At 61.3% G+C, this 56,842-nt stretch carries 51 protein-coding genes and 3 pseudogenes (1 of these 54 only partly in view); 20 read left to right on the forward strand and 34 right to left on the reverse strand.

What is annotated here, in order from left to right:
- Positions 1–603, reverse strand: the beginning of a protein-coding gene (ligD, locus tag C4J84_RS12180; RefSeq protein WP_124370618.1) for a DNA ligase D. 1,929 nt of this gene lie to the left of the window's left edge; 603 of the gene's 2,532 nt are visible here — the first part of the coding sequence; it begins with the start codon at positions 601–603; its stop codon lies beyond the left edge, outside the window.
- A 24-nt stretch (positions 604–627) separates the two neighbouring features.
- On the reverse strand, positions 628–1,467 hold the full coding sequence (locus C4J84_RS12185; protein ID WP_124362743.1) for a Ku protein: 840 nt from the start codon (positions 1,465–1,467) through the stop codon (positions 628–630).
- 186 nt (positions 1,468–1,653) lie between these two features.
- On the opposite strand from C4J84_RS12185, the gene C4J84_RS12190 reads away from it, so the two are divergent.
- Together C4J84_RS12190 and C4J84_RS12195 are read left to right on the forward strand one after the other, a co-directional pair.
- On the forward strand, positions 1,654–1,980 hold the full coding sequence (locus tag C4J84_RS12190) for a hypothetical protein (protein WP_124370619.1): 327 nt from the start codon (positions 1,654–1,656) through the stop codon (positions 1,978–1,980).
- An 11-nt stretch (positions 1,981–1,991) separates the two neighbouring features.
- On the forward strand, positions 1,992–3,149 hold the full coding sequence (locus C4J84_RS12195) for a PQQ-dependent sugar dehydrogenase (protein WP_124370620.1): 1,158 nt from the start codon (positions 1,992–1,994) through the stop codon (positions 3,147–3,149).
- 132 nt (positions 3,150–3,281) lie between these two features.
- Here the strand turns inward: C4J84_RS12195 and C4J84_RS12200 are convergent, their stop codons facing one another.
- Positions 3,282–3,761 carry a nuclear transport factor 2 family protein gene (locus C4J84_RS12200; RefSeq protein ID WP_124370621.1) on the reverse strand — a complete coding sequence of 160 codons (480 nt, stop codon included), beginning with the start codon at positions 3,759–3,761 and terminating at the stop codon, positions 3,282–3,284.
- Between the two features lie 42 nt (positions 3,762–3,803).
- Positions 3,804–4,367 carry a TetR/AcrR family transcriptional regulator gene (locus C4J84_RS12205; RefSeq protein ID WP_124370622.1) on the reverse strand — a complete coding sequence of 188 codons (564 nt, stop codon included), beginning with the start codon at positions 4,365–4,367 and terminating at the stop codon, positions 3,804–3,806.
- Positions 4,368–4,492: 125 nt separating this feature from the next.
- On the opposite strand from C4J84_RS12205, the gene pssA reads away from it, so the two are divergent.
- Entirely contained in the window at positions 4,493–5,836 is a 1,344-nt protein-coding gene (pssA, locus tag C4J84_RS12210; protein WP_124370623.1) for a CDP-diacylglycerol--serine O-phosphatidyltransferase, read from the forward strand.
- Positions 5,837–5,900: 64 nt separating this feature from the next.
- On the opposite strand, the gene efeO (C4J84_RS12215) is transcribed toward pssA, so the two are convergent.
- Genes efeO (C4J84_RS12215) through efeU form a run of 4 tightly spaced genes read right to left on the reverse strand, consistent with a single transcriptional unit; the run spans position 5,901 to position 10,122 of the window.
- Complete coding sequence (gene efeO / locus C4J84_RS12215) at positions 5,901–6,719, reverse strand: iron uptake system protein EfeO (protein ID WP_124370624.1); 819 nt, start codon at positions 6,717–6,719, stop codon at positions 5,901–5,903.
- Positions 6,720–6,745: 26 nt separating this feature from the next.
- Positions 6,746–8,050 carry an iron uptake transporter deferrochelatase/peroxidase subunit gene (efeB, locus tag C4J84_RS12220; RefSeq protein WP_124370625.1) on the reverse strand — a complete coding sequence of 435 codons (1,305 nt, stop codon included), beginning with the start codon at positions 8,048–8,050 and terminating at the stop codon, positions 6,746–6,748.
- Positions 8,051–8,063: 13 nt separating this feature from the next.
- Positions 8,064–9,266 (reverse strand): iron uptake system protein EfeO, encoded by a 1,203-nt coding sequence (gene efeO / locus C4J84_RS12225; protein ID WP_124370626.1) that lies wholly within the window; start codon positions 9,264–9,266, stop codon positions 8,064–8,066.
- 10 nt (positions 9,267–9,276) lie between these two features.
- The gene (gene efeU, locus C4J84_RS12230) at positions 9,277–10,122 is read right to left on the reverse strand and encodes an iron uptake transporter permease EfeU (RefSeq protein ID WP_124370627.1); all 846 of its coding nucleotides are present in this window, start codon (positions 10,120–10,122) and stop codon (positions 9,277–9,279) included.
- Between the two features lie 168 nt (positions 10,123–10,290).
- On the opposite strand from efeU, the gene C4J84_RS12235 reads away from it, so the two are divergent.
- Positions 10,291–11,307: an AraC family transcriptional regulator gene (locus C4J84_RS12235; protein WP_124370628.1), complete on the forward strand. Its 1,017-nt coding sequence runs from the start codon at positions 10,291–10,293 to the stop codon at positions 11,305–11,307.
- Positions 11,308–12,136: 829 nt separating this feature from the next.
- Here the strand turns inward: C4J84_RS12235 and C4J84_RS12240 are convergent.
- The 5 genes from C4J84_RS12240 to C4J84_RS12260 all read right to left on the reverse strand — a co-directional run bounded on the left by C4J84_RS12240 (position 12,137) and on the right by C4J84_RS12260 (position 19,813).
- Positions 12,137–12,661, reverse strand: coding sequence for a hypothetical protein (locus C4J84_RS12240; protein ID WP_124435411.1), 525 nt, complete (start codon positions 12,659–12,661; stop codon positions 12,137–12,139).
- A 218-nt stretch (positions 12,662–12,879) separates the two neighbouring features.
- Positions 12,880–14,295, reverse strand: coding sequence for an efflux transporter outer membrane subunit (locus tag C4J84_RS12245; RefSeq protein ID WP_124435412.1), 1,416 nt, complete (start codon positions 14,293–14,295; stop codon positions 12,880–12,882).
- Positions 14,292–17,471 (reverse strand): efflux RND transporter permease subunit, encoded by a 3,180-nt coding sequence (locus C4J84_RS12250; protein WP_124366953.1) that lies wholly within the window; start codon positions 17,469–17,471, stop codon positions 14,292–14,294. Before C4J84_RS12250 ends, C4J84_RS12245 begins: the two co-directional genes overlap by 4 nt.
- A 15-nt stretch (positions 17,472–17,486) precedes the next feature.
- Complete coding sequence (gene mexE, locus C4J84_RS12255; RefSeq protein ID WP_124362756.1) at positions 17,487–18,728, reverse strand: multidrug efflux RND transporter periplasmic adaptor subunit MexE; 1,242 nt, start codon at positions 18,726–18,728, stop codon at positions 17,487–17,489.
- Positions 18,729–18,937: 209 nt separating this feature from the next.
- Positions 18,938–19,813, reverse strand: a complete 876-nt coding sequence (locus C4J84_RS12260; protein ID WP_124435413.1) for a LysR family transcriptional regulator — start codon at positions 19,811–19,813, stop codon at positions 18,938–18,940.
- A gap of 140 nt (positions 19,814–19,953) precedes the next feature.
- Between C4J84_RS12260 and C4J84_RS12265 the strand changes: the two genes are divergently transcribed.
- Complete coding sequence (locus C4J84_RS12265; protein WP_124435414.1) at positions 19,954–20,838, forward strand: NmrA/HSCARG family protein; 885 nt, start codon at positions 19,954–19,956, stop codon at positions 20,836–20,838.
- Here C4J84_RS12265 and C4J84_RS12270 read toward each other — a convergent pair.
- Genes C4J84_RS12270 through C4J84_RS12285 form a run of 4 tightly spaced genes read right to left on the reverse strand, consistent with a single transcriptional unit; the run spans position 20,835 to position 25,456 of the window.
- Positions 20,835–21,305, reverse strand: coding sequence for a response regulator (locus C4J84_RS12270; RefSeq protein WP_124419963.1), 471 nt, complete (start codon positions 21,303–21,305; stop codon positions 20,835–20,837). The two genes, C4J84_RS12265 and C4J84_RS12270, sit on opposite strands and share 4 nt — an antisense overlap.
- Complete coding sequence (locus C4J84_RS12275; RefSeq protein WP_124435415.1) at positions 21,302–23,617, reverse strand: ATP-binding protein; 2,316 nt, start codon at positions 23,615–23,617, stop codon at positions 21,302–21,304. Before C4J84_RS12275 ends, C4J84_RS12270 begins: the two co-directional genes overlap by 4 nt.
- A gap of 10 nt (positions 23,618–23,627) precedes the next feature.
- The gene (locus C4J84_RS12280) at positions 23,628–24,281 is read right to left on the reverse strand and encodes a response regulator transcription factor (RefSeq protein ID WP_124435416.1); all 654 of its coding nucleotides are present in this window, start codon (positions 24,279–24,281) and stop codon (positions 23,628–23,630) included.
- Positions 24,278–25,456: a sensor histidine kinase gene (locus C4J84_RS12285; RefSeq protein ID WP_124435417.1), complete on the reverse strand. Its 1,179-nt coding sequence runs from the start codon at positions 25,454–25,456 to the stop codon at positions 24,278–24,280. The genes C4J84_RS12280 and C4J84_RS12285 overlap by 4 nt, the downstream gene beginning before the upstream one ends.
- A 165-nt stretch (positions 25,457–25,621) precedes the next feature.
- On the opposite strand from C4J84_RS12285, the gene C4J84_RS12290 reads away from it, so the two are divergent.
- From C4J84_RS12290 to C4J84_RS12300, 3 genes are all read left to right on the forward strand, one after another.
- Positions 25,622–26,140, forward strand: a complete 519-nt coding sequence (locus tag C4J84_RS12290) for an SgcJ/EcaC family oxidoreductase (protein ID WP_124435418.1) — start codon at positions 25,622–25,624, stop codon at positions 26,138–26,140.
- 264 nt (positions 26,141–26,404) lie between these two features.
- On the forward strand, positions 26,405–26,722 hold the full coding sequence (locus tag C4J84_RS12295) for a helix-turn-helix domain-containing protein (protein ID WP_124435419.1): 318 nt from the start codon (positions 26,405–26,407) through the stop codon (positions 26,720–26,722).
- Positions 26,715–28,040 (forward strand): type II toxin-antitoxin system HipA family toxin, encoded by a 1,326-nt coding sequence (locus C4J84_RS12300; protein ID WP_124435420.1) that lies wholly within the window; start codon positions 26,715–26,717, stop codon positions 28,038–28,040. Before C4J84_RS12295 ends, C4J84_RS12300 begins: the two co-directional genes overlap by 8 nt.
- On the opposite strand, the gene C4J84_RS12305 is transcribed toward C4J84_RS12300, so the two are convergent.
- Positions 27,996–28,556 (reverse strand): TetR/AcrR family transcriptional regulator, encoded by a 561-nt coding sequence (locus C4J84_RS12305; RefSeq protein ID WP_124366962.1) that lies wholly within the window; start codon positions 28,554–28,556, stop codon positions 27,996–27,998. The two genes, C4J84_RS12300 and C4J84_RS12305, sit on opposite strands and share 45 nt — an antisense overlap.
- A gap of 124 nt (positions 28,557–28,680) precedes the next feature.
- On the opposite strand from C4J84_RS12305, the gene C4J84_RS12310 reads away from it, so the two are divergent.
- Positions 28,681–29,301, forward strand: coding sequence for a DJ-1/PfpI family protein (locus C4J84_RS12310; protein ID WP_124370647.1), 621 nt, complete (start codon positions 28,681–28,683; stop codon positions 29,299–29,301).
- Positions 29,302–29,342: 41 nt separating this feature from the next.
- Positions 29,343–29,882: a DUF2867 domain-containing protein gene (locus tag C4J84_RS12315; protein WP_124435421.1), complete on the forward strand. Its 540-nt coding sequence runs from the start codon at positions 29,343–29,345 to the stop codon at positions 29,880–29,882.
- Between the two features lie 18 nt (positions 29,883–29,900).
- Here C4J84_RS12315 and C4J84_RS12320 read toward each other — a convergent pair whose 3' ends face one another.
- The 6 genes from C4J84_RS12320 to C4J84_RS12345 form a co-directional block, all read right to left on the reverse strand.
- Positions 29,901–31,232, reverse strand: coding sequence for an ABC transporter substrate-binding protein (locus C4J84_RS12320; protein WP_124370649.1), 1,332 nt, complete (start codon positions 31,230–31,232; stop codon positions 29,901–29,903).
- Between the two features lie 29 nt (positions 31,233–31,261).
- Entirely contained in the window at positions 31,262–32,329 is a 1,068-nt protein-coding gene (locus C4J84_RS12325) for a branched-chain amino acid ABC transporter permease (RefSeq protein ID WP_124370650.1), read from the reverse strand.
- Between the two features lie 22 nt (positions 32,330–32,351).
- Entirely contained in the window at positions 32,352–33,233 is an 882-nt protein-coding gene (locus tag C4J84_RS12330) for a branched-chain amino acid ABC transporter permease (protein ID WP_124435422.1), read from the reverse strand.
- Positions 33,234–33,235: 2 nt separating this feature from the next.
- The gene (locus C4J84_RS12335; RefSeq protein ID WP_124435423.1) at positions 33,236–34,012 is read right to left on the reverse strand and encodes an ABC transporter ATP-binding protein; all 777 of its coding nucleotides are present in this window, start codon (positions 34,010–34,012) and stop codon (positions 33,236–33,238) included.
- Between the two features lie 10 nt (positions 34,013–34,022).
- Positions 34,023–35,078: an AMP-binding protein gene (locus tag C4J84_RS12340; RefSeq protein ID WP_124435424.1), complete on the reverse strand. Its 1,056-nt coding sequence runs from the start codon at positions 35,076–35,078 to the stop codon at positions 34,023–34,025.
- Between the two features lie 230 nt (positions 35,079–35,308).
- The gene (locus tag C4J84_RS12345) at positions 35,309–36,247 is read right to left on the reverse strand and encodes a LysR family transcriptional regulator (protein ID WP_124435425.1); all 939 of its coding nucleotides are present in this window, start codon (positions 36,245–36,247) and stop codon (positions 35,309–35,311) included.
- A 122-nt stretch (positions 36,248–36,369) separates the two neighbouring features.
- Here C4J84_RS12345 and C4J84_RS12350 point away from each other — a divergent pair, with 122 nt between their 5' ends.
- From C4J84_RS12350 to C4J84_RS12365, 5 genes and pseudogenes are all read left to right on the forward strand, one after another.
- Positions 36,370–37,215 (forward strand): SDR family NAD(P)-dependent oxidoreductase, encoded by an 846-nt coding sequence (locus tag C4J84_RS12350; protein ID WP_124435426.1) that lies wholly within the window; start codon positions 36,370–36,372, stop codon positions 37,213–37,215.
- An 897-nt stretch (positions 37,216–38,112) separates the two neighbouring features.
- Positions 38,113–38,532: pseudogene (locus C4J84_RS26735) on the forward strand (HAMP domain-containing protein); the annotation flags it as partial.
- A 102-nt stretch (positions 38,533–38,634) separates the two neighbouring features.
- Positions 38,635–39,390 (forward strand): methyl-accepting chemotaxis protein, encoded by a 756-nt coding sequence (locus C4J84_RS26740; RefSeq protein WP_372238208.1) that lies wholly within the window; start codon positions 38,635–38,637, stop codon positions 39,388–39,390.
- 17 nt (positions 39,391–39,407) lie between these two features.
- Positions 39,408–40,328, forward strand: coding sequence for a substrate-binding domain-containing protein (locus C4J84_RS12360; RefSeq protein ID WP_124435428.1), 921 nt, complete (start codon positions 39,408–39,410; stop codon positions 40,326–40,328).
- Positions 40,329–40,400: 72 nt separating this feature from the next.
- Complete coding sequence (locus C4J84_RS12365) at positions 40,401–41,012, forward strand: glutathione S-transferase (protein WP_124435429.1); 612 nt, start codon at positions 40,401–40,403, stop codon at positions 41,010–41,012.
- Between the two features lie 160 nt (positions 41,013–41,172).
- Here the strand turns inward: C4J84_RS12365 and C4J84_RS12370 are convergent, their stop codons facing one another.
- The 4 genes and pseudogenes from C4J84_RS12370 to C4J84_RS12385 all read right to left on the reverse strand — a co-directional run bounded on the left by C4J84_RS12370 (position 41,173) and on the right by C4J84_RS12385 (position 44,366).
- Complete coding sequence (locus tag C4J84_RS12370) at positions 41,173–42,108, reverse strand: DMT family transporter (RefSeq protein WP_124435430.1); 936 nt, start codon at positions 42,106–42,108, stop codon at positions 41,173–41,175.
- Positions 42,109–42,242: 134 nt separating this feature from the next.
- A pseudogene (locus C4J84_RS12375) lies at positions 42,243–42,621 on the reverse strand (helix-turn-helix domain-containing protein); the annotation flags it as partial.
- 186 nt (positions 42,622–42,807) lie between these two features.
- Positions 42,808–43,347, reverse strand: a complete 540-nt coding sequence (locus C4J84_RS12380) for an AAA family ATPase (protein ID WP_124435431.1) — start codon at positions 43,345–43,347, stop codon at positions 42,808–42,810.
- A gap of 122 nt (positions 43,348–43,469) precedes the next feature.
- Positions 43,470–44,366, reverse strand: a complete 897-nt coding sequence (locus C4J84_RS12385) for a LysR family transcriptional regulator (protein WP_124370669.1) — start codon at positions 44,364–44,366, stop codon at positions 43,470–43,472.
- A gap of 152 nt (positions 44,367–44,518) precedes the next feature.
- On the opposite strand from C4J84_RS12385, the gene C4J84_RS12390 reads away from it, so the two are divergent.
- From C4J84_RS12390 to C4J84_RS12405, 4 genes are all read left to right on the forward strand, one after another.
- Positions 44,519–45,172, forward strand: coding sequence for a hydrolase (locus tag C4J84_RS12390; RefSeq protein ID WP_124370670.1), 654 nt, complete (start codon positions 44,519–44,521; stop codon positions 45,170–45,172).
- Positions 45,173–45,340: 168 nt separating this feature from the next.
- Positions 45,341–45,643: a helix-turn-helix transcriptional regulator gene (locus C4J84_RS12395; protein ID WP_101209484.1), complete on the forward strand. Its 303-nt coding sequence runs from the start codon at positions 45,341–45,343 to the stop codon at positions 45,641–45,643.
- A 62-nt stretch (positions 45,644–45,705) separates the two neighbouring features.
- Entirely contained in the window at positions 45,706–46,680 is a 975-nt protein-coding gene (locus C4J84_RS12400) for a zinc-dependent alcohol dehydrogenase family protein (RefSeq protein ID WP_124435432.1), read from the forward strand.
- A gap of 42 nt (positions 46,681–46,722) precedes the next feature.
- Positions 46,723–47,016, forward strand: a complete 294-nt coding sequence (locus C4J84_RS12405; RefSeq protein WP_124370672.1) for an antibiotic biosynthesis monooxygenase — start codon at positions 46,723–46,725, stop codon at positions 47,014–47,016.
- Between the two features lie 46 nt (positions 47,017–47,062).
- On the opposite strand, the gene C4J84_RS12410 is transcribed toward C4J84_RS12405, so the two are convergent.
- Entirely contained in the window at positions 47,063–48,922 is a 1,860-nt protein-coding gene (locus C4J84_RS12410; protein WP_124435433.1) for an ABC transporter ATP-binding protein, read from the reverse strand.
- 144 nt (positions 48,923–49,066) lie between these two features.
- Here C4J84_RS12410 and C4J84_RS26430 point away from each other — a divergent pair.
- Positions 49,067–49,129: pseudogene (locus C4J84_RS26430) on the forward strand (adenylate kinase); the annotation flags it as partial.
- A 58-nt stretch (positions 49,130–49,187) separates the two neighbouring features.
- On the opposite strand, the gene C4J84_RS12420 reads toward C4J84_RS26430, so the two are convergent.
- The 5 genes from C4J84_RS12420 to C4J84_RS12440 are packed head-to-tail and all read right to left on the reverse strand — an operon-like array spanning position 49,188 to position 56,712.
- Positions 49,188–50,801: an ABC transporter ATP-binding protein gene (locus tag C4J84_RS12420; RefSeq protein WP_124435434.1), complete on the reverse strand. Its 1,614-nt coding sequence runs from the start codon at positions 50,799–50,801 to the stop codon at positions 49,188–49,190.
- Complete coding sequence (locus tag C4J84_RS12425) at positions 50,798–51,682, reverse strand: ABC transporter permease (RefSeq protein WP_124435435.1); 885 nt, start codon at positions 51,680–51,682, stop codon at positions 50,798–50,800. The genes C4J84_RS12420 and C4J84_RS12425 overlap by 4 nt, the downstream gene beginning before the upstream one ends.
- Before the next feature lie 3 nt (positions 51,683–51,685).
- On the reverse strand, positions 51,686–52,636 hold the full coding sequence (locus C4J84_RS12430; protein WP_124435436.1) for an ABC transporter permease: 951 nt from the start codon (positions 52,634–52,636) through the stop codon (positions 51,686–51,688).
- Positions 52,633–54,246, reverse strand: a complete 1,614-nt coding sequence (locus C4J84_RS12435; RefSeq protein WP_124436317.1) for an ABC transporter substrate-binding protein — start codon at positions 54,244–54,246, stop codon at positions 52,633–52,635. Before C4J84_RS12435 ends, C4J84_RS12430 begins: the two co-directional genes overlap by 4 nt.
- A 45-nt stretch (positions 54,247–54,291) precedes the next feature.
- Positions 54,292–56,712 carry a TonB-dependent siderophore receptor gene (locus tag C4J84_RS12440; RefSeq protein ID WP_124435437.1) on the reverse strand — a complete coding sequence of 807 codons (2,421 nt, stop codon included), beginning with the start codon at positions 56,710–56,712 and terminating at the stop codon, positions 54,292–54,294.
- Positions 56,713–56,842 lie beyond the last annotated feature (130 nt).

The raw sequence follows: 56,842 nt of genomic DNA on the forward strand, positions 1-56,842 counted from the left end.
CGCTTTGGTTTTTGCCTGAGCCTTGGCCTTGGGCTTGCCGACCACCGCGTCGCTCAGCACGCTGGCGGGTTCGGCCTGGACGATATCGTATTCGGCAATGGGCCGTGCCTGCTGGTCATTTTCCTTGATCAGCAGCCATTGTTGCTTGTCGCCGCTGCCCTTGAGCCGGGTGCGCACCAGGGTCCAATCCCCCGAGAGTTTTTCGCCGACCAGGCTGAATTTGAGTTTGCCGGCCGCGTAGGCCTTGTGCGGGTCGTCATGGGGTTGCCAGATGCCGCGGTCCCACACGATGACATCCCCGGCGCCGTATTGGCCGGCGGGAATACTGCCCTCGAAGCCACCGTAACTCAGTGGGTGGTCTTCCACGTGGACCGCCAGGCGCTTCTGGCTCGGGTCCAGGCTCGGGCCTTTTGGCACCGCCCAGCTCAACAGCACGCCGTCGAGTTCCAGGCGAAAGTCATAGTGCAGGTTACGCGCGTCATGCTTCTGGATCACAAAGCTCAAGGCCGAGGCTTTGCGCTTGCCGGCCGGTGAGTCGCCGGCGGGTTCGGCGGTGATCCCAAAGTCGCGTTTACGGTTGTACTCGCTCAGGGGCTTTGCCATGTCGTTCTCCAGCCAATGGCAGGCTCAAGAGGCCTTTTTGTTGGACTTCTTCGCAGCGGGTTTTTTCGCCGCAGGTTTGCCCGCAAGGCTGCGCTTGAGCAGTTCCGTCAGGTCGATCACATCGGCCGATTTGCGCTCTTCGCTGCCTTCGGTCGATTCCACGTCTTCGATCTTGCCGGCCTTGGCCTTTTTCTCCACCAGCGCCATGATTTTTTCCTGGAAGCTGTCGCGGTACTCCTCGGGTTGCCAGTCGGCGCTCATGTCTTCCACCAGGCGCTTGGCCATGTCCAGCTCGCCCTTGGCCAGGGTGGGTTTGGTCACATCGCTGCCCAGCTCCAGCTCATCCAGGCTGCGCACCTCGGCGGGCCAGCGCAGCATGACCAGCACCAGGGCCGACTCCAGCGGCATCAATGCGGCAAGGTGCTGCTTGGTATGCAACACCACATTGGCCAGGGCGACCTTGCCGGTTTTTTTCAGGGTTTCGCGCAGCAGCGCGTAGACCTTGCCGCCGCGTTTATCCGGGGCCAGGAAGTAAGGCGTATCGATGTTCTGCAGGGGGATCTGGTCGCTGGCGACAAAGGCGATGATTTCGATGGTCTGGGTCGACTTGGGGTGGGCTGAGCGGATCTCATCTTCGCTGAGCACCACGTAGCGGCCTTTTTCGTAAGCTACGCCCTTGACGATATTTTCCTTGGTGATTTCCTTGCCCGTGGCCTTGTTGATGCGCTTGTAGCCCACCGGGTCCATGCTGCGTTTGTCCAGCCAGTCAAAATCGACGCCTTGGGCAGACGTCGCCGACACCAGCGACACCGGGATGTGAACCAAACCGAAACTGATGGCGCCTTTCCAGATTGCCCGGGGCATAAGTGCATCTCCTACAAAGATAAGTCTGTGTTCTGGTGACTCGTGGGCCCGGGCAAAAGTTTCGGCGAGCGGATGCTCGGACAGATCGTGTTACACCTGATGAGCAACTATTTAATGTCGCCAGACGAACCCCTGGGGTAGCGTGTTATCGAAAGCACGTACTCCTCGGCATAGAGAGGCATCGTCATGAACCGTTATGTGCGTCATCTTGCAGCGCTGGTTGCAGTGCTGGCATCGAGCCTGGCCCTGGCTCCACTGGCCCAGGCGCAGAACCTGCCGGGTCGTTACGACTCCAACAACAGCCCTATCCACCGGGCCAACCCCAACAGCATGCAGGGCACCCAGCCCAATGCGCCGGCCGTTCGCGGCATCCAGACCGCGCCGACCCAACCTCGGCCTACCGTGGAAAACAGCGGGATCGGCAACAGTTATCCCAAACGTGACGCCGCGCCCAGTCGCCCGAACACCGAAACCAAAGCTCCCACCTATGATGCCAACGGCAATCGCCGGTAAGGATCCGTCTTATGTTTCTACGCAAAACCCTGCTAGCCGCTCTTTGCGCAACCACGCTGCTGCCAATGGCTGCGGTTCAAGCTGCCGATGCCCAACAGTTTCCCAGTGAACAAGGCAGCATCACTGCGACGCCCGTCGCCAAGGGCCTGAATCGCCCCTGGGCAGTGGCATTCCTGCCGGACAGGCAAGGTTTCCTGGTGACCGAATTGCCCGGCCAGCTGCGCTTTGTCAGCCAGGACGGCAAGCTGTCCGCGCCGTTGACCGGCGTGCCCCAGGTGTGGGCCAAGGGGCAGGGCGGTTTGCTTGATGTGGTGCTGTCGCCTGACTTCAAGCAAGACCGCATGGTCTACCTGTCGTACGCCGAAGGAGGCGGCGAGGATGGCAAGGCCGGGACCGCCGTGGGGCGAGGGCGCCTGGCCGATGACTTGAGCGGCTTGAAGGACTTCACGGTGATCCTGCGCCAGGAGCCCAAGCTGTCTACCGGCAACCACTTCGGCTCGCGCCTGGCGTTTGACCGTGACGGCTACCTGTTCGTGACCCTGGGCGAAAACAATGTGCGGCCCACCGCCCAGGACCTGGACAAGCTGCAAGGTAAAGTCGTACGCATTTATCCGGATGGTCGCGTGCCCGACGACAACCCGTTTGTTGGCCAGCCTGGGGTACGCCCCGAGATCTGGTCCTACGGCCAACGCAACCCACAGGGCCTGGCGTTGAACCCCTGGAGCGGGACGATCTGGGAAAACGAACATGGGCCACGGGGCGGTGATGAAATCAACATCATCGAACGCGGCAAGAACTACGGCTGGCCGTTGGCGACGCACGGCATCAACTATTCCCTCACGCCGATCCCCGAGGCCAAGGGCAAGACCGCCGAAGGCACCGTGGCACCGCACCATGTGTGGGAGAAGTCACCGGCGATCAGTGGTATGGCGTTCTACGACGCCGACCGTTTCAAGGCCTGGCAGCACAACCTATTTATCGGCGCGCTGGCCAGCAAGGAACTGATCCGGCTGCAGTTCGATGGCGACAAGGTCGTCCATGAAGAACGTCTGCTGGGTGATTTGAACGCGCGGATTCGCGATGTGCGGCAGGGGCCGGATGGCTATCTGTATGTGCTCACGGATGAGGATGATGGGGTGCTGTATCGAGTTGGGCTGAATCAGGACTGAGTAACAGCCGCGCGGATCGTTCCCACGCTCCCGCGTGGGAATGCAGCCCCTGACGCTCCGCGTCACCTGTGCGTATTAGGGACGCGGAGCGTCCCGGGAGGCATTCCCACGCAGAGCGTGGGAACGATCGGGCTACAGACTTAATTCGGACAACCCCGGATGAGCATCCGGACGCCGTCCCAGCGGCCAGTGGAACTTGCGTTCACTTTCTTTGATCGGCAAATCGTTGATGCAGGCAAAACGATTGGCCATTAGGCCGTTTTCGTCAAACTCCCAGTTTTCATTACCGTACGAACGAAACCAGTTACCGGAGTCATCGTGCCACTCATAGGCATAGCGCACGGCGATGCGGTTGCCGGTGAAGGCCCATAGTTCTTTGATCAGTCGGTAATCCAGCTCTTTGGCCCATTTGCGCGTGAGGAAGCCCTTGGCCTCTTCGCGGTTATGGGCGAACTCGGCGCGGTTGCGCCACTGGGTATCCAGCGTGTAAGCCAGTGACACCCGTTGTGGGTCGCGTGAGTTCCAGCCGTCTTCGGCCAGGCGCACTTTTTCAATGGCCGACTCGCGGGTAAAGGGCGGCAGCGGTGGGCGGACTTCTGGGTTAGAGGACATGGAACGGCTCCTGAAAAGTTATGAAAGTGCATCGACAGTAGTTCAAAGCCCCAATAGGGTCCGCGCCATCGCTTGCGCAGTATCGGCAGCCGTTGAATCGCCCATCACCAGGGCAACGGTAATGGCACCATCGATCAGGATCAGCAGCTGCGCGGCCTGCCGCTCCGGGTCGGGGGTGCCATGTGCTTGACACAGTTCAAGTGCGTACTCGAACAGTTTCTGTTTGTGGGCCTTGGCCAGCAGGCGTACCGGGGCTTGCGCGTTGCCGGTTTCGCCACTGGTATTGATAAAGGCGCAGCCGCGAAAATCCGCCGAGCCGAACCAGCTTTTCAGCGCGCTGAACAGCGCCAGCAGGCGCTCGCCACTGCCCTCACTGCGCTCCACTTCGGTGCGCAACCAGTGCATCCAGCGTTCGTCGCGGCGCTGCAGGGCGGCAATCACCAGCTCATCCTTGTTGCTGAAGTAGCGATAAATGCTTTTTCTCGAGACGCCGGCGGTTTTCACCAGCAAGTCCATGCCGGTGGCGGCGATGCCGTGGCGATAAATCAACTTCTCGGTGACGTCGAGAATAATGTCGCGGGTTTCATTAAGAATCATATCGTTCATGCCTCAGACAGTAGAACGATCGTTCTTCTCGGTCAATGGGCATTTTTCCCTGTGCGGCGACGAGACCTGAGCACCCCCATGGTGTAAGCTTTGGGCCTCTTCGGATTCGACCCATTGCGAGCCTTATGCCGTCGTTCTTCAAACGCTCCCTGTTGCCTAAACTGCGCGGTTTCCCGCTGTCCACCGATGCCATCGAGGTGCTGCCCAGCGCCGATGCCTATCGGCGTTGCCTGCTGGAAAAAATCCCCCAGGCCACCCGGCGCATCTACATCGTTGCGTTGTACTTGCAGCAGGATGAGGCGGGGCAGGAGATCTACGACGCACTGCACGCCGCCAAAGCCGCACGGCCGGCGTTGGACATCGTCGTGGTGGTCGACTGGCTGCGCGCCCAGCGTGGCCTGATCGGCGCCGGCAAGCAGCCGGGCAATAGCGCCTGGTACCAGGCCATGACCCAGGGTCACGCCAGTGAAGTGCCGGTGTACGGCGTGCCGGTGCAAACCCGCGAGCTGTTCGGCGTGCTGCACCTCAAGGGTTTTGTGATCGACGACACGGTGCTGTACAGCGGCGCCAGCCTGAACAACGTGTACTTGCACAAATTCGACAAGTACCGCTTCGACCGTTATCACCTGATCCACAGCCAGGCCCTGGCCGACTCCATGCAGCACCTGGTGGAACATGGCCTGGTCGCGTCCAAGGCGGTGCATCGCCTCGACCTGCCCAACCCGCCCACCACCCGCAGTCTGCGCAACGACATCGGTGACCTGCGCAGCCGCCTCAAGCATGCGGCGTATGACACCAGCGCCGGGCAGTTGCCCAATGGGCATTTGCAGGTCAGCCCGTTACTCGGTGTCGGCAAAAACAACCCGCTCAGCCGGGTGATCCTCGAGCTGATCGCCAGCGCCCAGCAGCAACTGACTATCTGCACGCCGTACTTCAACCTGCCGCTGCCGGTGACGCGCGAGATCAACCGGGCCCTGGCGCGCGGGGTGAAGATCGACATCATCGTCGGCGACAAGACCGCCAACGACTTCTACATTCCGCCCAGCGAACCCTTCAAGGTGATCGCGGCGTTGCCGTATCTGTATGAAATCAGCCTGCGCCGCTTTGCCAAGCGCCATCAGCCGATGATCGACAGCGGCCAGTTGAACCTGCACCTGTGGCACGACGGTGACAACAGCTACCACCTCAAAGGCCTGTGGGTCGACGAGCGCTACACCCTGCTGACCGGCAATAACCTCAACCCCAGGGCTTTCCGGCTCGACCTGGAAAACGCCTTGCTGATCGACGACCCCCAGGGCCAGTGGTTGGCACCGCGTGCGCAAGAGCTTGCGCATATTTTCCAACACACCACGCGCATCGCCGGCTACCAACAACTGCAGACGCTGGTGGATTACCCGGTGGCGGTGGGCAAGTTCCTGCGCCGGGTCAGCCGGGTGCGCATCGAGCGGTTGCTCTACCGGATTCTGTAAAAACACCTGGCAAAAAAACACCCAGGCTCCGAACGGGGCCTGGGTGTTTTTTTTGCGCGGGGGCTTAGTTCAGGCCCAATTTACCGCGCAGCATCGACAGGTCTTCAGCCAAGGTATTGACCGGACCCACCAAGGCCTTGCGGTCGTTATCCTTGACCTTGTCGTAGGTCTGAAAACCGCCGTCCGGGGTCTTGTACTTGGCCAGGATTTTGTCCACGGTGGCAAAGTTCTTGTCGACCTTGGCCAGGAACGCCTTGTCTTGTTTCTCGATCTGGCCACGGAACAGGTCAACGATTTTCTTCGCGCCGTCGATGTTGCCCTGGAAGTCGTACAGGTCGGTATGGCTGTAGCGGTCTTCCTCGCCGGAAATCTTGGTGGCGGCGACTTCTTCGAGCAGCGCTGCGGCGCCGCCGACAACTTTTTCCGGTGGGAAGGTCAGGCCGTCGACCCGGGTTTTCAGGTCCAGCACGTCGCTGTTGAGCTTGTCGGCGAGGGCGTCGAGGCCTTGGGTGGTGTTTTCGGAGAACAGGCTGTATTCGATGCGGTGAAAGCCGGTGAAGTCTTCGGCCTTCACGCCTTTTTCGTGATCGTCGACCCGTGAGTCGATGGAGGCGTCGAGGTCGCTGAACAGCTCGGCGATCGGCTCGATGGATTCATAATGAACGCGGGTCGGCGCATAGAGTTTCCGGGCGGTGGGCAGGTCGCCTTTTTTCACGGCGTCGGTGAAGGCCTGGGTTTGGGTGACCAATTCACCGATCTCTTCGGTGACATAGATTTTGTAGTCCGACACCGGACCGACCAGGTCCAGCGGCGCCGTGGCGGCAAAGGCGGACAGTGGCGAAAGGGTCATCAGCAACGACAACGCGAGGGTCGACTTCTTCATGGGACGGTATCCGCTCTGAGTGTGTTTTAGGTGGAGGCAGTGGTTTGAGGGTGCGTTGCCGCAAGCAGCGTGCGCCCGATGAAATCGTCGGGCCCCGTGACCCCCGGCAAGGTGAAGAAATAGCCGCCGCCGACCGGCTTGAGGTATTCCTCCAGGGGCTCGCCGTTGAGCCGGGTTTGCACGCTGATAAAGCCTTTCTCCAAGTCAGCCTGGTAACAGATGAACAACAGCCCCATGTCCAGCTGACCGTTTTTATTGACGCCGTTGGAGTAGTTGAACGGCCGCCGCAGGATCAGGTTGGCCTGGGTCTGCGGAGTGCGCGGGTTGGCCAGGCGGATATGGGCATCGAGCTTGGTCAGCTTGCCTTTCGGGTCCTTGCTGTAGTCCGGGACCTGGGATTCCTTGGTGCCATCCATCGGCGCGCCGGTGGGTTTGACGCGGCCGATGATGCTTTCCTGTTCCTGCAGTGGGGTACGGTCCCAGCGCTCGACGAAGTTGCGGATGATGCGCACCGCCTGGTAGCTGCCGTTGGCCGCCCAGGCCGGTTCGTCACTGCCTGGCTGCACCCACACGATCTGGTCCATGGCCTTGGCGTCGTTGGAATTGGGGTTGGCCGAACCATCGCGAAAACCCAGGAAGTTACGCGCACTCTGCGCCGGCTCGCCGGGTTTGGCCGGCGCCTGGGGCGGTACGCTGCCTTCCTGTTTCCAGCGCACCAGCAGCAGGTCGGGCAGGTTCTTTACGATGTCGCGCAGGGCGTGGATGTTGGTGTCCGGGGTGTTGGAGCTGAACTGCAGGCTCAGGTCGCCGTGGCACTGCGAAGGTTCCAGCGCATCGTTGGGGAAACCGACCATACGCGTCAGGCGCTTGGGCTTGGCCGCGCCGAGGCCGAAGCGTTCATCGAACAACGACTCACCGACCGAGACCGTGATGGTGAGGTTATCCGGTGTCACCACCGGGCCGAGGATGCCGGAGTCGGTGGGCGGCAGTTTCGGGTCGACTTGAGGCACGGTGCCGCCGGTCATCAGGAAGGCGATGCGCTCGTTCAAGGTGCGGAACAGGCGCTCCAGGTCTTCACGGTCACTGGCCAATACGTCGAACGCCACGAGCATGCCGCAGGCGGGACGTGGGGTGACGATGCCGCTCTGGTGCTTGCCGAAGAACGCGTGGTGGTCCTGGGTCTTGTCACTGCGTGGCGCGGTGGTGACTTGCTCGGCGGCCGCAGCCATGGCCGGGCAGGTCAGGGTGCTACCGGCAATCGCGGCGCCGGTGGCGGCCATGCCGAACAGGACACGGCGACGTTGGAGGTCAAATTGTGCTGAATCACTCATGTATGCGTTCGTCTCACTGCAGGCCGGAAAGGCCAAGGGCGGGGTCGATTCCATCGAGTACGGCGGCCAGGGCCTTGGCCTTGTCGGCGATCTGCTTGCGCTGATCGGCGTTCACGCTGTCATAGGTGGCGTAGCCCTTGTCGACCTTGAAGCCTTGGAGTTCGGCATCAAAGGCGGCGAGGGCGCTGTCGACGGTGGGGAGCAGCTCGGCGGCGGACTTGGCCAACAGCGGCCGCATCAGCGCGACGACCTTGTGAGCAACCTCCAGATTGGCGGCAAAACCGTTGAGGTCGATGTGGCTGTAGCGTTCCTCTTCACCGCTGTTGGCGCGTACATCCGCCAGGCTATTGAGGTTGCGCACCACACTGCTCACCAGTTGCTCCGGTGGCAGGGTCTGGGCCAGCAGTTGCTGCTTGAGCGCGCTGACATCGTTGGCCAACCGTTGCGCGACGGGCGCCAGGCCGTCGAGGCTGCGCTGCTGAAACAGGCTATATTCCAGGCGGTGGAAGCCGCTGAAGGCCGGGTCCTGTTCGCGCTTTTCAAAATAATCGGCGCGGGCGTTGATCGCGTTGTCCAGCTCGGCCAGGCGTTGCGATGCCGGCGCCAACCGTTGATAGGCTTCGCGGGCCGGTACATACAGGGCCTGGGCCTGGGCGAGGTCGCCGGCATCGATCGCGTGTTGCAACGCGGTGACCGCCTTCACCAGTGCAGTGCCCTGGCCGCTCAGGTAAACGCGGAACTCCGACAGCGGCCCGATAAACGCCACCATCGACGGCTTGGCCTTGGCCTGGGCCTCGGATTGCGCAGTCGGTGTGACATGCAAGGTGCCGCGGGGGTTGCTCAGCAGACCGCAGGTGATCGCGTAGTCGCCGGGCTGCAGATTGGCATTAATCATCTGGCTCAGGCCGGGGGCAATATTTTCCCGCTCTTCGACGACCAGGACGCCGTCGAGGATTTCCCATTCCACCGCGCGGTCGGAGCGGTTGATGATGCGGAAACTCGCACGCCCGGCGGGCACCGTCAGGGCGTTGGGCTCGCAAGCGTGGCCGTGGATGGTCACCGCGATCTCATTCTGGTTGGCCTGGCGCTTGCTGGCAGCCAACTGCGCGGCGTAATAGAACAGGCCACCGGCGGCGATCATCACGACCACCGAGCCGGCCACGGCCCAGCGCAGCGCGCGGGACGACGGAACCGGTTGAGGGGTTGGGTTGGACAAGAGGCGGTCCTTACTGGCTGGAGACGGAAGAAGTGGGGGTGACAGGCTTGGCCGAAGGCGACGGCAGAAAGAACATCACCAGCGCCACCACCAGGTAAATCAGATAGGCGCCGAGGGTGCTGACGGTCGGCGCTTCCTGATAACCGAACATACCGGCAAGCACTGAGCCCAGCGGGCTGTCCATGGGCAGCGCGGCGCTGAAATCGAACAGCACGGTCTGCAGGTGATTCCACACGCCCGCTTCGTGCAAGGCTTGCACCGAGTTGGCGAGAATGCCGGCCGCCACCACGAGGATGAACAGGCCGGTCCAGCGGAAAAACGCACCGAGGTTCAGGCGCATGCTGCCGGTGTAGATCAGGAAACCGACGATGATCGCCAGGATCAGGCCGAGCAGGGCGCCGATAGGTGCACCCGGGCCCTCGCTCTGCTGGAACACGGCGAGCAGAAAGAACACCGTTTCCAACCCTTCGCGGGCCACGGCGAAGAACACCATGGCGATCAGCGCGAAGACTTGATGCCGCGAGCCGGCCAATGCGTGGTCGAGGGACGCATGCAGCGAATGTTTGATCGAGCGCGCCACCTTGCGCATCCAGAACACCATGGAACTGAGAATGCCCACCGCGACCAGTCCGACGATGCCTTCGAACAATTCCTGCTGTTTCTGCGGGAATTCGGCACTGACCAGTTCCAGCCCGCCGCCCACCAGCAGGGCCAGCGCAGCTGCGAGAAACACACCGATCCATACAGCGGGCATCCATTGACCGCGCCCGGTCTGTTGCAGGTAGCTGGCGATGATGCCGACGATCAACGCCGCTTCAATGCCTTCGCGCAGCATGATTAAAAAGGGAACAAGCATCGGGCACCAGGGCGTAACTAGATAGGAGGCTAAGTTGTAACATAATGATACTCATTGCCAAACAAGAAATATTGACCTTTGCTGAACGTGGGCTGAACGGTGGTGGCGAAGCGCAACCGCCCTTATCATGCAGGCCACCCGAACCGCAGCCGGATTGCCTAACAGCCCATGTCGGAAAAAGACACCATCTCTATCCACCTCGTGCGCGAAGCCCTGCTGCAGAGCTGTGCGCCGGGCGCGGCCACCGTCGAGGCGTTGAGCAAAGTCGGGATTGACCCTGCGCTGCTGGAACAGCCCGGTGCACGCGTGGCCGCCACCGCTTATGCGCGCTTGTGGCGTTTGCTCGCACGGCGCAGTGATGACGAGTTTTTTGGCATGGACCCGCGCAAGCTCAAATCCGGCAGCTTGGCGTTCCTCTGTCGTGCTGCTATGGCACAACCGAGCCTGGTGGCCGGCCTGGAAACCGGCCTGGATTTTCTTTCACTGATGTTTGAGCGCCTGCCTGCCCAGTTGGTGCGCCAACAAAGCCTGGCGGAAATCGTGTTGCTCGAACCGGAGCCCGAGCCCAAGCGCGCGTTCACCTATTTCACTTACTGGATGATCGTCCACGGCGTCGCCTGCTGGCTGGCGGGGCGGCGCATCCCGATCCTGGCCATCGAATTGCGCTGCGCACGGCCGGACTTTTGTGATGATTACCAAGTGATGTTTTCCGACAACCTGCGCTTTGATCGGCCACGCACCCGCATGATTTTTTCCGCCGAGTGCCTGGACCTGCCGATCAAACGAACCCCACAGGAATTGCAGCGTTTCCTCAGCCACGCGCCGGCGAATATCCTGGTCAAATACCGCGACCCGCAAAGCCTTGCCAGCCGCATCAAGCATGACCTGCGCCACATGCCCCCACACACCTGGCCGGAGACCGACGGCCTTGCGGCCACCCTGTGTATCTCCGCATCCACCCTGCGCCGCCGCCTGGCGGAAGAAGGCCAGACCTACCAGGGCCTCAAGGACAGCGTGCGCAAGGAACTGGCGATTGTGTGGCTGGCTGAACCGCAGATCAGCTTCGCCCAGATCGCCGAGCGGTTGGGGTTTGCCGATACGAGCTCGTTTTATAAGGCGTTTCGTAAGTGGAGCGGGTCGAATCCGGGGCATTATCGGAGTTTGATTCTTAACGACGCAACGTAGAACAATGATCGTTCCCACGCTCTGCGTGGGGATGCCACCCGGGACGCTCCGCGTCCGCTTTCAGCGAAAACTCAGGCACTTGCGCAATGGTGACGCGGAGCGTCACGGGATGCATTGCCACGCGGAGCGTGGGAACGATCAACGCCGCACACATAGCGCTGGTGCGGGACTAGGAAATAACTGACTAATTCCTACTCCTTGGTATGACAGAGCGGTCCTTCTTGTTTTTAGGATGTGACTGGCATACTTGGAACAACAAATCGTGCACCGTTTTAACCACGGTCTTACTTTGTGGTTATGCGCAAATTACAGATAATGGTGCGAAGCCAAAGTTGGGTAAGCCGTACGCGTTGAGTTATTAACCAACCTACGTAGGGTGAGCTTATGAGTCGTTTTATTGCATTACCTTTTGCAGCGTTGATATTGGTATCCGCTCAGGCATCTGCACTGTGCTTGAATATCTCGGAGAGTTTTAGCGGGACAGTAGAGCCGGAAACTGAAGTTACCGTACATGGGCCGTTCGTAATAACGGGTAGTAATGGATGTTCTAATGCGAATATTGAGGCAGTGATTTCAGCGGCGGGTGCGGGGAGAGCTCCCCAGATATCCATCGAGCGTGAAGTCGGCTCCTCTTGGACGAAGGTTGCGGCCAATCCTTTGTCTCCTCGGGTGTCTTGGCTGGGGCCTCTCGGTACATATAGAGTCAGGGCGCACAATCCTGATACCGGCTTGAAGGCCTTTTCCGGAACTGTCAGATACGGACGCTAGGCAGCAGTGATAGCAGTGTGTCAGAGCCCTGGCACGCTGCTACCTTCTTGTTGCTTCATTATCAGGCCCGCTCCTCCACCGACAAATCATGTTTTGACGAATTTGCGAAATACGCGAGGGCATTAATGGCACGATTGGCGTCAAACATGCCCTGTATATATTCCGGAATGCCCTGTGAGCGGCCTACGTCTGGGTTGCTTTTTACAAATGCAAGGTAGCCCTCCAGCTTTTCGTCGAACAGCGCAATTGCATTGAATTTTACATGCGTGTTCGTTTGTCTGCCGGTGGCGTCAGAGGCGCCATCTCCGGATATGAAAATCAGGAAAGCCTGCTCATCGATTACTTTACTATCGAACAACCGCCTCCCCACCTGCTTAAGCTCATCGGTGCTGATAGACGTCATATCATACTTCTTCAAAAACTCTTTCAAATCCGCTAGCTCGCCTTGCCGCCACATTCGCAGTTCGTCAACGGCGTTTGACTCTTCCGTGATTGTGAAAGCATTCGTGACCTTTTCCGGGTTCTTGATGACGAACGCATCGGTCTGTTTGGAAAGTACATTAGGTATTGTCACTCTCATGTCCATGTTCGTTTCCTTATAGATGAAGGGTACGTCCCGTTATCGACCTCTTTTGAATGATATTTAAGACATTTGGAAATTTGGGAAGTGTCTGACGGATAAGGATTACCAACAGGCAAAAACTGTTTGACTCACTGATAACCGGGCAAAAAAAAGCCCCGCAACCGAATGGATCGCAGGGCTAAAAAATGGCTGGATGCGACCAACCAAAGGAGCTCTTTACATCACTTGGCGGTAGCGACCACCGTATCCGGCTGCCAGCCACCTCCCAGCGCCTTGTAGATCGCAACGATGCCGCGATACAGATCCACTTCGGCCTGGGCCTGGGAGTCTTCGGCGGCCAGGCGTTCGCGTTGGGCGTCGAGCAGGACCAGGAAGTCCACGGTGCCTTCGCGGTAGCGGATCGCGGCCAGGTCGGCGGCGGCGCGGCTGGATTCGCTTTGGCGGATCAGCGAGACCAGGCGTTGCTGACGCTTGCCGTAGTCACTGAAGGCGTTTTCAGATTCTTCCAGGGCCAACAGCACTTGCTGTTCGTAGTTCGCCAGGGCGCCATCGGCTTCGGCGTCCGCGCCGCGCAAGCGGGCGCGCACGCTGCCGAGATCGAAGGCAGCCCAGGTGATGCTCGGGCCAAGGGCCCAGGCATTGGCGGCGGACGAGCCGATCTGCGAGCCGCGCCCGGCGGTGAAGCCGAGGAAGCCGCTGAGGCTGACCCGTGGGAACAGGTCGGCCTTGGCCACGCCGATGCGTGCGGTGGCGGCCGCCAGTTTGCGTTCGGCGCTGAGGATGTCCGGGCGCCGTTGCAGCAGTTGCCCCGGGTCGCCAATCGGCAGCGCCTTGGCAATCGCTGGCAGGTCTTTCGGGCTCAGGTCCACGCTGAGTTTGTCGGGGCGTTGGCCGAGGAGGGTGGCGATGCGGTTACGCTCGCGCACTTGCTCTGCCTGCAGTTGCGGCACGCTGGCTTCCACCGACGCAAGGCGCGCATCGGCGCGTTCCACGTCGAGTTGGTCGCCCACGCCGGCATCGCGCAGGCTGACGGTGATGCCGCGGGAGTCCTGCTGGTTTTTCAGGTTGTCCAGGGCAATGCGTTCACGCAGTTGCGCGCCACGCAGTTGGCCGTAGGCGTCCACCAGTTCAGCGATCATGGTGACTTGCAGCTGGTACAAGTCAGCCTCAGCGGCCTGCTGGTCGGCGTCGGTGGCTTCCAGGTTGCGCTGGATGCGACCGAACAGGTCCAGTTCCCAGGCCATGTCCAGGCCGAGGTCGTAGCGCTCGGTCTTGACGCGGCGGGTGGTCTGGCCGGGAATCTGGCCCTTGCCCTGGTCACTGCTGACGCGGCTGGTGATGGTCGGCATGGCGTCGTTGCTGGCGTCATCGCGGATCGCACGGGACGCACGCAGACGGGCAAAGGCGACGCGCAGGTCGCGGTTGCCCTGCAGCGACTGGGTGACCAACTGGTTGAGGGTCGGGTCCTCGAACTGCTGCCACCAGATGCCTTCGAACCTGGCATGGTCATATTGCTTGGCATTGGCGGCGGCCGTGATGTTGGCCGCCTCCGGGGTCTGGGCTTTGTAGTCCGGGCCCACGGCACAGGCGCTCAGCGCCAGTACCAGCAAGCTCGGCAGGAATACTTTCACGCTCATTGCTGTGTCTCCAGCTTCAAGGCCTTGGCCGCTTTGCGTGCTTCGCTGCGCTCCACATAGCGACGGATCAGTACGTAGAACACCGGCGTCAGCAACAGACCGAAGAAGGTCACCCCGATCATCCCGGAGAACACCGCCACGCCCATGGCATGCCGCATCTCGGCACCGGCACCGCTGGACAACACCAGTGGCACCACACCCATGATGAAGGCGAACGAGGTCATCAGGATCGGCCGCAGACGCAAGCGGCAGGCTTCCAGTACCGCGGCGAGCGGGTCGAGGCCTTCCTGCTGTTTATCCTTGGCGAACTCGACGATCAGGATCGCGTTCTTGCAGGCCAGGCCCACCAGTACGATCAGGCCGATCTGGGTGAAGATGTTGTTGTCGCCGCCGGAGATGATCACCCCGGTGATGGCCGACAGCAGCGTCATCGGTACGATCAGGATCACCGCCAATGGCAGGCTCCAGCTTTCGTATTGGGCGGCCAGTACCAGGAACGCCAGCAGTACGCAGAGCGGGAACACGAACAGCGCGGTGTTGCCCGAGAGGATTTGCTGATAGGTCAGGTCGGTCCACTCGTAGGTCATGCCGTTGGGCAGTTCATCCTTGAGCAGTTTTTCAATCGCGGCCTGGGCCTGGCCGGAGCTGTAGCCCGGTGCGGCGTTGCCGTTGATTTCAGCGGTGATAAAGCCGTTGTAGTGCATCACGCGGTCCGGCCCCGAGGTGTCGCTGACCTTGATGAAGGTCGCCAGGGGGATCATCTCGCCTTTGTTGTTACGCACTTTCAGCTGGCCGATCTGGTCGGAGTCCTGGCGGAACTGTTGCTCGGCCTGCACGTTGACCTGGTAGGTACGCCCGAAGCGGTTGAAGTCGTTGGCGTACAACGAACCCAGGTAGACCTGCAGCGTGTCGAAGATGTCGCTGATTGCCACGCCGTGGGTCTTGGCCTTTTCACGGTCGATGGCGGCATCGACCTGCGGCACGTTGACTGTGTAGCTGGTGAACAGGCCGAACAGCTCAGGCACGCCGTGGCTTTTGGTGATGACGTTCTGCACTTCTTTATACAGCTCGTCATAGCCGAGGTTGCCACGGTCTTCGATCTGCAGGCGGAACCCGCCGATCGTGCCCAGGCCTTGTACCGGCGGCGGCGGGAAGATCGCCATATAGGCTTCTTCGATACTGGCGTACTGGCCGTTCAGCGCACCGGCAATCGCACCCGCTGACATGCTCGCGTCTTTACGCTCGTCAAACGGTTTCAGGGTGACGAATACGATGCCGCTGTTCGGGCTATTGGTGAAACCGTTGATCGACAGGCCAGGGAACGCAATCGCGCTTTCCACGCCGGGTTGCTTCAGAGCGATGTCCGACATGCGCTTCATCACGCTTTCGGTACGGTCCAGGCTCGCGGCGTCGGGCAGTTGGGCGAAGGCCACCAGGTATTGCTTGTCCTGGGCCGGCACGAAACCGGTCGGCGTGTGGGCAAACCCGAAGAACGTCAGCACCATCAGGCCGGCGTACACGAACAGGGCGATACCCGTGCCGCGAATCACCCGGCGCACGGTACCGACGTAGCCATGGCTGGCCTTTTCGAAAAAGCGGTTGAAGGGACGGAACAGCCAGCCGCCGAAGAGCTTGTCGAGGAACCTGGAAAAACGGTCCTTCGGTGCGTCATGGGCGCGCAGCAACACGGCCGCCAGGGCAGGGGACAGCGTCAACGAGTTGAATGCCGAGATCACCGTCGAGATGGCAATGGTCAAGGCGAACTGTTTGTAGAACTGTCCGGTCAAGCCACTGATAAAGGCGGCCGGAATGAACACCGCACACAGCACCAGCGCCGTGGCGACGATCGGGCCGGTCACTTCGCGCATGGCTTTTTCGGTGGCCGGGAACGGCTCCAGGCCCAGTTCGATATTACGTTCGACGTTCTCCACCACCACGATGGCGTCGTCGACCACGATGCCGATGGCCAGTACCAAACCGAACAGCGACAAGGCATTGAGTGAGAACCCGAACAGGTGCATCACCGCAAACGTACCGATCAACGATACCGGCACCGCCACCAATGGAATGATCGAGGCGCGCCAGGTCTGCAGGAACAGGATCACCACCAGCACCACGAGGATCAGCGCTTCAAACAGGGTGTGCACCACCGCTTCGATGGAGCCGCGTACAAAGATCGTAGGATCATAGGCGATGCGGTAATCCATGCCGGCCGGGAAGCCCTTTTTCAGCTCGGCCATCTTGGCGCGCACATCGTTGGAGATATCGATGGCGTTGGAGCCTGGCCGCTGGAAAATCGGAATCGCGACGGCAGGCTGGTTATCGATCAGCGAGCGCAGCGCATATTGGCTGGAGCCCAGCTCGACCCGGGCGATGTCCTTCAGACGGGTGATCTCACCGTTGGCGCCGGCGCGAATCACAATGTTCTCGAACTCTTCCTCGGTGACGAGGCGGCCCTGGGTATTCACCGACAACTGGAAGCTGGTGTCACTCGGCGCCGGCTGGGCGCCCAGGGCACCGGCGGCCACCTGGCGGTTCTGTTCGCGGATCGCGTTGACCACATCGGTTGCGGTCAGGTTGCGCGAAGCGGTCTTGTTCGGGTCCAGCCAGACGCGCAGCGAGTAGTCGCCCATGCCGAACAACTGCACGTCGCCGACGCCGCCCAGGCGGGCCAGCTCATCCTTGATATTGAGGATCGCGTAGTTGGACAGGTACAGCATGTCGTAGCGCTGATCCGGGGAGGTCAAGTGCACCACCATGGTCAGGTCGGGAGAGGCCTTGTCCACGGTGATACCGATGCGCGTTACTTCCTCAGGCAGTTTTGGCTGAGTCCGCGTCACCCGGTTTTGCACCTGCACCTGCGCGTTGTCCAGGTCGGTGCCCAGGGCGAAGGTGATGGTCAGGGTCAGCTTGCCGTCGGCGGTCGACTGCGAAGACATGTACAACATGTTCTCGACGCCGGTAATGGCTTGCTCCAGCGGAGCCGCCACGGTTTCGCCGATGACTTTCGGGTTGGCACCGGGGAAGTTGGCGCGTACCACCACGGTCGGCGGTACCACTTCCGGGTATTCGCTGATGGGCAGTTGGAACAGCGAGATTGCACCGGCGATCAGGATCAACAGCGACAGCACCGCTGCGAAGATCGGCCGCGAAATGAAGAACTTGGAAAAATTCATCTTGAGTCGTATCCCTTAACCGCGTGGAGTCGCGCTGCTGGCGAGCTTGGGCGCGGGTTTTTCCGGCGCCACTTGCTCCAGGTTGCTGGCTTCAAGCGCTTGTCGTTGTTGGGCCAAGGCGGCGAGGGTTTCCTGGCTGGCCATCGGAATGGTTTCCGGTGCGACCGGCGAACCTGGGCGTGCGCGCTGCAGGCCCTTGACGATAATGGTGTCGTCCTTGTTCAAGCCGCTGCGCACGATGCGCAGGCCTTCGATCTTCGGGCCCAGTTCGACGGCGCGATAGGCGGGCTTGTCGCCCTCCATCACCAGCACGAACTTCTTGCCTAGGTCGGTGCCCACCGCTTCGTCGTTGATCAGCACGGCGGAGTAGGTGCCGCTGCCCACCAGCTTCAAGCGCGCATACAGGCCAGGGGTGTATTCGCCCTTGCTGTTATCGAACACCGCGCGCCCACGGATGGTACCGGTGGCCGGGTTGACCTGGTTATCGACGAAGTTCATCTGGCCCAGGTGCGGGTTGCCGGTTTCATTCGACAGGCCCAGGTACACCGGAGTGGTTGCGCCGCGACGGCCTTGGCGGGCCAGCTCGGTGTACTTGAGGAACACCCGTTCATCGGCGTCGAAGTAGGCGTAGACCTTGTCGGTGGAGACCACGCTGGTCAGCGCGGTGGTGTCGGCGGTCACCAGGTTGCCGGCGGTGATCTCGGCGCGGCTGACGCGGCCGCTGATCGGCGACGTGACGCGGGTGAAGCTCAGGTTCAACTTGGCCAGGTCCAACTGCGCCTGGATCCCGGCAACAGCGGCGCGGGCTTCCTGGGCGGCGGTGGTGCGCGAGTCGGCCAGTTCGGCGGAGATCGCATTGCTCTGGCGCAGGCGGTCGCCGCGTTGCGCTTCGTTATCGCTGCGGGTGGCGGCGGCCTTCGTTTGCGCAAGCTGGGCTTCGAGGCGGCGTACCTCGGCCTGGAACGGACGTGGATCGATCTGGAACAGCAGGTCGCCTTTCTTGACCAAAGCGCCTTCGGTGAAAGCGACTTGGTCAATCTGGCCCGACACGCGTGGACGAATCTGTACGGTTTCCGGTGCTTCCAGGCGCCCGGTGAATTCATCCCACTCGTTGACCGGCTGCTCGAGCACCTTGGCCACGCTGACTTTCGCCGCTGGCATGGCGGCCGCTTGGTCCGGGGTCTTGCCGCACGCGCTCATCACCACCACGGCCAGGATCGCCAGGGGGAAGCGCAAATGTTTGAGTGACTGTTCCATGAGGTGCATCCGCCAATGTATTGAGATGGGCGGATCATGCGCGGGGAGACGGTATGTCACGAATCGAATGAAGCAAAGGTAACTATCATTCGGAATGATATAAGCGCGCGGACAGCCCACCAGCATGGGGGTTTCGTTAGGGTGCTATCAATGCCCTTGATGGCAACAGTCTATTGCGCAGGCTGCAAGAGACTCACGCGAGAGCGCCGTTATCCCTTCAACGCCAACGCCATACCCGGATAGTGGGCGCAGATGAACTCAACAAACGCGCGAACCTTCGGCGCGGCAAGGCGCCTGGATGTATGCAGCACCCACAGCGCGGGTTCCATTCCGTGCACAGTGCCCCACTGGACCAACTCACCACGGGCAAGCTGGCTTCCGGCAATGGACTGTGGAATCAGAGCGGCGCCGGCGCCGGCGACAGCTGCATCCCGCACCATCAATAACGAAGAGAAACGTAGCTTCGGGTTGGGCTCAAGCACCAGCTCCCCGCCATCGAGATGCCAGTGGGTGGGCTCGAAACTCGACGTCACGATAGCGGCAACGGGCCGGATCGCGCCGGGCGGCGGCTTGAGCACCTCCGGCGCCGCGACCACGATCAGTCGGTCTTTGGCGAAGCAACGGCCAACCAGGCTGCTGTCCGGGCTGGGATTGATGCGGATGGCAACGTCAAAGCGTTCCTCTACAAGGTCAACCAGGCGATCCTCGGCGACGACTTCGATCTCGACTTCTGGGTAAGCGGCGCAGAACTCGGCGCCAATGCGCCCCATTGCAAGCTGCGAGAACAAAACCGGGGCAGCCACGCGCAAGCGTCCGCGCGGTGTCGAGATGCCCTCGCGGGCCGCCGTCAAGGCTTCGATCACCTCGCCCAGCGGACCTTCCGTGCGCGTCATCAGCACTTCCCCGGCTTCAGTGAGTTTAAGGCCGCGTGCGCTGCGCTCGATCAGCCTGACGCCCAGCTGTTCTTCCAAGTCAGCGATGCGGCGCGACAAGGTCGCCTTGGCTATACCGCTCGCACGGCTGGCCTTTCCGAGCCCTTCATTGGTGGCGACGAGGGCAAAATCGATCAGTGCGTTCAGGTTCATGGTGTTCCACTTTTGAAACGAAGTGTCTGGATTTTGGCATCTGTGCTCCGCTTGCGCAACAGCATATCGTTGAACACATCGCAGCGAGCGTTGCGGATTTCACTCACTGACTCACCTAAACCCACTGCAGGAGTTTCACCATGAGCATTCTGGTTATCGGCGCCACCGGCACGATTGGTTCACTCGTCACCCAAGGCCTTGCCGAGGCGGGCGCCGACGTCAAGGCCCTGGTTCGCCAGGCGGGCAAGCGTGATTTCGCCAAAGGCGTCACCGAGGTTGTCGCGGACCTCACCGATGTCGTCTCCCTGCGCGCCGCGCTGTCGTCGGTACGCACGCTGTTCCTGCTCAATGCCGTAACGCCCGACGAGGTCACCCAAGCCCTCATTACCTTGAACCTCGCGCGTGAGGCGGGTATCGAGCGCATCGTTTACCTGTCGGTGATCCATGCCGACACCTTCACCCATGTGCCGCATTTCACCGGCAAGCACACGGTTGAGCGCATGCTCGAAAGCCTCGATATGCCCGCGACGATCCTGCGTCCCGCTTACTTTATGCAAAACGACCTCATGGTCCGGCAGACGATTCAGGACTACGCGGTGTACCCGATGCCCATTGGCTCGGCCGGGGTTTCAATGATCGATACGCGCGACATCGCCGATGTAGCCGTGGCAGAACTGTTGCGCCGCGATAAAGCACCTTCCGCACTTGAGCGCGTAACCCTGGAATTGGTCGGGCCAACCGCACTGACAGGTGCTTCCGTGGCGAAGATCTGGAGTGCCGCCCTGGGCCGCGAAATCGCTTACGGCGGTGACGACGTAGTGGCCTTCGAAGGGCAACTGGCTGCCTACGGCCCCGGTTGGTTGGCGTACGACATGCGCCTGATGATGGCCGCTATCCAGACGTTCGGCATGCACGCCGCCGAAGGTGCCGTGGAGCGGTTGGAGGCGATCATCGGGCATCCGTTGCGTGCCTATGAGGACTTTGTGCGTGAAGCGACGGCCGGCTTCATCAGCCAACCGCACTAGCAGCGCCGAATAGCCGTCGAACCGCAGCGCTGCAGTAATTCAATCTGTTCCGCCGGCACCAGCGTCCGCAGCGTCTTGTACAGCACTCGGGTTTCCAGCAGGTTCCACACCCGCAGCATGGTTTCCAGTGCGTCCAGGGGTTTGCTGATGAAATCCCGGGCGCCCAGGGCCAGGGCGCGCAGGCGTGTGTCGCGGGTTGCGTCGGCGGTGAGCACCAGGATCGGCAGGTATTCGCCTTGAGGGATGCGCCGGTTGAGTTGTTCCAGCACGGCAAAGCCGTCGAACTCCGGCATGTGCAGGTCGAGGATCACCAGGTCCGGCTCGAAGCTGTTGAACAACTCCAGGGTGCGCAGCGGCTGGGTGCTGCTCAGCACGTTGGTGAGGCCCTCGCGCGCCAACAGCTGCTCCACCAGGTCGAGGTTCGGGCGTTGGTCGTCGATGATCAGGATACGCAGGTCGAGGTTCACGCAGGCTCCGGAAAAGCTTGGTCGAGGTGGGCAAGAAACCCAGGCACGTTGATCGGTTTGTTCAATACGGCGGTGGCGCCTGCCTGCAGCAATGCCTGGCGGGTCAGGTCGCTGGCGTCGGCGGTGATCATCAGCACCGGTGTGTCGTGGCTGATCGGTGACTGGCGCAAGCGTTGCAGCACCTTCAAGCCGTCGATGTCGGGCAGCGCCACATCCAGCAGGATCAGCTGTGGCGCATGCTGCGCGGCGAGGTCCAGCCCCAGCTGGCCTTGCATGCTCGACAGCAGACGTATGCCGGGCCGGCGTTGCAGCAGGGTTTCGATCAGCGCCAGGCTGGAGAGGTTGTGTTCGATACACAACACCTTGCCCTGGAACGTGCTGGCGACGGGGGCAGGGCGCTTCAATTCGGACTCGATGCCAGGTGTGGCGCCACTGTGGGCGTGAGCCACGCGCACGAAGGGCAGGTCCAGGGTGAAGCGCGAGCCGATGCCGGGTTGGCTCTGCACCTTGAGTTGGCCGTCCATGTTTTCCAGCAGGCTTTTACTCAGGGCCAGGCCCAGGCCGCTGCCTTCCACATTCGGGTCGGCCCCCAGGCGTTCGAACGGCTTGAACAGTTGCCCGATGTGATCGGCGGCGATGCCGTTGCCGGTGTCGCACACTGACACGCTGATCCGCTGACCGTGAATACTGATCTCAAGGCTCACCTGACCCTCGCGGCGGTTGTATTTGATCGCATTGGACAGCAGGTTCAGCAGCACCTGGGTCAGGCGTTGGCGGTCGGCGACGATGCCGGTATCCGCCGCCAGCGCTGGCAGCGGCTGGAGCTGCACGCCCGCGTCGGCGGCCATGGGCGACACCAGGGTCAACGCCTCCTGCAGGGCACTCGCCAGGGGGATCGGCGCGATGCTCAACGCCAGGCTGCCGGCCTCGATCTTGGCGATGTCCAACACTTCGTTGATCAGCGTGAGCAGGTGCTGGCCGGCGCGCAGAATGTGCCCGACATTGGCCTGTTGCGTCTTGGGCACGTCCATGTCCAACAACTGTGCGAAGCCCAGGATCGAGTTGAGCGGCGTGCGCAGTTCATGGCTCATGCGCGAGAGGAATTCACTTTTGGCACGGCTGGCGCGTTCGGCTTCCTCGCGGGCGGTGCGCAGGGCGATCTCCGCCGCACGGCGGTCGGTAATGTCGCGGGTGATCTTGGAGAACCCGCGCAGCGCGCCGGTAGCATCGTGTTGCGCGGTGATCACCACGCTGGCCCAGAACCGCGTGCCGTCCTTGCGGCAGCGCCAGCCTTCTTCGGTGTAGTCGCCGTTGCGGGTGGCTTCGCGCAATGCCAGGTCGGGGTGCTGCGGGCATTCTTCGGGCAGGTAGAACAGGGAAAAATGCTGACCGATGATCTCCTGTTCGGTATAGCCCTTGATCCGCTGCGCGCCGTTGTTCCAACTGGTCACATGGCCCGCTGTGTCGAGGGCGAAGATCCCGTAGTCCTTGACCCCGTCGATGATCAGCCGCAGGCGCTCTTCGTTGTCGCGCAATGCGCGTTCGCGTTCGGCCAGCAATAACCCGGCCTCCACCAGGCGGGTGCCCAACTGGCCGATTTCGTCTTTTTCCGGGGGCTGTGGCAGCAGCGGCGAGCCCTGGGCCAGGCGCTGGGCGTTGCGCTGTACATTCTGCACCCTGGCCACGATGCCCTTGGACAGAAACAACACCGCGACTATCGCCCCGAACAGCCCGCAGATCGCCGCCAGCCAGGTGGACAGCAACAGCCTTTGGCGGGTGTCGGACGCCGCAGCGCTGCGCTCGGCCAGCAGTGAGTCTTCAAGGGTGAGCATGGTGCTGATGTGTTGGCGCAGGACATCGAGGATCTGCTTGTTGCTGATCAGGATGGCACTGATGGCTTGCGGCGTGGCCTTGCTGTCCTTGAGCATCTGCTCCAGCCCGTCGACCTTGGCCTCGATCAGCGGTTTGATCGCGCTGAGCTGCTCGCGCACGCGTTGATCGCGCACGTTGCGGTCAAGCCGGCGCAGGGCTGACTCGATCTGCGGCTTGGCGTTCAGGTAGGTGGGCAGAAAGTCTTCGCGGTGTGTGAGCAGGTAACCGCGCACGCTGGCGGCGGCTTCGGCGAGCAGGGTATGCACGGCCTGGATATCGCCTTGCACGCGCAACACGCGGCGCACATCTTCTTCGGCGCGAGCGGTCTGGCGCTCCGTGGTGTAGATCAGCACCAGGGATAGCAACAGCACCACCAGGGGCAGCGAAATGACCACCAGCGCTTTGCCGCGTAACGGCAGGTCGGCCCAATATTTTTTCATCGGCGGCGCTTCATGATGGCGTTACCAGGCCCAGGGCGATGCCCCGCACGGCGGCCTGGGTGCGGTCGGCCGCGCCGAGTTTGCCGATCACCCGCTCGACATGGGCCTTGGCCGTGCCGGTGGTGATGCCCAACTGTTCGCCGATGGCCCGGTTGCTCATGCCGTTGGCGACCAGGCCGAGCACCTGGCACTCCCGTGGGGTCAGTGGCTCGCCGGGGGCGGCACCGCTGGCCTGGCGTTCGGTCATGCGCCGCAGCAGCCGGGCGCTGACCGCCGTGTTAAGCGCTTCGCCGCCGGCGGCCACCTGTTGCAACGCCTGGATCACCTCGGCGCGGCTGGCATCTTTGAGCAGGTAGCCCACTGCACCGGCTTGCATGGCCGCCTCGAGGTACTCGGGGCTGTCGTCCATGGTGAACATCACCACCTTCACCTCCGGCAGGCGTTGTTGCAGCAAGCGGGCGGCGCCCAAACCGTTGAGGCCGGGCATGCGAATGTCGAGGATGACAATGTCCGGCAGCAGTCGCTCACACAGTTCCACCGCTTGCAGGCCATCGCTGGCTTGACCAACCACCTCAAACTGCGGGTGGCCGGCCAGCAGGGAGACGAAGCCGGTGCGCGTGACTTCATGATCGTCCGCCAGCACCAGGCGCAAGACGTGGGTCATTGAGGGACTCCGATCCAGTGGGCTGGCACGCGAGCGTGCAGTCGGGTACCGCCGTCGGTGGCGCTGGCGCAGGTAAAGCTGCCGCCCAGCAGGCTGGCGCGCTCCTGCATGGTGGCGAGGCCCAGGTGCTGGGCGTCATCGAGTGACGGCTCCGACGTGAAGCCCTTGCCATTGTCATCAACCCGCAGCGACGCGTGACCGTCACGCAGCGCCAGGGTCAATTGCACTTGGCTTGCGCGCGCATGCTTGAGCACATTGTTGATGGCTTCCTGGCCGATCCGGAAGAGGGCGATTTCCACCTGGCTGGGTAGGCGAGTGTCACAGTGTGCCTGCCAGAGCACGTTGATGCCGGCGTCACGCAGGCGGTCGGCTTCTTTATCGAGGGCTTTGAACAGACCGAAATCATCCAGCACCGTCGGACGCAGGCCCGCGATCAGTTGCCGACCCTCGCCGACCGAGTGTTGTGCCAGGGTCAGTATCGCCTGCAGGTCGGCGGCCAATGCGTCCGGCAGCGGCGGGCAACGCCCGGCGAAGCCTTGCAGCCGTTGGTGCAGACCTGCGAGGGTTTGCGCCAGGCCATCGTGCAGGTCGTAGGCCACACGCTTGCGTTCATCCTCCTGGGCGCGGAGCAAGCGGTTGACCAGGTCGGACAGGGTTTTGTCGCGCGTCTTGAGGGTGCTCAGCAGCCGCTCGTTTTCAAGGTGGGCAGCCAGCAAGGTGGCGAGCAGTTGCAGCGATTCGCTGTCCTCATGCTCCGGCGTGCGCAGGCTGACGCTATTGCCCAGCACCAGTACGCCAATGGCAGGACCGTCGCCGGCGCGCAACGGCACTTGCAGGACGCTGGGCAAGTCCTCTGATGGCCGATCCTGCCAACACGGCGTGCGCAGGCTGCGGTCGGCGAGGTGGGCGAGCCTGCTCAATCGCGCCGGGTTGCCATGGCGGGCGCTGGTGTGCGCGATGCCGTCGGCGTCCCACTCCTGCAGCAGCCCGTGGTCCATCGCCAGAAACCCACAGGCCCGCGCGAGTACGCGTTCGCGCATGGCGTCGGGGGCCAGTTCGCGCAATTGCTGCCCGGTATCCACCAACAGACGCAGGCGCGCCGTACGGCTTTCCGACTGGCGGAAATGCGCGCGCATGGCCAAGGCGCTGCCGGGGTCATGGGGGTTGTCATGCACGGATAATGCTCCAGTGGACGGCGGGCGCGAGGGGGATGTATTAAACATCGTTGAACACCTTGGCGCTATCTGCCAAATGGCATAGGTAAACACCTCCGGTTGGCCGATGGCGGGCGCGGGGGAGGAGGGCAAAGTGGGCTCAACGACGACCACTGGAGTAACACCATGAAATTCAAGATCGCGCCGCTTGCCCTGATGTTTGCCCTGAGCGCACCGATTGTTCACGCTGCCGAGACAGCCCCCTATGTGTACCGTGAGGTGGCCCAGGCGCCGGCCAATGTGAAAGACCGCGAGATTGCCGGGCTGTTCGATCGCTGGAACAGCGCCTTGCAGACCGGCAACGTTAAATCGGTAGTGGACCTCTACGCACCGGGCGCCGTGTTGCAGCCGACCGTGTCCAACCAGGTGCGCACCACGCCGGAGCAGATCACCGACTACTTCGACCACTTCCTGATGCTCAAGCCGGTGGGCCAGATCAACTACCGTGAGATCCGCCAACTGGGCAGCAACGTCGCCATGGACAGCGGTGTGTACACCTTCACCCTGACCGAATCGGACGGCAAGGTGCGCCAGGTGCAGGCACGCTATACCTTTGTCTATGAGCAGGTGGGCGAGCAGTGGAAAATTCTCAACCATCACTCTTCGGCGATGCCGGAAGTGCAGGTCAAACACGCCGGGAAGTAACCGCTTGAGCAAAATGCCCATGCCTGTGCAGGTGTGGGCTTTTTGCGTTCAGCGCCGTTGAAGGGCTGACGTTACGCGGCTGTAATGCACGAATGGCGTTTTTCTTGCGCCCATTCTTTGCTCTATAAATCCAATAAATCGTGGGTAATCGTAAAGGTTCAGACGTTAACACCCAAAATACTGGATTTAACATGCTTGTTAGTCACTGTGGTTAATTCTATAGTCACGGGGGTTAACTGGCAGGGCATGGGCTGGGTACACACTATGTTGGATTTAAGCTTCAGCAAGCCGAGCGAGGTCGTCAAGCGCCTCTGCGATCGCTTGCGCACAGAGCGTCTGGCGCTGGACATGACACAAGTCGACCTGGCCGGACGTGCCGGCATCGGCACCAACACCGTTTCCAACCTTGAAGCCGGGCGCAATGTCGGGTTCGAGAACCTGGTCCGGGTGGCGATGGCCCTTGGCCGGACCAAGGAACTCGAAGGCCTGTTCCTGCCTAAGCTGGACAGCATCGAGGACATTCGACGCTATGAAAACAGCGCCAATCGTCTGCGTACCAAGAGGAAGCCCGGCAATGCTTGAGCAGGTGAATGTCTTCTACGAGGGCTGGGGCGAGCGGTGGCAATGGGGCACGCTGGTGTCCACGACCGCCTTGACCGGTCGCCCATTGATCCTGTTCGAGTACACCCATCAAGCCAGGCAAAGGGGCTTGGAACTGTCCTCCTATACGCTGCCGTTGGAGGGGGCTCAACTGCGCCGAGACTTTCCAGACCACCAGCTGTACTTGCCAGGGCCTGTTTACGACGCGTTGCCGGATGGGTGGGGCATGTTGTTGATGGACCGACTGTTCCGGCGCCGCGGGCTCACCACCGCGCGCATCGGCCCACTGGAACGGCTGGCCTACGTCGGCAGCAGCGCGATGGGCGCCATGACATTCGAGCCCGTGGTACCCGAAGGGCTGGAATCCACTGCCCACATTTCGCTGGAGCGGCTTGCCACCGAAGTGCACCAAGTGCTCCATGGCGATGGGGGCGAGTTCCTGCAGACGTTGCTGCTGGTGGGCGGCTCGCCTCAAGGCGCCAGGCCCAAGGCCCTCGTCTATCGCGATCCGGAAACGGGAAGGTTCACCACCGCCGTCACGCCGGGTTTTGAGGCATGGTTGATCAAGTTCCCGGCCAAAGAAGAACAGGCCGAGGTGTGCGCCATCGAAATGGTGTATGCCCAATGCCTGCGCCTGTGCGGTATCGAGACCGCTGACACGCAGTACTTCAGTCTGCCCGGTGGGTTGGCAGCGTTTGCCAGCAAGCGATTTGACCGCCGGGACGGCGTGCGCATCCCCATGCAAAGCCTCGCGGCCTTTACGGGGGCCAATTACCGGTCTCCTGGGGTGTTGGACTATGTCAACTTCTTGCGGGCAACGCAGATGTGTACCAATGATGTGCGAGAAATGGCGGTGGCCTTCGAGCGTGCCGTCTTCAATGTTGCGTTCAACAACAGAGACGATCATCCCAAGAATTTTGCCTATGTCATGTCCAAAGGCGGTCAGTGGAGACTGTCCCCGGCTTATGACGTGACCTTCTGCGAGGGGCCAGGCGGTTACCACCAGATGGACGTTATGGGAGAAGCCCTGTCGATTTCTCGCGCACATATGCTCAGGCTTGCCGAGGAAGCCGAGCTGCCCCCGGAGGTTGCAGGCCGAGTGATTGACGGCATTTGTGAGGTAGCGAGCCGGTTTGCAAGCATCGCCGAAGAGCTGTACCCACAGGCGATTAACCGAGACACCTTGCGCATGATCCAAGGCCGCATCGATCAGAACGTGGCTCTGCTACAACTCGATCAAAAGACAACCCTCAGCTCAGGATCGAAGCCGCCACGGCGAAAGAGCCCCTTCAAAAAGTGAAACGGCTCGGTGCAGGAAACGGTTGAAGCGCGCGGCATCACGCCGTAACCCCGCCTGTTGGCCGCCAATCAGGCACAGATGGGCCATCTGACCCATCACTTCGGCTTCGCCGGGCCTGTTCACCACGCTGCGGCAGGTGCGTATGGCGAAGTCCAGGCGTCTTGCGTCCACACGCTGCTGGAACTCGCCCACCAACGGATCGTGCAGCGACCAGGCGCGGATGGAAATTTCCCGCCCGGGTTGTTTCTCAGCGGCAATACTCAAGTAGCGTTTCAAGGTTTCGCCGGCGCTATGACCTTGCGCGGCATAAGCGAGCATGCGCTCCGTGTAGTCTTCCTCCCAGGCGGCCAGCAAGGTGCGGACAAAGTCTTCGCGATTGCGGAAATGGTGATAGAAGGATCCACGGGTCACATTCAAGCGGCGCGACAGACTCTCGGCCGACACGCCAGAATGCCCCGCTTGGTCGAGCGCCTCAAAACCCGCCGCTATCCAATGGTGCCGCGTTAGTGTGCTCACCCGTTATTCACTCCCTATTTAGCGCCATACAGGCTGTGTATGGTGCGCAAACGATGGATAGGCTACGAACACCCGCATAGATGGCCGCTGCGTTTTGCAGGCCTGCCTGTTCATGGAGTTCGCCTTGAAGAAAATCGTTCTGGTTGCTTTCGACCACTTCACCGATATCGACCTGTTCCTGATGTGGGACATTCTAGGCCGCAATACGCAGGACTGGCACGTGCGAATAGTGGGTGCCAGTCCCACGGTGCGATCGGCGCACGGCCTGCCTGTTTCGGTGCACGGTCCGCTTCGCGAGGCCAACAGTGCCGACGCGGTATTGTTCGTCAGCGGTAAGGAAGGCATACCCGCTGCACTTGCCGCCCCGGATTTCCTGCCGGTGTTTGAACTTGACCCCAAACGCCAGCGCATCGGCGCCATCTGTGCCGGCGCTTTCATTCTCGAACGGCTTGGGCTGCTCAGCGGCCAGGCCACGACGCACCCGGATGCACGATCACAGCTGCAGGCTCTTGGAGTTGAGTGCATGGACCGGCCTCTTGTCTTCCACGGAAACGTTGCAACCGCTGGCGGATGCCTTTCGGCGCTCTATCTGGTGGGATGGCTGGTGGAGTCCTGGTTCGATGTCGACAAGCGCCGTGCGACTTTGCTTCCGGTACTGCCAACCGGCCAGCAAGCGCTCTATGATGCCTTGATCGGGCTCAGTATTCGGCAAGCAGAAGTGGGCACGTTGACGACATCCCTTTGATCCATGCTCATGTCCCTTGGCACTCAGAAGAGATCCCCCCGATGCCCCGAGAATTCGCGCTCGTTACGGCCGTGCCTGTCCCCTCAAGGTCCGGCATCACCCACCTTTATCAATCGATGCACCTGGCTGACGCTTTTGCGATTCGGCTCCCGGCGGGCACGTCCGGTGACGCGGATGTGCTGGCGCGATTCATCCTGTCCCACCAGCCAGCGTGGGTCGGCTGGCTCATGACGGTGCGCGACACGATCGTTGCCTGTTTTGGTCTCAAGACCGCCAGGTACCTGGCATCACTGGCTGATCGGGTGGGCGTCTTCAAGGTCTACAGCACCCACCGCAGCGAAATCGTATTGGGCGAAGACGACAAGCACCTGGACTTTCGCATATCGGTCCTGTGTGCGGATGAGGCCGAGCCAGACGGCAGTCGCCAACTGGTTTTTTCAACCGTTGTCCACTGCCACAACCGCCTGGGCCGAGCCTACATTTTTGTTATCGCGCCGTTTCACCGCTGGGTTGTCAAGGCCAGTCTCGTTCGGGCAGCGCGCGTCGGTTGGCCGCTGGCTGGCGTAGGAGCAACTCGCTGACAGCGGATCGCAAATGCCTCACTGCTCCTGGCTGCAATCACGCGGCGTGATGCCTTTCTCTTTCGCGTAACCGGCTGCGGAGGCTTCGATGATCGGTCGCAGCAGCGCGCGGTCGGCTTGTACCCAGTCGCTGATCAGGTTCCAGCGTTGGCCGTCCCATTGCTGGAAGCGCACGGCGCCGCCGCCTTCGTGGTCGGCGCAGGACAGTTTCAGCGGTTGCACCAGGCCCTTGGCGCCCAGCGCTTGCAGGCGCGCGTCGTCCAGGTTCAGGTGTTCGAAGCCCCAGCGCACTTGCTCGCCCGTGAGGGGCTTCTGGCCATATTTTTCCTGGGCCAGGCGCAGGGCTTCGACGTTGAGAATGCCGTTGACCACGCCCAGGTTGTAATACACGGTGCCAAATCGCTTGGGGTCGGCCAGGTTGCCCTTGCCGGCATTCACCACGCTTTGCGCGATGCCTTGCAGCACCGGGAAGTCAGTGCCCGACGGGTGCGTGGTGATCGAGATAAACCCCTTGGCGGCGGCACCGGCCGGCACCACGTCTTCTTCGGAGTTGCTCCAGATATTGCCGATGATGTGATCGGCCGGGTAGCCGACTTTCTGCGCGGATTTAAGCGCCACCGGGTTCATCACGCCCCAGCCGCGCAGGATCACCCAGTCGGGCTTGAGGCGACGGATGTTCAGCCACTGCGATTGTTGCTCGTTGCCGGGGTGCGGCACTTCCAGCAAGGTCAGTTCGAAGCCGGCGTTTTTCGCCAGGGTCTGGAGCACGCCGTTGGTTTCCTTGCCGTAGGGCGAGCCGTGGTAGAGCACCGCGATTTTCTTGCCCTTGAGCTTGTCGGCGCCGCCTTCGCGCTGGCCGATGTAGTTGATGATCGCCGAGACTTCCGAATACGGGTTCAACTGCAACGGGAATACGTAAGGGAATACGCTGCCGTCGGTGGAGTCGGTGCGGCCATGGTTGATGGTGATCAGCGGCAACTTGTCGGCCGTTGAACGTTCCAGCGTGGCGTAGGCGATGCCCACTGACAGCGGGTTGGTGGCGGCGGCCGGCGCACCGTTGAGCCCGCCCTTGAGGCGTTCATAGCATTCGACGCCTTTTTCCACCACGTACTCGGTCTCGCATTCGCTCCAGGTCAGCTTGACGCCGTTCACTCCGCCGTTGGCATTGATGTATTGCAGGTAGTCGATGAAACCGCCGAAGAAACCGCTGCCGCCAGCGGCGTAAGGGCCGACCCGGTAGCTCTGCAAAGGGAAGTATTGTTCGTTGGCGGCCTGGGCGCCGGCCGTGAGCCCGGTGGTGATCAGGGCCAGGCACAGGGCCAGGCGGCGCAGCGATAAGCGGTGTGTCATGGAGGTCATTCCTGGGGGGGGTATTGAGTTCAGTAACGCAGCGGCCAAACCCTGGCCCGTTGACGAAAGCGCTGCCACAGACGGGCCAGCCCCTCCGGTTCCTTGATCAGAAAAACGATGATCAGCGCGCCAAACAGCATCTTCTGGATGTTCTCCAGCTGGCCCGCATCCATCAGCCCGGCGGGCAACAGGGCGAAGAGGTTGCCCAGCAGGATCGGGAATAACACGATGAACGCGGCGCCGAGGATGTTGCCGAGCACGCTGCCCAGCCCGCCGATAATGATGATGAACAGCACCTGGAACGAACGGCTCAGGTCAAAGCCGTGAGGTTCCACCGTGCCCAGGTAGGCGAAGGCCCACAGGGACCCGGCGACGCCCAGGTAGAAGCCGCTGATTGCAAACGCCAGCAGCTTGGCCTTCAACAGCCCAATACCGATCACGGCAGCGGCGGTGTCCATGTCGCGCACCGCCATCCAGTTACGCCCCAGTTCGCTGCGCACCAGGTTTTTACCCAGCCAGAACAGCGCCACCACCACGGCCAGCGTCAGCACGTAGCGGCCGCGCGGGGAGCTGAAATCCAGTCCGGCAATCAGCAGCGGCGGGGAGGTGATCACGCCGGACGCGTTGTCGTTGGTAAACCAGCTGAAGCGGGTGAGTACCCACTCCACCACGAATTGCGCGGCGAGGGTCGCCACCAGCAGGTAGAATCCCTTGATGCGCAGGCTCGGCAGCCCGAAGAACACCGCCACCCCGGCGGCAATCACGCCGCCCAGGGCAAAGCTCACCAGCAGCGGCAGACCGGGTACGCGTAAATGCAGGTTGTAGGCGGCAAACGCGCCCACGGCCATGAACGCCGCCGAGCCCAGTGAGAGTTGCCCGGCGTAGCCCGTCAGCAGGTTGAGCCCGAGCCCGGCCAGCGACAGCACCAGCAGCGGCACCAGGATTGCGCTGAACCAGTAGTCATTGCCCAGCCAAGGCACCGCAAAAAACGCCAGGCCCAGCAGCAGCCACAGCGCGACGCGGTCCTGGCGCAGGCGAAAGGTACGGCGCTCGGCCGCGTAGGAGGTGCTGATTTGACCGGTTTCTTGATACAGCATGCAGAGAGTTCCTCAGGGACAATCAAACCCGTTCGATGGCGCGCTCGCCGAACAGCCCGGCAGGCCGCACCAGCAGGAACAGCAACGCCAGGACATACGGCACCCAGTTTTCAATGCCGCTGCCGATGAGCGGGCCGAGGTAGATCTCGGCGACTTTCTCTGCCGCGCCGATGATCAAGCCGCCGACAATCGCCCCGCCGATGGACGAGAACCCGCCGATGATCAGCACCGGCAGCGCCTTGAGCACCACCAGCGAAAGCGAGAACTGCACGCCCAGGCGCGCACCCCAGAGCAACCCGGCCACCAGGCCGACACACCCTGCCACCGCCCACACCAGGGCCCAGATGCGGGGCAGGCGGATACCGATGGCCATGGACGCCAGCGGGTCGTCGGCCACCGCGCGCAACGACAGGCCCACCCGCGTCTTGTTGAACAGCAGCGACAGGACGATCACCAGCACGGCTGCGGTGCCGGCGGCAAACAGGTCGAATTGCGAGAGCAGCATGCCGCGGATTTCCAGCGGTTCGTCTTCGATGCCCAGGTCCAGCCCGTGCACCTGTGCGCCCCACAGGAACTGCGCAAACCCTTCGATCATGTAGGAGAGCCCAAGGGTGGCCATGAACAGGATGATCGGTGGCCGGTTGACCAACGGGCGCAGCACGACTTTTTCAATCAGCAGCGCCAGCACCACCATGCTCGCCAGGGTGACCAGGAACGCCCAGGCGAACGGGAAGCCTCGCTCCAACAGGCTGACAAATGTCAGCGCGGCAAACAGCACCATGGCGCCCTGGGCAAAATTGAACACGCCGGAGGCCTTGTAGATCAGCACAAAACCAATCGCCACCAGGGCATACATCACACCCGCCAGCAGCCCGCCGATCAGCACTTCGAAGAAAAATTCCATGCTCAGGTACCCAGGTAGGCGGCGATCACATCGGGGTTGGCGCGCACCTGTTGCGGGGTGCCGTCGCCGATCTTGCGACCGTAGTCGAGCACCACCACGTGGTCGCACAGGCCCATGACCACGCCGATGTCGTGTTCGATCAACACCACGGTGGTGCCGAACTCGCGGTTGATGTCGCGGATGAACTGGCTCATCTGCGCCTTCTCCTGGGCGTTCATGCCGGCCATGGGCTCATCCAGCAACAGCAGGGTGGGTTCGGCGGCGAGGGCGCGGGCCAGTTCGACACGTTTTTGCAGGCCATAGGGCAGGGTGCCGACCAGCACATGGCGCCAGGGATGGATCTGTAGAAAGGCAATCACCTTTTCCGCTTGCAGGCGGTGCGCGTCGTCCTCACGCGGTGCCCGGCCCAGGCGCAGCATTTGCTCGATCCAACTGCTGCGGCGCTTGAGGTTGCGCCCGGTGAGCACGTTATCGAGCACGCTCATGCCCTTGAACAGCGCGATATTCTGGAAGGTCCGCGCAATGCCGCCTTCGGCCGCCTGGTGCGCACGCATGCGTCTGCGGGTCTGGCCTGCGTACTGGATGCTGCCGCTTTGGGGGTGGTAGACCCCATTGATTACATTCAGCAACGAGCTTTTACCCGCGCCGTTAGGGCCGATCAGGCCGCAGATGTCGCCGGCCTTGACCTCGAAGCTGATGGAGGTGATGGCCTTGATGCCTTTGAACGACAGAGAGATGTCATCGAGCCGCAGTAATACCGCTTCAGTGGGTGTGCGCATGGAAGGCTCGTCAGGCAGATTGAGGCAGCAAGTGGTCGCTGGGTTCGTGGCGGGAAGCGGGTTCTTGCCAATGGCCGGGACGGATGCCCAGGGCACCGAAGAACGCCGCACTGTCCGGATTCAACGCTGGCCCGACCAACAAAGGCACGCGCAGGCGGCTCATCCCCAGTACATCCAGCAGTGGCCGACGGACCAGCCAGTGCCCCAGCCAGCGGCGTAGGGGGGATCGGCTCGGCTGCATGCCCCAGCGGTACACGCGATGGCTGAACGTCCCCGGCAGCGGCAGGCGCTCACGCACCCACTGTTCCAGGCGCGCATAGGATTCGCGGGTGCCCAGCACCAGGGTCGGGCCCAGTTCGCGACGGTCGGTATCGCGGGTGGCCAGGGCCTCCGGAAAGTTCAGCCCAAAGCCGGCATGCAGCCAGGGTGCAAGCAGGTAGCGTGCTTGCCCGCTGGCGGCAAACACCCGTGCGGCCAGGGCCTCGTCGTCGGCGCCGAGGTGTTCCCGGTCGACCAGCGCACGGGCGCCTGCGAGCAACTGCGCATGGGTCAGGCGCTGGGTGGTCTCGGCATGAAAGACGAAGGCAGTGGCGTCGGGTTGCGGCGCGTGGGCGGGGGGCGGGGCATCGGTACGCAAGTCGGCATAGTCGATCAAGCCGGCGTCCGGGTATTGGCTCAGGCCACGCCCGTCGAGGAACACCACCACGTCACGCTCACGCAGTTGTTGCAACGTGTCCAGGTCTTGCACGACCACGAAGCGCGGCCGCAGCACGCCCAGCAACACCTGATTGTCGCGTTCCGGGTCGAGCAGTGTGACGCTGGCGCCCAACCATTGCGCCGCCAGCGCCAGCAACAACGCTTCGGGACGCGCCTGGCTGATGATCAACAGGTCATCGTCACGCCCCAAGCTGCGCTGGTGCAAGGCAGCGGCGAGCTGGCTGACCTCGCGAGCCACCTCGCTCCAGCTGCGCTCATGCCAGATGCCCAGGCGCTTGTAGCGCAAAGCGATCGCCGACCCGCGGATGTGGGCTTGACGCAACAGCGCCTGGGGCAGTGTCTGGGGCATGGATGCATCCTTCGGGGTAGGAGCACAGGTGATTGCATGCGCCATGCCAGAGGGGTAAATGCTTTTATTTCAATTAGATATGTAAAGTATCTGGTAATTGGCGTGTGTTGATTCAGTACAAGCTGTCCAGGCACTGTTGATGCGTGAACAGTGCTTTCAGCCGATGGTTAGGGGCAGAAGCAAACGCTGTAGCCCATGGGCGCATCGCTCAAGAATTACCCACTGGCGCTCTAACTGACCTGGACGGCCAGCGTCCTTTCAACCTGGGGGGCTGCGTTGAAGTCGAGCATGGAAATGAAGCTGTCCATCAACGGTGATTCGTTGTGGGTGTTCCAGCTCATATATAGGCCGATTGCCGGGTTGGGGGAGGCGGTCACCGGGTAGATCCGGCGGAACAGGACCTTGTCGCGCATGATTGAGCTGGCAATCGACTCAGGCACCAGAGCAACGCCGAAGCCACAGGCGACCAGGCCGATCAGGGTATGGATCTGCGCGGCCTCCTGCACCACCTTGGGATAAAAACCGGCGGCTTCACACAACGCGATCAGCTGACTGTGATAGCCGCTGCCCAGAGCTTCGGGGGTGAATACGAAGTCTTCCCCGGCGAAGTCCCGCAAGTCGATCTGACCTTCCTTCGCCTTGGGGTGATGGGCGGGCAGCGCCATCACGATCTCTTCATCCAGCAACAGGCGTGACTCGACGGTTTCTGCCGAAATCGGCAACTTGCGCATGAAGGCTATATCCGCTTCTCCCGCCAGAATGGCCTTGGCCTGGCTGGAGGAGGGCATCTCCTTGATGATCAGTTGCACGTTGGGGAACGTCTCGCGGAACTGCCGCAGGATGCTGAGCAGCGACTCGTAGTAGGCGATGGACACCGCCGTCACCGTGAGTGTGCCGGCAATCCCCTCGGATACCTGACGTGCGTGTTCGGTGCCCAACTCCAGCTCTTTGAGGGTGCTATAGGCCGTGTTCAGGAACGCACCGCCGGCCGGGGTCAGTTTGACCCCGCGCTTATTACGGGTGAACAGGCTGAATCCCAGTTTGTCTTCGAGGCGATTGATGGCTTGGCTCAACGGGGGCTGGGCCATGTGCAGGCGAATAGCAGCCCTGTGGAAATGCAGTTCTTCAGCCACGGCGATGAATTGGCGTAACAGGCGGGTTTCGATCATTTCTTCTGTTCCTTCATTTGAACTGATTGATAGGCGCCAAGTATCAACTTGCGCCGCCGTTAGTATTAAACAGCGCGGATACACCTTGTTAAGGTGAGTTGGTACTCAAGAGGAAATCGCCAATGAACTTTACAGGAAAGACTGCGGTTATAACGGGCGCTGGCCGAGGGCTGGGTTTTAGTTACGCACAGGCGTTGGCCACGCTGGGCGCCAATGTGGTGATCAATGATGTCGGCGCAGATAAGCTGGGCGCGGGAGGCGATGGCTCGATCGCCATGGAGGCTGCCAAGACCCTCAGGGACAAGGGCTTCAACGTGGTAGGGCATCATGGCGATCTGAGTAGCGAACAGGGTTGCGAGCAATTGATCGCAGCGGCCATCGAGGCGTTTGGCCAACTTGATATCTTGATTCACAACGCTGGCTGGGTCGGTTATCAACCCATTGAAGAAGCCGACGCGACCTTCATCGGCCGCGCAGTGGATATCAATATCTATACACCTGTATGGTTATGCAAACATGCCTGGAAACACCTCAAGCAGTCCTCCGCCGCACGGGTGGTACTAACGTCGTCCGACCGTGCGATGTACCAGCAGTATGCACAAACGGGCCTGGTGGCATATGCCGCCGGCAAGATGGCGCAATTGGGCATCATGAATGCGTTGAGCATGGAAGGCGCGCAGGTGGGCATCTTGGTTAATGCGGTATCGCCCGTGGCCAAGACGCGTATGTGGGGTGTTGTCGGCGAACCGGAAAACCTCAAGCCCGAATGGGTTGCGCCTGGGGTGGTCTTTCTGGCATCCCAGCAATGCGAGGATTCTGGCTATGTCCTGCGCGCCAGCAACGGACAATTTACGGCGACGCGGTTTGTCGAAAACCCGGGTGTCGACTATCCCGTCGATCTGGCCCGAGTCAAAGCCGACAGTGCCGAGCAGGTTGCTCAACTTTGGAACCGGATCAAGGAGTGTTGAATGAAGTCGGGTAGGGCGGCCACGCCCAGCCCGCAAAGGTCGATCTTGAAAACGCCGCTCAGTCGCTTTCTCCTTTCAAGTTCCTGGCTGCGCGGCCGATCCAGTCCTTAGCGCTCCGAGCAGTCTCCCTCGAAGTACGCCGACGCTTCAAACCAGCTCCACAACAATAAAAACCTAACGGGGTTAGCCATGACCATTTTACAGCGGGTTATCGGGGGCTTTGCGGTGCTTGTGCTGTTGCTGCTGACCATGGCAGGGGTCAGCTATCAAAGCACGCATTCTATAAGCGAGCGTCTGGGCATCATCACGAGCCAATCGGCACCATTGAGTCGTGCGGCCAGTGAGTTGTACGTGCATATCCTGCGCGCCAACCAGGCGTTGCTGGCCATGTTGATCAGCACCGATGTCAAACAGATCGACGCCGGCAAGCAAGCGTTCACCGACAGCATTACCCAGTTCAATCGCTTGCTCGACAGCACGGCGGTCTACGTCGTCGACCGCGACGAGCTGAAGGCTGGCCTCGCCCAGCAGCGCCAGTTAGTGACGGCCTACGCCGACCAGGCGCAAACCCTGATGGCCTCGCACCGTGAGCATGTGCAGCAACTCGCGTTGACGCGAGTGCTGCAAGGTTACAGCAGCGGCCAGGGTTCGCAGTTGGCGGGTTACCTGCGCGATTACATTGCTCGGGCCCGCAGTGCCGGCGACGCACAACAGGTGGCGGCGGCTGAAAAACTGCTGTTGGAAGTCAATAAATCTTATGACGGGCTGGCCGCGCATGCGGCGACGCCAGCCATCGACACCTTGCAACGCGTGCTGAACCTGCAGGACGAGGTCATCAGCACGCGCCTCCAGGCGCTATTGGCCGTTGACCCAAGAGGCGGGCGGATTGCCGCCGTGATGGTCAATCGTCTACTCACCGATCTGACCGGCGCCGACGGCGTGTTCCATGCCTACCTCGCCGAGGCAAAATTGATCGCGCAGGTTGTGCAGCAACGCACGGCGGTAGAAGTCGCCCTGCAATCCACCCTGGGCAAGATTGGCGAATTTGGCAGCCAGGCCCTTGAGGTCGCCAATCACGCCCGGGACGATGCCAACGCCACCATCGGCACCAGCCGCAGCCTGGTGCTGATCGCCTGTGTACTTGCGGTGCTGGCCGCCGTGCTGATCGGCATTTGGGTCGCCTTCAGCCTGCGTCGTCCCCTGGCGGCGTTTCGCGAGGTGCTCAAGCAACTGACGGCCGGCGATATGCGCGTCAGTTTCGATGTCTCGCGCAAGGATGAGTTCGGGGAGCTGGGGGGCTACCTGAATGAACTGACCATCGCCCTGCGCAAAACCTTCCGTGAGCTGATCAGCTCCGCCGATGCCCTGGCGACCACGGCGGACAACAATGCCTTGAGCAGCGAGCAGACTACTCGCGTAGTGGATGAGCAAAAAGACAGGTTGCAGTCGGCGGCCTCGGCCATGACTGAGATGGAAAGTACCGTGGAAGAAGTCGCACGGCGCGCGCAAGACACCCGCAAGGCGGTGGACGACACCAGTGACCTAACCGATCAAGTACAGGAGCGTGTGGCCGAGACCATCGTCAACATTCGCCTTCAGGCCGAGCAGGTAAACAAAGCCACCGAGGTTACCGACGAACTGCAGAAGTACGGCCACAATATCGAAGGCATTGTGGTTGCCATTCGTACCATCGCCGAACAGACCAACTTGCTCGCACTCAACGCGGCTATCGAAGCCGCGCGTGCGGGCGAACAAGGTCGAGGTTTTGCCGTCGTCGCAGATGAAGTGCGCTCCCTGGCAAGTCGTACCCAGACCTCTACCAGCGAAATCCAGGAAATGATCGGACGGATGCAGGAAAAAATTCATTCCGTGGTCCAGGTGATGAACGAGAGCCAGGTGCAGTCGGGCCAATGCGTGTCGCTGGCCTCGGGAGCCGGTGAATTGCTGCATTCGATGAGCGAGGCGGTCGGCACGATTCGCGACATGAACATCCAGATTGCTGCGGCCACCGAGCAGCAGAGCGCCACCGTGGCGGAAACCAGCCGGATGGTCATCCAGATCAATGATTCGGCGCAGCAGACGGCCGAAGGTGCCGAGCAATCGGCCAGCAGCAGCCAACGCTTATCGGCCATGGCCAAAGTGCAGCGTGAACTGCTTCATCAATTCAGCGTTTGACCCTCGGGAGCTAGAAAATGAAAGCATGGTTCAGATGTTTCCTGGGGTCGGCGCTGTTAACCACAGGCCTGGCCCAGGCCGCTACGCCGCTGGTGGGCGTGGCCATGGCCAAATACGACGATAATTTCCAGGCGTTGCTGCGCAATGGCGTGCAGCAAAAGTCGGCGGCGATGGATATCGATATTTTCATGGAGAATGGGCAGGACAATTCCGCATTGCAGCTGCGGCAGTTTCGCAACCTGATCCATTCCAAAGTCGACGCGATCATCGTGGCCGTGGTCGACGGCAAAAGCACGCCGCAGATGATGCAGTTGGCCAGCGAAGCGAATATTCCCCTGGTCTTCGTCAACCGCAATCCCTCGCCCGAAAAGCTCACCGCGCGCGCTGCGTTTGTCGGCTCCAATGAACTGGAGTCAGGCACCTTGCAGATGGAAGAATTGGCACGCCGGGCCGGCTACAAGGGCAACGTGGTGATTCTGGTCGGCGACCCCGCCAATGCGTCCTCATTGATGCGCACCGAGGACGTTGAAAAAGTCGTCGCCAAGTACCCGGACATGAAAGTCGTGCAGAAAAAAGTCGCCAACTGGGAGCGTAGCCAGGCCGCCACGGTGGTCATGGACTGGGTGAAGCAGGGCGTCGATTTTTCGATTGTCGCCGCCAATAACGACGAAATGGCGATCGGCGCGATCATGGGCCTGGAGAAGGCCGGCAAGCAGGCCAAGGACTACTGGGTCGGCGGCATCGACGGCACGTCGGATGGGCTCAAGCTTATGGCGGATGGAAAGATGGCTGTCAGTGTGTTTCAGGATGCCGTAGGGCAGGCGAGTGGCGCGGTTGATGCGGCTGTCCGCCTGGCGCGTGGCGAAAAGCTGGATACACCGATCATCTGGGTGCCGTTCCAGTTGATTACTCCGGAGAATCGTCAGCAGTTCGAGTGACGGGCGATGTGAGTCTGTGCAAGGGGCGAGCACGGTAATAGTATTGACCCCATTACAAAGGGAGATCACCTGATGAAATTGATAGGCATGCTGGATTCTCCCTATGTTCGACGGGTGGCTATTTCGCTGGAGGCGATGGAGGTCTCGTTCGAGCACGCCGCACTTTCGGTATTCAGCGACTTCGAAGCGTTCGCTGCGATCAACCCAGTGGTGAAGGCACCTAGTTTGGTGCTGGATAACGGCAGCGTGTTGATGGATTCGACGCTGATCATCGACTACTTCGAGGCGCTGAGCCCGGCTGAGCGAAAATTGATGCCACACCAAGCCGTGCCTCTGGCTGATTCGCTGCGGACCTTGGGGCTGGCATTGGCTGCCTGCGAAAAGGCGGTGCAGATTGTCTATGAATACCGGCTGCGACCAGAGGAAAAACGCCATCAGCCCTGGCTGGAGCGGGTAACCGGGCAGTTGTTGGCGGCTTGTCGCGCATGGGATACGCAACTGTCGGGACGGCAATCGGTTGCGTCAGATCGGCCGGATCAGGTTGACATCACCAGCGCCGTCGCCTGGTCGTTCATACAGTTGATGGTCGCTGATGTGGTCAGGGCGGTTGCTTTCCCAGCGTTGCAGGCACATGCGGCACACTGGGAAGCCACCGAGCTGTTTAAACGCTACCCTCAGGTTTGATAGCACCAGAGTGCCTGATGGTCAGTCCTTTACCAGGGGCCAGGTGCGTTGGCGTGCTTTGCGTCTTCATGAGTAAACGAGATTTATCAGTATGTCCGCAGCGGGTAATGCAACTGCCAGCATAAACAGCTCCTTGTTAAAGCCTGTGCATGTGACACGTTCAGCGCGCAGCAGTGGGCTTTTTCAGCAGGATGAAGCCTGAAATCAGGATAAGGGCCAGACCGACCGCAGTCCGGCCATTGAGCACTTCATTGAACAGCAACGCCCCCCAGGCAATCGCGAAGATCAGGTAGGTGTAATCGAATGCGCCGATGATCGAGGTCTCGCCGATTTGATAGGCCCGGGCGATGCCGGTACTGACCAGTACCATCAGAATCGCCAGCACCACCATCACGCCCCAGTCGCTGATCGCCATGGGCGACCAGTCGCCCACCAGAAACCGCAGGCCCTCGTTGGCCGGCAGGTGAGGGCCAGTCTGTGCAACGACAATGCTGCCGACCACCCCAATCAACAACAGGACGATGTTCAGCGCCAGGGCCAGGTGCGTGGGCGCCTCATTGGCGCACTTGCCCTTGGTCACGACCGCTGCGAGGGCATAGAAAATCGCAGCGAGCACGGGTAGCAGTGTCCATAAGTTGAAGTCAGCCTGACTGGGCGCGAGCGTGACCAGCACCCCGGCGAATCCCACCAGAATGGCCACCCATTTGCGCGGTGTGACATGCTCGTCCAGGGTGACTGCCGAGAATAAAGCGATAAACAAAGGTGTCGTATAGATTGCCAATGCGGCTATGGTCAGGCTGATGAAGGGCAGTGCGCTGTAAAAGGCGATCCACATCAAGGCAAGCAGCAGGCTTCTTGCGCCTATCCACAAAGGGGAAAGCGGCCGTTGCTGCATTGTGCCGCGGCGGTACATCAACAAGGCGACGAGCATGCCAATGGCCAGTAGCGAACGAATCACGTAGAGCTGCCACATCGATGTCTCGGCGCTGGTGGCCTTGATAAGAGCGTCTGACACCGACAACAGGAACACCGAACCTACGACGATGAGTATGCTTTGTCGGTTTTCAGCGGCGGTAACGGTTGTGGTTGCAGGCATGATGGATCCTGATGTGATCGACCTGAAGGATTCTGGTTGAACTCGTAGTGCATTTAAAGAGACTTATGGTTACGCAGGCGGAATGAAAATTATGGATAGCTTCCAACGCTCGCTGCTCTCTTCTAGCCCGTTATCTAACCCTCCAACTGATTAGCGTCTGGTGGCGATCGTTTCCCGAGGAACCTCCCCGTATCTTGTGCAGGAGGCAGTCCAAACACCAGTGAATAATCCCTGCTGAATTGTGTCGCACTTTCATAGCCGACTTCGAAGGCCGCCGCCATCACGCTCTTGGCGTGGGCCACCATCAGTGTTCTAGCCAGGAGCAGGCGAACCCGTTTTTGATACTGCAAAGGACTCAGGTTGGTGACTGCCTTGAAGTGGCGATGAAACGCCGAGATGCATCATTGATGCTCGTTGCGCCAGGCGCTCTACCCCAATCGGCTCAGCGAAGTCACGGCGGATCCACTGGATCGCCATGTTGACTCGGGCCATCGCCGTATCCGGTGCTGCAATGTTGCCGTCAGAGGAGGGCGCCTGGATCAATGCCCAGACCCTCGAAGTGGCCGGCGGCTAAAACATCTGAATCATGAGGGTTTTGCCATGCTGGATCATATCTTTTTGTCCGTGAGCGATATCGCACGGTCCATCCCCAGAAAGGGAAGTCGTGCCTTTGCCTTTTTTAAATCAATCAACCGTCGATCAATCTCGCGGGGCCTGGACGGTCGAACTTCCAATGCTCGCGAGAAAAATGCCGATATCCCGATTAGACCGCAGGCGAGCAACGCGGCAATCTGATGGCGCTGTTGCCACAAGTTGCTGCATCTTTGCTCGCGCTGTTTTTTTCGTCCGCCACATGAATCTAAAAAACTCCGGCAGGTTGGCCAGCAGTTCGGGGCAGTTCTGCGGCAGGTCAGGCCGAGACTGACCACGTTGGAGCAGCGTTCTGCGCAGTACGCGCATGAATCGAAGCGTTGCAGATCGGTCAATCCAAATCAACAGATCTGCGCGTGCCAGCCGGTTATCCCACGTGGCTGAATGGCCACCTTCGAATATCCAGCAATCTCGTGCCTCTACTTCGAGACAAAGCTGCGTCTTCTCGTCCCGGCTTCTTTCGATCCACCCTGGCTGCCAGTGGATAGTGTCGATATGAACAACCGGTAGCCCCGTGCGCTGGCCAAGCTCACGCGCCAAAGTGCTTTTGCCCGCCCCAGGTTGACCAACTATCATCACCCGTCGCATCGAAGCTCCTTCTCGCTATGCAAGCTGATTTTTTGGGGTGGCGATTTTACCTCAGTGCCTATCTTGGTCAACAACAAGCGCTCAGCACAGTAGGCAGCCACTCACTCAAACACCTCCCCCAATCAAACAGCAACATCTCCCGCAAAATACGGAGATTCCCCGAAATACTCGATCAACAATTGCGCAAAGACCCGGATCTTCTGCGCAGGATGCTGACCGGCCGGGCGGACTAAGTAAGCACCCGCTGGCGGTGGTGGATAACGCGTCATGATCGGCACCAGTGCGCCGGATGCCAGGCTGTCATACGTTAGGCAATCGGGCAGGTACGCGACCCCGAGTCCGGCGACTGCGGCGGCGACTAGCGCGATGCCGTTGTCGGCCTTGAAGCGTCCTTGCGGGCGAATGGCGACGATCTTGTCGCCATCCATGAATTGCCAAGCTTCGGTGCTTTGCATCAGGGCTTGATGGGCGGCTATCTCCTCAGGTTTCTCGGGTGAACCATAAGCCTTGATATAGCCCGGACTCGCGACCAGCTTGCCGTTGATCGGGCCGATGCGTCTTGCGATCAGGTTGGAATCCTGAAGGTAGCCGACGCGGATCGCGCAGTCGTAACCTTCGGCGATGAGGTCAACGAAGCGGTCGCTGTAGCAGGTCTGGATCTGAAGTTGCGGGTGCCGCACGGCCATTTCCGCCAGTACGGGGGCGAAGTGAGTCGGGCCAAAAGAAAGCGGCGCGGCCACTCGTAAACGACCCTGCAGCGCTCCGGCAGGCAGGATCGCTTCCCTGGCTGACTCCATTTCTGAGCAGACCCTCGCTGCATAATCGCGAAAGGTCGCGCCGGCCTCGGTCAGCGCCGCGCCGCGAGTCGAGCGTGTCAGCAACTGCACGCCAAGCTGTGCTTCCAATCGCGCCAACCTGCGACTGACGATTGACTTGGACACGCCCAGCCGGGCTGCGGCAGGCGAAACGCCCCCCGCGTCAGCAACCTCTACGAATGTCTGAAGCTCTTCGATATCCAAACGGTGTTCCTCATTTCGCGACACAGCCAAACACTTGGCAACACTACCGGATTAAGCATCGAAACAGCACAGTGTTGTTCGCAGGCAGCGTCGGCGCTGGCGTATGCCGCTCATTACCAATCCAATTCATAACGACAACACGGGATCTATTAATGACTTTTCGTAACGGCCTTACATCGCTTCTTCGTCCTGAAGATTCGGTACTCGTTCTGATCGACCACCAGCCTTTCCAGCTCACTAATCTGAACAGCCATGAGCCGCAAATGGTGGTCAACAATGCGACGGCGTTGGCGAAGGCAGCCAAGGCGTTCAACGTGCCCACCATCTTGACCAGCGTGATCGCCGAGCGGGGCGGTTTCATCTTTCCGCAAATCCTCGATGTTTTTCCCGGCCAAGAGGTGATTGATCGGACGCTGATCAACACCTGGGAAGACCAGAAGGTGGTGGACGCGGTAAAAGCGACGGGCCGCAAGCAACTGGTTATCGCGGGTCTGTGGACCGAAGTCTGCGTCGCCATGCCGGTGATCCAGGCACTCGGCGAAGGTTGGGATGTAACGGTGATCACTGACGCATCCGGCGCGGTTTCGGTCGAGGCCCATCGAGTGGCGATCCAGCGCATGATTGCGGCGGGCGCGAACATGATGACTTGGCTCGCTCTCGCTGCAGAGTGGCAACGTGACTGGGCTCGGGAGGAAACCGCCGGTGCGCTGACCGATGTGCTGCTGCAGCATGCTGCCGGTAGCGGTATTGCGTATCTGTGGGAGCAGCAGTTGCTCAATGCGCCAGTGCCAGCCACCGCCGGGTGATCTGAGTGGGGGATGAAGAGCTGGTTGATCTATGTCTGGCCACAGACATTGCGAGCCTTCATCTCCTCTCGCAGCAACTGGAGAGGTCTGTTCAGCAGAATGTGAGCCGTCGGTCGCGAAGGGAAATCGGGTATTGATATATCGGAAAATCTCGATATCATCCGAGCTATGGACTTACTCGAAATATTCAAAGCACTCTCAAATCCGGTACGCCTTCAAATTCTGAAAGGCTTGAAGGACCCCGTGAACAATTTCCCTGCGCAGGATGAGGGTGACGTTTTCACGGTGGGTGTCTGCGTCAGCAGTATCCAGGAAGGTATCGGGCTGTCGCAGTCTACGGTGTCGGGTTATCTGGCAACCCTGCAACGAGTGGGCCTGGTCGAAGTCAGGCGCATCGGCCAGTGGACGTACTACAAACGCAATGAAGCAACTATCAGTGCCCTTGCCGAGTTGATCGGGAAAGATCTGTAATTTTTTACTGCATTATATCGAGATATCTCGATATTCCTTTTTGTCGATACGAGGATTTCAAAATGAAAGCGATGGTACTCAAATCATTTGGCGGCCCGGAATCGTTCGAACTCTGCGACGTACCCAAGCCAGTGCCGGGTGTGGGACAGGTCTTGGTGCGGGTACACGCAACCTCCATCAACCCCTTGGATTTTCAGGTTCGGCGCGGCGATTACGCTGACCTAGTGCCACTGCCGGCGATTACCGGACATGACGTTTCGGGCGTTGTCGAAGAAGTCGGGCCGGGGGTGACGGGCTTCGCTCCGGGGGACGAAGTCTGGTACACCCCGCAAATATTCGACGGGCCAGGCAGTTATGCCGAGTACCACGTTGCGGCCGAAAGCATCATCGGCCACAAACCGCCATCGCTGAGCCATCTTGAGGCGGCAAGTCTGACTCTGGTTGGCGGCACGGTGTGGGAAGCGCTGACCGTGCGAGCGGCGCTCAGGGTAGGGGAAAGCATTCTGATACACGGCGGCGCGGGAGGCGTGGGTCATGTAGCGATCCAGGTCGCAAAAGCCATTGGCGCGCGGGTCTTCGCCACCGTGCGCGAAGCAAACTTTGAGTTCGCCCGTAGCATGGGTGCCGATGTGCTTATCGACTACAAAAAGGAAGATTACGTCGACGCCATCCTGCGCGAAACCGGCGGCCAAGGTGTGGATGTGGTGTTCGACACCATAGGCGGCGACACCCTGTCGCGCAGCCCGGATGCGCTGGCTCAACTGGGCCGTGTGGTCTCGATTGTCGACATCGCGCAGCCGCAAAACCTCGTTCAGGCCTGGGGCAAGAACGCCAGTTATCACTTCGTCTTCACCCGACAAAACCGCGGCAAGCTTGATGAGCTGAGCACGTTGGTGGCTCGCGGTCAGTTGCGCCCACACGTTGGCGCGGTCTATTCGCTGGCCGATATCGGCCTGGCCCATGCTCGGTTGGAAAGTCCCGAGAACGGCCTCCAAGGCAAAATCGCGATTGCAGTTGAGCCATCGCTTATTTCCTGAGCGCCTATTTTCAGCCGTCTAAGTCGTATCAGAGGAAATGCCATGATTTATGAAATTGCTCTGCTTCCCGTACACAAAGAACGTATTGAACACTTCAAAAGTGCCTTCGCCGAGGTCGCGCCGTTGCTCACCCGCGCGAAGGGTTACGGCGGCCACTTGCTCGCGCAAGGAATCGAAACCCCCGAGCATTTCAACCTGATAGTGCGCTGGGCTTCACTTGAAGATCACTCGCCGGGCTTCGAGGCGAGTGATGACCATCAGATGTTCATGCTGGGCCTGGAGGACTATTTTTCTGAAGAACCGAAGGTCCACCATATCGAAGGAGCAGTTTTCTAACTGGATCGATGCTCAGTGGACGGCATCACTCGCCGCACTCCACCGTTCACACCTGATCCAACGCCTCAATCACACCTTTGTCCTCGCCCAGAAAACCACCGCTCTGGTGCTGCCAAAGCCGCGCATAAACGCCATTCTTCGCCAGCAGTTCACTGTGGGTGCCCTGTTCAATAATGCGCCCGTCATCCATCACGATGAGCCGGTCCATGGCGGCAATCGTCGACAGTCGATGGGCGATGGCGATGACGGTTTTGCCTTGCATCATCTCATCGAGGCTTTCCTGGATTGCGACCTCGACTTCCGAGTCCAGCGCGCTGGTGGCTTCGTCGAGCAGCAGGATCGGGGCGTTTTTGAGCATGACCCGGGCAATTGCCACGCGCTGGCGTTGGCCGCCCGACAACTTGATGCCGCGCTCACCGACCAAGGTGTCGTAGCCGCTATGACCTTGGCGGTCGCTGAGTTGGCTGATGAACTCGTCGGCCTGCGCATTGGCGGCGGCGCTGCGGATTTGTTCGTCGGTCGCGTCGGGTCGGCCGTAGGCAATGTTGTCGCGGATCGAACGGTGCAGCAGGGACGTATCCTGCGTGACCATGCCGATTGAGGCGCGCAGGCTGTCTTGCGTCACTTTTGCGATGTTTTGGCCGTCGATGCAAATCTCGCCGCTGTCGACGTCATAGAAACGCAGCAGCAGATTGATCAGCGTGGATTTACCCGCACCGGAGCGTCCGACCAGGCCGATTTTTTCGCCAGGGCGGATGTTCAGGTTGAGGCCGCTGAGCACTTGGCGCTCGCCGTTGTAGTTGAAGCTGACATTGTTGAAGGTCACCGCGCCGCCGGTGGTCTGCAGCACGCCCGCATCCGGCGCGTCCTGCACTTTGGTGCCGAGGGTCAGCGTCGCCATGCCATCCTGGGCGGTGCCGATGCTTTCGAACAGCGAAGTCATTTGCCACATGATCCAGTTCGACATGCCGTTGATCCGCAACGCCATCGCAGTGATCGCCGCCACGGCACCCGCGCCGACCGCGCCGTCATGCCAGAGCCACAACGCATAACCGCCCGCCGACATGATCAACGCCACTACCAGTGCCTGATTGACGATCTCGAACTGGCTGACCAGGCGCATCTGGCGGAAACCGGTTTGCTTGAAATCCTCCATCGCCGCACGCGCGAAATGCGCTTCGCGATTGGAGTGGGAAAACAGTTTCACCGTGGTGATGTTGGTGTAAGCGTCCGAAATTCGCCCGGTCATCATCGACCGTGCGTTGGCCTGCTCCTGGCCGACTTTGCCCAGACGCGGCACGAAATACCACATGGCCAGGCCGAACAACACGAACCAGGCCATGAAGGGCAGGATCAGCTTCAGCGCGAAGCCGCCGGCCAGCGCGATAATCGCGATGAAATACACGCCGATCCCCGGCAGGATCTCGATCATTGTGAACAGCACGTCGCGCACGGCCAGCGCAGTCTGCATGACCTTGGTGGTGACGCGGCCGGAGAATTCATCGGAAAAAAACGAGAGGCTTTGTCGCAGCATCAGGCGATGGAAATCCCAGCGCAGCCGCAACGGCAAGTTGATCGCCAATACCTGGTGCTGCACCATCGTGCGCAACGCCACCAGCCCGACGCTGGTCACCATGACAATGCCCATGCCCCACAACACGCGGCTTTCCTGCGCCGCCGCTTCACCGCCGGCCTGCCAGGTCGAGAGCAGATCGACGATTTGGCCCAGAAACGAAAACAGCCACGCTTCGTAGATCGACACACCGGCACTCAGCAGCGCCAGCGCCAGGATGTAACCGCGAGCGCCGCGCGTGCAGGCCCATAGGAACCGAGCCAGGCCCGCGGGCGGCGGTGGCACTTCGTCAGGCGGGAAGGGGTCGAGTCTTCGTTCAAATACACGAAGCATGCTGGTCTCCAAAACGATCAAGTTGAGGAGATTCTGCCATTGAACGGATGCTTTGAGGGTTTTGCGAACGTTGGGGACGGCGATGAGGCGAGGTATGCGATATCTGGCCGACCTCAAAATCGGCTCATATTCATGGAGGAAAAAATGCGGATGTACATCACAGGTGCCTCGTGTGCGGGCGTCACCACACTGGGGCAAAACCTCGCACGTATGCCCAGGAGAAGGGCATCACGGCGCGTGACTGTGCTGCCGAGTAAAGCGCCGCTCAGGCGGCGCTCGCGCTAGCGTGCTGGCCCGGGATGGCGCCAATCAGCTCACGGGTGTAATCGCTAGTCGGGCGGTTGAAGATGCGCTCCACCGAGCCCTGTTCGATCACCCGGCCATTGCGTAACACCAGCACCTCATGGGCAAAGTTGGCGACCACCGACAAGTCGTGGGACACCAGCACGTAGGCGATGCCCATGTCCCGTTGCAGCTCTTGCAGCAGTTCAAGGATGTGCGCCTGCACGGACACGTCGAGGGCGCTGACCGGTTCATCCAATAGCAATAGATCCGGCTTGAGCGCCAGGGCGCGGGCGATGGCGACACGTTGGCACTGGCCGCCGGAAAGCTCGCGCGGCAGCCGATCGAGGAAATTCACCGGCATATGCACGCGACTGATCAGCTCGCGCGCGGCCTGTTCCAGGGCCGCGCCCTTGAGCAAGCCGAACGACACCAGCGGTTCGACGATGCTGTCGAACACGGTGAAGCGTGGGTCCAGCGCCGCAAACGGGTTTTGTTGCACCAGTTGCAGGCGCTGGCGCAGCGGGCGGAAGTCGCGCCAGCTGAGGTCGGTGACGTCCTGTTGCTCGAACCACACCCGCCCGCGGCTGGGTTTTTCCAGGCCGAGGGCGATGCGCAGCGCGGTGCTTTTGCCCGAGCCGGACTCGCCGACAATCGCCAGGGTCTGCCCGGGGTAGACCTGCAGGCTCAGGTCCTCCAGCGCCACAAAGGTCGCGTCTTCGCCCTTGACCTTGGGCAGCGCGAACGTCTTGCCAACATTTTGCAGTTGCAGGATCGGCGGCTGCGTTGGATTCGGTCGGGCCAGTGGCTGGCGGCGCTTGGCGAACGCCGGCGCGGCGGCGATCAAGGCGCGGGTGTAGTCATGCAGCGGCGCGCCGAGAATCTGCCGGGGTGCCCCTTGCTCCACCACTTGCCCCTGTTGCATCACCAGGACGCGGTCGGCGCGATCCAGCGCCACGCCAAGGTCATGGGTGATGATCAGCAACGAAATCCCGCGCTCACTGACCAGCCGTTGCAGGTGGTCGAGGATCTTGCGCTGCACGGTGACGTCCAGAGCACTGGTCGGCTCGTCGGCGATGATCAAGCGTGGGTTGCCGGCCAGGGCGATGGCGATCAGCACGCGCTGACGCATGCCGCCGGAGAGTTCATGCGGGTACTGGCGCGCGCGCAGTACCGGCTTGTCGATACCGACCTGTTGCAGCAGCTCGACGATATCGGCATCGACGCCGGGGTAGCGCTTGCCCTTGGCCAGGATCAGCGCCTCGGCAATCTGCTGGCCAATGCGCAGGGTCGGGTTGAGGCTGACCATCGGGTCCTGAGGCACCAGGCCGATGGTGCGCCCGCGCAGGCCGCGTCTCTGGCGTTCGCCGGCGTGGGGGAGGTTGTTGCCGTCCACCCACAGCTCACCGGCGCTGATGGTTGCGCTGTCCGGCAACAGGCCAAGAATCGCGTTGGCCAGTGTGGTTTTACCCGAGCCGGACTCGCCGACAATCGCCAGCGTCTCGCCTTGGGCGATGGTCAGTGACAGCTGGTTTACCGCCAGGTTGCCGTGCCGGTAGCTGACACTAAGCTGGCGAACATCCACTAAAGCATTCATCGCTGAACCTCCTCGAACGTGCGGGCAATGTGGTTGAGGCTGAACACCACCGCGACCAAGAACAGGCCGGGCAGCAACGACACCCATGGGGCGGTGATCAGAAAGTGCCGACCGTTGGCGATCAACGTGCCCCATTCGGAGGCTGGAGGCGCGGCGCCGAAACCGAGAAAACTCAGGCCGGCGGTGGCGAGGATGGCTGCACCGAAATCCAGGGTCGCCAGTACCGCAACCGGGCCCCACGCGTTGGGCAGGATGTGCCGCAGCAAGGTGCGGCCCCAGCTGGCGCCGCCCAGGCGTGCGGCTTCCACGTACGGCAGGGTCTTGACCCGCAGCACTTCGGCGCGGGTGGTGCGGGCGAATCCGGGGATAATCCCGACGCCCACGGCGATAGCCACCGGCACCGTGCCGAAGCCGATGGCGGTGACAATCGCCAGGGCCAGCAGCAAGCCGGGCAGGGCGAGCAACACGTCGACAAACCGCATGATCACCGCATCGATACGCCCACCGGCAAAGCCGGACAGAATGCCCAGTCCGAGCCCGCCCAACAATGCGATCCCCACCGCCAGAAAGGCTGCCAGCACCGACAGCCTGGAGCCGTAGACCACCCGAGTGTACAGGTCGCGGCCCAGCTCGTCGGTGCCGAACCAGTGGCTCAGGTTCGGCGCCGTGAGCTTGACCGCAGGTGCGGTGGCATAGGGGTCGAAGCTGGTCAACCACTGCGGCGCCACGGCAGCCAGCAATGAAAACAACACAATCAACACTGCCAGGCTGAAACCCGGTCGCCGCAGCAAGGGCATTACTGCCGCCGTGGCACGTTGTCGGCGGGTGCGGCGTTGCCAGAGTGGGGGCGTAAGGCCGAGGTTTTGCTCAAGGATAGTCATGGTCTAAGACACCTTTGGCGTGTGGGAGATGCGCGGGTCGAGCCACGGGTACAGCAAGTCCACCAGCAGGTTGACCAGCACAAAGGCTGCCGCCGACACCGTGACAATCGCCAGCACCACCGGGATGTCCTGGCGCAGCACGGCCTCCTGGGCCAGGCGGCCGATGCCGGAGCGGGCGAAGATGGTTTCCACCAGCACCGCACCGGACACCGTGTTGCCCACCTGCAGGCCGATCAGTGTGAGAATCGGCAGCGCCGCGTTGCGAAACCCATGGCGCGCCTGCACCTGGCCACGGCTCAGACCCTTGGCGTAGGCGGTGACGATATACGACTCCTGCCACACGCCCTGGAAGCTGCGCTGCAGCACTTGGGCATACACCGCCGCACTTGGAATCGCCAGGGTGATCGCCGGCAGTACCAGGCTTTCAAAGCCCCGGCTGCCGGTGGCGGGGAACCAGCCGAGGCCGAAGGCGAACACCTGGATCAGCAACAGGCCCATCCAGAACACCGGCACCGAAAACCCCAGGGAAGGCAGGCGCGCCAGGGCTTTTTTCAGCGGTTGCCAGCGGATATAGGCGGTCAGGTAGGCCAGGCCGACACCGCCGACCAGCGACAACACAATCGCCAGGCCGGCCAGGGACAGGGTTTGCGGCAGGCGCTCGGCGAGCAACTCGGCGACCGGGCGGTTCAGCGACAGGGACTGGCCGAAATCTCCGTGCAGGGTGCCCAGTAGCAGGTCGACATATTGCTCGAAGAGGCCCTTGTCCAGGCCGTAATAGGCGCGTGCCTTGGCCAGGTCGGCCACCGACAGCGAATCGGCCTCCATGCCCGAGGCACTGAGCATGATCGACAGCGTGTCGCCCGGCAGCAGATAGAGGATGAAGTAGGTGATGCTATAGGCGCCCCACAGCACCAGCAGGGCCTGGCCGACGCGGCCGAGCAGGTAGCGGCTCATGGCGTGCCGATCTCGATATCACCCAGCAGCGCGAAGCCCTCGGCGGTCCAGCGAAAGTTCTTCACCTTGGGCGACGTTGCAGCCTGCCACACGCGCTCGTACACCGGGAACGCCGAGCTTTCGTCGATCAGCAGGTCCTGCAGGTCGCCATAGGCGGCGGCACGTTGTGCGCCTTGGGTGGCCGTAATGCCGGCATCGAACAAGCCCTTGGCTTTTTCCAGGGTGGCCGGTTCGTAGGTGTTAGTGGCCACGGTGGAACTGTTGGCGCTGCGCGGGTCGAGGATGGTTTGCAGGATGATCGGGTCGGCGCGGGTCATGTAGTTGATGGTCAGGTCGTAGTTACCGGCAGAGTTGTTGGCCACCCATTCGGCGCGGGTCACCACGCTGAGTTTCAACTCGATGCCGACCTTGCGCAGTTGGTCCTGGATCAGCACGTCACCTGCGGTTTCGGCCGGGCTGATGTTGTAGCTCAGGCTCAGGCGCTTGCCGTTTTTGCTGCGGTAACCGTCCGCGCCCTTGGCCCAGCCGGCTTGATCCAACAGTTTTTCGGCAGCTGCCGGGTCGTAGCCGAGCTTGCTGCCCTGGCTTTTGAAGTAAGGCGTGGTCACGTCGAAGATGCCGTCCACCACCGGGAACTCGGCGTTATACACGGTGCTGGCGTAGCTCTTGCGGTCGATGGACTTCTGCACGGCCAGGCGCACTTGTTGATCGGCGAGAATGCGTTCGCCACGAGTGTTGGGGTACAGGTTCAGCGCCGGGCCCGGCAGCGAGCGGCTCTGGATGGTCGCGCCCTTGGACTGGAACAGCTTCAGGTCGACTTCCGAAAACGGGTTGCGTGGCCACAGGATGTCGGCCTTGTCCTGCAGGAACAGGCCGTTGCGCACGCTCTCTTCGGGGATGTAGCTGATGTCGACGGCGTCCAGATGTGCCTCACCCGGGTTCTTCATATTCGCCGAGGGCCACGCGTAACCCTTGCGTTTGGTCAGGTGCGCGCCGACTTCCGGGGTATAGCTGGCCAGCACAAACGGTCCGGTACCGATGATCTTGCCCAGCGAGCGCTCCTTGACCGTGAGTGCATAGGACGCGGGCGCGAGAATTGCCAGGTTGGTGGTCGAGGTGGCTTGTAAAAAGCCCGCGTTGGGTTTGGCCAGTACCAGCTTGACGGTGAAGTCGTCGACCACTTCGGCGTGGTCATAACCGGCCAGGTAGGTGGCGCCGAAGGTCGCCGGCAGCTCGGTGGCCAGGGCCTTGTCGCTGTCGAACGCGGTTTTCACCGCTTTTGCGTCGAAGCGCTCGCCGTTGCTGAACGTCACGTTGTCGCGCAGGTGAAAGGTGTAGGTCAGCGCGTCGTCACTGATCTCCCAGCTCTTGGCCAGCCAGGGGATGATCTTGCCGGTGGCCGGGTCCTGGTCGGTGAGCGACTCGGCGACATTGCGCAGCAGCACGCGGTGTTCCAGCCAGTAGACCTGGAACGGGTCGACGCTGACCAGGGTGGTGTTGTCGCCAAAAAATGCAATATTCAGGGTTTTGTTCGCTTGCGCCTGGTCACCCGAAGGCGAGCAGGCGGCCAGGCTGATCGCCAGGGCGCAGGGGGCCAGCAGACGGCTCATCAAGTTGGAGGTGTTCAATGGGGTGCCCTCGTTTGGCGATGTGAATCAGAAGTCGTAGGCCAGCTTTGTGTACCAGTAGCCGCCGCCCGGATAGAACGGCGGGTTGCCGTAAGGCGCCAGGCCCAGGTTGCTGTAGACGGCGTGCCGGTCGGGGCGCACGTCGAAGATGTTGGTGCCGCCGATGCTGACGGTGATGCTGTCGACGAAGGTGTAGCTGACGTCGAGGTCGGTGATCCATTTGGCGCCGAAGCTGCGATCCCCGGTGGGGTTGATCGCCAGGGTCTTGACCGCGCCGTAGCGGGCGGTTTGCAGGTTGACCGCGAGGTCCCGGGCCTTCCAGTTCGCGCCGAGGATCCACTTGGTCTTGGGCGACGCTTGCGTGAGGTCACCCTCGCGGTCGCGGCCCACCAGGGTCACGCCGGAACCGTTCAGTGCGGCCGGGGTGTCGCGAGCGCCTTCGATGGTGGTCTTGTTCCAGTTCAAGCCCAGGCTCCAGCGCACGTCGCCCCAGGCATCCAGCGGTGTGGTGTGGTCGGCCACCACATCCAGGCCACGAGTGCGGGTGTCGAAGGCGTTGGTGTAATAGTTGACCCAGGTGCCGGTGGGCACGCCCTGGGCGGCGAGGATCGCGTTGACTGCGCCATTGCCCTGGTCATAGATATTGCTGGTCAGGGCGATGCGGTCGTCGATGTCGATCAGGTAGGCGTCGGCGGTGATGCTGGTGCGCGGCGCGGGTTGCCAGGTGAGGCCCAGGCCGAGGTTGCGCGACTTCTCCGGTTTCAGGTCATCGCCCCCCAGCGCCTTGGCCAGGTTGCTGCCCGACGGGGTCAGGCGGGTGACTGCCGGAACCACGTTGCCGTTGACGTCGGTGGCCACGCGGTTGTCCGCCACGGTGTAGCCGATCTGGGTCAGCGACGGCGCACGAAAACCAGTGCCGACGGTGCCGCGCACCGCCACGCTGTCGGTCAGCTCGTAGCGCGAGTTCACCTTGAAACCGAAGGTGTTGCCCGAGTCATCGTCGTAATGTTCGACCCGCCCGGCCACATCGAGGAACCAGCGCTCGGTGAGGTCAAAGCCCAGGTCCAGGTAGCCGGCGTAGTTGTTGCGGATCAGGGTGACCTCATCTTCGGGGCGAATGGTCACTGCCGCCTGCGCGCCCGATGCCGCCGGGTAGGTGCCGGTGATGTAGGCCTCGGGGTCGCCGGCGAAGGTGCTGAAATGCTCCCAGCGATGCTCCAGGCCGGCCGACACCTGCACCGGCGACGTGAGGTTGAACAGGCTGTCGTAACGACGGGTGACGTCGAGGTTGTTGACCCATTGTTCGAAGCGGAAGGTCGCCAGGTTGTCGAATTGGGTCGGCGAGGCGGTGCCCAGCGACGGGTTGATATTCAGGTCGCTGGAGTGGTGCACATTGTTGCGCCCGTAGGTGGTGCTCAGGTCCCAGTTCCACTCGGCCACTTGGCCCTTGCCGCCAAACAGCAACTGGTAGTCGCGGTCCTTGATGTTGTTCAGCGGGAAGTAACCGTCGGGGAACACCTCGGGCACCGCCGCGCGGCCGGTGGGCAGGCGCAGATAGTTGGCCGCTTCGGCGTCGCGCTCGCCGTAGGTGGAGAACGAATAAAGGGTCAGGTCTTCCAGCGCCAGCTCGGCGTTGTAGGCCAGGTTGAAGGCCTTGAGGTCGGGGTCGCCGTTCTTGATTGCCACCCGGTCCCATGCCGCTTCCTTGGCCGGATCGTTGAACGCACGTACGCTGCTGTCGGCCTTGTCGTTCCAGGAGGCTTCGCCGCGTTTGCGCGCATCGGCCGAGAGGTGGAAGAAGCCGCCATCGCCGAGCTTGAAACCCTGGTCGCCGGCGACCTTGATGGTTTCGCCCTGGCCGGAATACAACTGCCCATAGCTGGTCTCCAGGTGGCCGCCGTTGTTGGCGGACTTGAGGATGATGTTGATCACCCCAGCCACCGCATCCGAGCCGTACTGGGCCGCGGCGCTGTCCTTGAGTACTTCGATATGGTCGACCGAGCTGACCGGGATCAGGTCGATGTCCACGGCATTCGCGCCGCTGTTGTCGATCGAGCCGCGCTGGCCGGTAGCGCCGTTGTGGCGCCGTTTGCCGTTGACCAGCACCAGGGTGTAGGCCGGGCCGAGGCTGCGGTTGCTCAGCGGGCGGGTCACCGAGTTGTAGCCAGCGATATTGGTACCGAAGTTGAAGGAGGGCAGCAGCTTGGCAATCGCCTCGGACAACTCGGCGCGGCCGGTCTTGAGCAACTGCTCGCTGTTGATCACATCAATGGGTGCCGGGCTGTCGGCGACCGTGCGCTCCTGGCCGCGCAAACCGGTGGAAATCACGGTTACCGTGCCGAGCTTGGCCTCCTCGGCGCAGGCGGGCACCGCCGCCAGCAGCAGCGAGCTGGTCAACAGCGACAGGTGGAATTTTTTCAGCGGCGCTGCGAGAGAAATATCTGGCATATCGAGAGAGATCCATGTCGGGAGTACGTCCTCCGCCAGGCATGGGGTCGGTCTGTGAAGTGAAGATATCTCTATAAAAAAATGCGGGGAAAGTCTTTTTTGGAATAAGCTAATTATTAGATAATGTTAT

The organism is Pseudomonas sp. R11-23-07, assembly GCF_003852295.1.
Taxonomy (GTDB): Bacteria; Pseudomonadota; Gammaproteobacteria; order Pseudomonadales; family Pseudomonadaceae; genus Aquipseudomonas.

Coding starts and splice junctions, on each gene's coding strand:
- C4J84_RS12185 (WP_124362743.1), bottom strand. CDS start 1,467: ATGCCCCGGGCAATCTGGAAAGGCGCCATCAGTTTCGGTTTGGTTCAC.
- C4J84_RS12190 (WP_124370619.1), top strand. CDS start 1,654: ATGAACCGTTATGTGCGTCATCTTGCAGCGCTGGTTGCAGTGCTGGCA.
- C4J84_RS12195 (WP_124370620.1), top strand. CDS start 1,992: ATGTTTCTACGCAAAACCCTGCTAGCCGCTCTTTGCGCAACCACGCTG.
- C4J84_RS12200 (WP_124370621.1), bottom strand. CDS start 3,761: ATGTCCTCTAACCCAGAAGTCCGCCCACCGCTGCCGCCCTTTACCCGC.
- C4J84_RS12205 (WP_124370622.1), bottom strand. CDS start 4,367: ATGAACGATATGATTCTTAATGAAACCCGCGACATTATTCTCGACGTC.
- pssA (WP_124370623.1), top strand. CDS start 4,493: ATGCCGTCGTTCTTCAAACGCTCCCTGTTGCCTAAACTGCGCGGTTTC.
- efeO (WP_124370624.1), bottom strand. CDS start 6,719: ATGAAGAAGTCGACCCTCGCGTTGTCGTTGCTGATGACCCTTTCGCCA.
- efeB (WP_124370625.1), bottom strand. CDS start 8,050: ATGAGTGATTCAGCACAATTTGACCTCCAACGTCGCCGTGTCCTGTTC.
- efeU (WP_124370627.1), bottom strand. CDS start 10,122: ATGCTTGTTCCCTTTTTAATCATGCTGCGCGAAGGCATTGAAGCGGCG.
- C4J84_RS12235 (WP_124370628.1), top strand. CDS start 10,291: ATGTCGGAAAAAGACACCATCTCTATCCACCTCGTGCGCGAAGCCCTG.
- C4J84_RS12240 (WP_124435411.1), bottom strand. CDS start 12,661: ATGGACATGAGAGTGACAATACCTAATGTACTTTCCAAACAGACCGAT.
- C4J84_RS12245 (WP_124435412.1), bottom strand. CDS start 14,295: ATGAGCGTGAAAGTATTCCTGCCGAGCTTGCTGGTACTGGCGCTGAGC.
- C4J84_RS12250 (WP_124366953.1), bottom strand. CDS start 17,471: ATGAATTTTTCCAAGTTCTTCATTTCGCGGCCGATCTTCGCAGCGGTG.
- mexE (WP_124362756.1), bottom strand. CDS start 18,728: ATGGAACAGTCACTCAAACATTTGCGCTTCCCCCTGGCGATCCTGGCC.
- C4J84_RS12260 (WP_124435413.1), bottom strand. CDS start 19,813: ATGAACCTGAACGCACTGATCGATTTTGCCCTCGTCGCCACCAATGAA.
- C4J84_RS12265 (WP_124435414.1), top strand. CDS start 19,954: ATGAGCATTCTGGTTATCGGCGCCACCGGCACGATTGGTTCACTCGTC.
- C4J84_RS12275 (WP_124435415.1), bottom strand. CDS start 23,617: ATGAAAAAATATTGGGCCGACCTGCCGTTACGCGGCAAAGCGCTGGTG.
- C4J84_RS12280 (WP_124435416.1), bottom strand. CDS start 24,281: ATGACCCACGTCTTGCGCCTGGTGCTGGCGGACGATCATGAAGTCACG.
- C4J84_RS12290 (WP_124435418.1), top strand. CDS start 25,622: ATGAAATTCAAGATCGCGCCGCTTGCCCTGATGTTTGCCCTGAGCGCA.
- C4J84_RS12295 (WP_124435419.1), top strand. CDS start 26,405: ATGTTGGATTTAAGCTTCAGCAAGCCGAGCGAGGTCGTCAAGCGCCTC.
- C4J84_RS12300 (WP_124435420.1), top strand. CDS start 26,715: ATGCTTGAGCAGGTGAATGTCTTCTACGAGGGCTGGGGCGAGCGGTGG.
- C4J84_RS12315 (WP_124435421.1), top strand. CDS start 29,343: ATGCCCCGAGAATTCGCGCTCGTTACGGCCGTGCCTGTCCCCTCAAGG.
- C4J84_RS12320 (WP_124370649.1), bottom strand. CDS start 31,232: ATGACACACCGCTTATCGCTGCGCCGCCTGGCCCTGTGCCTGGCCCTG.
- C4J84_RS12325 (WP_124370650.1), bottom strand. CDS start 32,329: ATGCTGTATCAAGAAACCGGTCAAATCAGCACCTCCTACGCGGCCGAG.
- C4J84_RS12330 (WP_124435422.1), bottom strand. CDS start 33,233: ATGGAATTTTTCTTCGAAGTGCTGATCGGCGGGCTGCTGGCGGGTGTG.
- C4J84_RS12335 (WP_124435423.1), bottom strand. CDS start 34,012: ATGCGCACACCCACTGAAGCGGTATTACTGCGGCTCGATGACATCTCT.
- C4J84_RS12340 (WP_124435424.1), bottom strand. CDS start 35,078: ATGCCCCAGACACTGCCCCAGGCGCTGTTGCGTCAAGCCCACATCCGC.
- C4J84_RS12345 (WP_124435425.1), bottom strand. CDS start 36,247: ATGATCGAAACCCGCCTGTTACGCCAATTCATCGCCGTGGCTGAAGAA.
- C4J84_RS12350 (WP_124435426.1), top strand. CDS start 36,370: ATGAACTTTACAGGAAAGACTGCGGTTATAACGGGCGCTGGCCGAGGG.
- C4J84_RS12360 (WP_124435428.1), top strand. CDS start 39,408: ATGAAAGCATGGTTCAGATGTTTCCTGGGGTCGGCGCTGTTAACCACA.
- C4J84_RS12365 (WP_124435429.1), top strand. CDS start 40,401: ATGAAATTGATAGGCATGCTGGATTCTCCCTATGTTCGACGGGTGGCT.
- C4J84_RS12370 (WP_124435430.1), bottom strand. CDS start 42,108: ATGCCTGCAACCACAACCGTTACCGCCGCTGAAAACCGACAAAGCATA.
- C4J84_RS12380 (WP_124435431.1), bottom strand. CDS start 43,347: ATGCGACGGGTGATGATAGTTGGTCAACCTGGGGCGGGCAAAAGCACT.
- C4J84_RS12390 (WP_124370670.1), top strand. CDS start 44,519: ATGACTTTTCGTAACGGCCTTACATCGCTTCTTCGTCCTGAAGATTCG.
- C4J84_RS12395 (WP_101209484.1), top strand. CDS start 45,341: ATGGACTTACTCGAAATATTCAAAGCACTCTCAAATCCGGTACGCCTT.
- C4J84_RS12400 (WP_124435432.1), top strand. CDS start 45,706: ATGAAAGCGATGGTACTCAAATCATTTGGCGGCCCGGAATCGTTCGAA.
- C4J84_RS12405 (WP_124370672.1), top strand. CDS start 46,723: ATGATTTATGAAATTGCTCTGCTTCCCGTACACAAAGAACGTATTGAA.
- C4J84_RS12410 (WP_124435433.1), bottom strand. CDS start 48,922: ATGCTTCGTGTATTTGAACGAAGACTCGACCCCTTCCCGCCTGACGAA.
- C4J84_RS12420 (WP_124435434.1), bottom strand. CDS start 50,801: ATGAATGCTTTAGTGGATGTTCGCCAGCTTAGTGTCAGCTACCGGCAC.
- C4J84_RS12425 (WP_124435435.1), bottom strand. CDS start 51,682: ATGACTATCCTTGAGCAAAACCTCGGCCTTACGCCCCCACTCTGGCAA.
- C4J84_RS12430 (WP_124435436.1), bottom strand. CDS start 52,636: ATGAGCCGCTACCTGCTCGGCCGCGTCGGCCAGGCCCTGCTGGTGCTG.
- C4J84_RS12435 (WP_124436317.1), bottom strand. CDS start 54,246: ATGAGCCGTCTGCTGGCCCCCTGCGCCCTGGCGATCAGCCTGGCCGCC.
- C4J84_RS12440 (WP_124435437.1), bottom strand. CDS start 56,712: ATGCCAGATATTTCTCTCGCAGCGCCGCTGAAAAAATTCCACCTGTCG.